The sequence below is a fragment of the Paraburkholderia kirstenboschensis genome (genome assembly GCF_032806925.1).
GTDB lineage: Bacteria > Pseudomonadota > Gammaproteobacteria > Burkholderiales > Burkholderiaceae > Paraburkholderia > Paraburkholderia kirstenboschensis.
Genome location: NZ_CP136513.1, coordinates 3,680,802 through 3,738,472 on the forward strand (window position 1 = coordinate 3,680,802; position 57,671 = coordinate 3,738,472).

Genomic DNA, 57,671 nt, shown 5'->3' on the forward strand with positions numbered 1-57,671 from the left:
GCGTACGCGCCGATCATGAGAAATTCGCCGTGCGCCATGTTGATGACGCCGATCAGGCCATACGTGATCGCGAGGCCGAGTGCCGCGAGCAGCAGCACGCTGCCGAGCGACAGACCCGCGAACAGCGTGCCGGCGATTTCGCCGCGGCGCTGGATTGCGTCGAGTTCGTCGATGCCGTTTTGCGCCGCGGCCCGCACGCGAGCGTCGGCTTCCGCGAAGGTGCCGTCGGGTTTCTTTGCGACGAGCGGCCGCAGCAGTTCGTTCATATCGAGATCGTGCCGCGCGGCGACGAGCTTCACCGCTTCGAGACGTTTTGCCGCGTCGGCGTCGTGCAGCGCGGTCATCGCCCACAGCGTGTCGAGGCGCTTCTTCAGCGTCGGGTCGGTTTCTTTCGCGCGGGCCGCGTCGACGAGCGGCTTGATCGACGGGTCAGGGTTTTTCAGCAGCGCGTCGATGGCTTGCTCGCGCGTCGCTTTATCCGGCGAGTCGAGTTGTATGCCCGAGAGCGCGCCCGCCACTTTCGAGCGCAGCAGATTATTCAACGTGACGGGCTGGGCGTCGGTTGCGGCGACGGTTTTGCCGGTAACGGCGTCGCGCGTCGCGTCGCCGTCCTGCAGCAGGACGGCGCCTGAGTCGGTGGCGAGCACGCCGTCTTCGGACAACGCCTTCAGCACCGCGACCGACTCCTTGTCGTGATTGGCGATGAGTTTGTCGATGGCTGCGGACTTCGCGTCGAAATCGTCGGCGGCGAGCGGCGCGACATCGGCCGCGGTCAGCGCGAACGCGCCATGCGGCGCGAGCGCGCCCAACGTAACCAACGCAAAAGCGGCGCTGCTGACGCTGCGTCGCGCGATCCGCTGTGCAAAAGTGAGGAATGAAAACGCCATGATGGCCTTTGAGGAATTACCGGCGACGCGCTTTGCAAAGCGCGCATCACGCCGGTTGAATGCGAGCCGATGTTGCACCGCACGTTGCACGGCTTCTTTTGGCCGCCGGATTGCATGGGGCAGTGTCGGGCCGACGCGTCGCAAGCATCACGACCGTGATCGCTCGCCTGGCACTCTCGCAGTTCGATCGCGATTGCTGCGCATGCCGGATCCGCGGCGAACTCACTGCGCGAGGCCGAACACCGTCACGGTCGCCGGGAGTTCGCCTCGACGCATGACGGCGGCCACCCGAGCCGCCGCATGCGTGGTGCGGTTAAGCGACCCGCGAGCGCTTCAGAAACGCGGGGATCGAGCTGACCACATCCGGCTTGCCTGCATTGCCTGCGATGAACGGGCTCCACGGCTGCGCGCGAACCGCGGTCTTGGTGCGCCACACCACGTTGAACTGACCGTCCGCGCGTACTTCGCCGATCATCACCGGCTTGTGCAGATGGTGGTTGCCGTCCATTGCGAGCGTGAAGCCCGACGGCGCCGCGAACTGCTGGCCGATCATCGCCACGCGCACCTTGTCGACTTCGGTGCTCTTCGCCTTCTCGACAGCCTGCTTCCACATGTGGATGCCGACGAAAGTGGCTTCCATCGGGTCGTTCGTCACGCGCTTGGTGCCGCCAGGCAGATTGTTCTCCTTGACCCACGCGGCCCATTGCTTCTTGAACTTTTCGTTGGCCGGGTTGCGTACCGACATGAAGTAGTTCCATGCCGCGAGGTTGCCCACCAGCGGCTTCGTGTCGATGCCGCGCAGTTCTTCCTCGCCGACCGAGAACGCGACGACCGGCACATCCGAAGCCTTCAGCCCCTGGTTGCCGAGTTCCTTATAGAACGGCACGTTGGAGTCGCCGTTCACCGTCGAGATCACGGCCGTCTTGCCGCCTTGCGAGAAGGTCTTGATGTTCGCGACGATGGTCTGGTAATCGCTATGGCCGAACGGCGTATAGACCTCCTGGATGTCGGCCTCCTGCACGCCTTTCGACTTCAGGAACGCGCGCAGGATCTTGTTGGTCGTGCGCGGATACACATAGTCGGTGCCGAGCAGGAAGAAGCGCTTAGCGCCGCCGCCTTCGGCGCTCATCAGATATTCGGTTGCAGGGATCGCCTGCTGGTTCGGCGCGGCGCCCGTGTAGAACACGTTGCGCGACATCTCTTCGCCTTCGTATTGAACCGGGTAGAAGAGCAGCCCGTTGAGCTCCTCGAACACCGGCAGCACCGACTTGCGCGACACCGAAGTCCAGCAGCCGAAGACCACGGCGCACTTTTCCTGCGTGATCAGCTGACGCGCTTTTTCGGCGAAGAGCGGCCAGTTCGAAGCGGGGTCGACCACTACCGGCTGGAGCTGACGGCCCAATACGCCACCGTTCTTGTTGATGTCCGCGATCGTCATGAGCGCGGTGTCTTTCAGCGATGTCTCGGAGATCGCCATCGTGCCGGACAGGGAATGCAGAATGCCCACCTTGATCGGACCGCTCGCGGACTGTGCGTGCGCGAACGGCGCGCGACCTGCAAGCGCGAGCGCGCCGGACATGGAGCCGAACTTCAACAGACTGCGACGTTTCATGTGTATCCCCTTGCCATTGATGATGAATGTTTATGGGCGTCGATTTCAGCCACGGGGCTTGCCCCGCATGATTGCCGCTCGTGTACTGCAAGGCACATGCCATGTGAGGGATGCGGGGCCCGCTGCGGCTTCGCGCGCTGCGGCGCGCCTCCACGCGGGCCGGCTTATGCGGCTTGGCGTACGAATCTGGTGCACATGCGCTCGATGCGCCTCGTTCAGGTGCGCGCCGCGCCGCGACGAAGCGTGACCATCGGCCAGCGGGCTTTGGCGGTGCACGTGCGCCGCCGCTTTGTGCATGCGCTGTGTTGTGCCTACACTGAAAGACCGTTTAGTTCGCGCTGCATAGGATCGGGGTAAGCGCTGAAGCGCCAACTCCGGTCGACAGCTTTGCATGGGACTGGAGTAAGCGCTGAAGCGCCAACTCCCGTCGACAGCTTTGCATGGAGATATGAGATGACTGAGTCCGCCGGCGCCAATCAACCAGACATGTCCGCGTTCTGGATGCCCTTCACCGCCAATCGCCAGTTCAAGAGCGCGCCACGTCTGCTCGCGAGCGCGAAAGGCATGTACTACACGTCGCATGATGGCCGGCGCATTCTCGACGGCACCGCGGGACTGTGGTGCGTGAACGCCGGGCATTGCCGCGATGAAATCGTGGCCGCCGTGCAGGCTCAGGCCGCTGAGATGGATTTCGCGCCCACTTTCCAGATGGGTCACCCCAAAGCATTCGAGGCCGCGACGAAGATCGCGCGGCACACGCCCGGCGATCTGAAGCACATTTTCTTCGTGAACTCAGGCTCGGAAGCAGTCGACACCGCGCTGAAGATCGCGCTGGCCTATCACCGCTCGCGCGGCGAGGGCCAACGCACGCGCTTCATTGGACGCGAACGCGGCTATCACGGCGTCGGCTTCGGCGGTATTTCCGTGGGCGGCATTGCGCCCAACCGCAAGGCGTTTTCGGGCGCGCTGCTGCCGTCGGTCGATCATTTGCCGCATACGCTGAACATCAAGGAGGCCGCTTATTCGAAAGGCCAGCCGGCGTGGGGCGCGCATCTCGCCGACGAACTCGAGCGGATCGTCACGCTGCACGATGCGTCGACGGTTGCCGCGGTGATCGTGGAGCCGGTGGCCGGATCGACAGGCGTGCTGATTCCGCCGCAAGGGTATCTTCAACGGCTGCGCGAGATCTGCGACAAGCACGGCATTCTGCTGGTCTTCGACGAAGTCATCACCGGTTGGGGCCGCCTCGGCGCGCCGTTCGCCGCGCAGTACTTCGGCGTCACGCCCGACCTGCTGACGATGGCGAAGGGCACCAACAACGCAGCCGCTCCGATGGGCGCGGTGGCTGCAAGCGGCCAGATTCACGACTCGATCGTGAACGGCGCGCCGGGCGGCATCGAACTTTTTCATGGCTACACATACTCGGGACATCCGATTGCGGCCGCCGCGGCATGTGCGACGATCGACCTCTACGAGCGCGAGCAGTTATTCGACCGGGCCGCGCGGATGGCGCCGCTTTTCGAGCGCGCGATTCACAAGCTGCGCGGTGAACGGCACGTGATCGACGTTCGCAATCTCGGGCTCGTGGGCGGCGTCGAGCTTGCGCCGCGCGACGGGGCGCCTGGCGCACGCGCTTACGACGTGTTCGTGCGATGTTTTCAAAAGGGTGTATTGACGCGCTATACCGGCGACATTCTCGCGTTCTCGCCGCCGCTCATTATCGAAGAGGAGCAGATCGACGAGATCTTCGCGACGGTGGCCCAGGTGTTGAGCGAGACGGATTGAATGTTTGGAGTGATTGGCTGGAGGCGTTGGCTTTGCGTGTTCGCTTAGGCGTTTGCTTTGTGCGCTGGCTTTATGAGTTTGCCTCAAGGCGTTTGCATGAGGCGTTTGCATCAAGCGGCTGCATCAGGCGTTTGCGTGAGGCGTTTGCATGAGGCGTTTGCATGAGGCGTTTGCATGAGGCCAGCGCGTGCCGCGCCGGCCTCATGCATTGCGCGGGTTTTGCGTCGGCGCGCTAGAACGCGACGAACGGTCCACTTTGCGATCCGGCTTGCGATCCATTCAGCGCGGTGTACAGACTGCGGCCAAAGAAGAACGGCAAGCCCCAGATGAAGTAACTGGAGACGGACGTGTACGACGCAATGTTATCGAGCGCCGCATAGGTGCCGGAGAGCAGGCTCGCCGTGTTGGCTACCTGGAACGGCACGGTTGCGGACGTGGCCGCGCTGCCCGTCGGCTTCAGCACAGCGGATAGGCTTAGCGTGATGGAGGGCGTGTAGCGACCCCACGCGTCGAACGGAATGGCCGTATCACGGAAGATGGTCGTGTTCGAGCCGCTGTCGATAACGCCGTTGCCGAAGGTGCTGCCCTTATACGCGGTCGCGAAAAAGCCGTTGCTGTCGAGCGGGATGATATTCGCGCTCGACGGCAACCCATTGTTCTGCTGCGTCCCGATGCCGAACACGAGCTCACCCGCCGCGCTCGCCTGACCGCCGGGCTGCAATGCAGGCAGGCGGATGATCGTGCCGTTGTTGTCGGTAGTGAAGTCGGCAACCGGATTCATGATCTGTGTGTCGAGCGGCACGCGCGTGCTCGTGCACGACCCGGTGGACGGGCAATAGTAGTACGTCGCCGGCAGCACATATTGTGCGGCGAGCGGAAAGTCGCGTACCGCCGAGCCGATGCCGACCACGCCGTTCGCTCCGAGCTGCGCAACACTGCCGATGTCCGAGACGCCGCGCGACGCGCAATCCGGCGGCGTGGCGTTCGCGCCATCGCCGATAACCTGGACTGGCAGATTGCCCGCCAGCTTTGCGCCAATGGTCACGTCCGCACGCTTCACCGAGCCCCACGTGTAGCCCGACGCGAAGATCGCGCATTGGGAGATCGGCGCGCCGCGGGTGGGGTCGTCGGCCGCGCCGGTCTGTGCGGGCAAGCCGCCTGTCAGCGCCGGACCCAGCGCACTTGCCAACACACGCACGCCTGCCGAGCCCGTGTCGAGCAGCATGTGATCGATCGTCGCGCACTGATTTGCGCCTTGCACGCCCGGGATGCAGAACGTGACGGTGACGTAGGGCGTGTTGGCATAGCCGCCTGTCCATCGTTCGACGATGATGGGAGCGGTGTTCGTGGCGGGGGTAGGCGTCGATGTCGGTGTTGGTGTCGGTGTTGGTGTGGGCGTTGGTGTGGGCGTTGGTGCTGGCGTTGGTGTGGGTGCCGGTGCCGGTGTTGGTGCCGGTGTGGGCGTCGGCGCGGGCTTCCGGCTTGGCGTTGGCGACGGTGCTGGTGTCGGCTTCGGGCTCGGTGACGGCGACGGCGTAGGCGTAGGACGCGGAGCCGGAGGCGGCGCCGGACTGGGAGTTGGAGTCGGTGCAGACGTAGACGTAGACGTAGACGTAGGCGCCGGCCCTTGCCCCCCAGCGACCCCTGAAGCGGGTTCCGACGAACCCGCCTTATCGTTACTCTGCGCCGGCTTCGAGCCCCCGTCGTCGCTACCGCCGCCACCGCCACAGGCGGACAGCCCGACGCTGGTCGTTAGCAACGCGAAGCAAAGGGTCTTGCTGAAAGTGTTCATCGTTTTCTTGTTCGGTGAGTCTGCGCACGGCGTTACTGGATGTCTTCGGCGCGTACATGCGCCGGCAGCAGGCGCGGCAACAGGGCCTTGCCGAAGAAGCTGCCGGGCCGGCCGACCGACTCGATCTGAAAGTCGCCGCTACGGTCGATCAATGGGCCTGTGCCGCGCGGATGGCCCGCACCCGCCGACGCGGCGCGTTGAAAGTAGTTGCCGAGCAGCGCGTTCATGTCGGGACGCACCGGGCCTTGCCATGCGACGGCGAACACGACGTTGCCAGGCGATACATATTCGCGAATCCGGACGCCGTCGGTATCGCTTGATTCGCGCACCGTGTACGGCGCCGTCGCGGCGGGCGTGGCAACGGCCGCTGCCGACCGGAGCAACGAGTGCGACGTTGTACCGAGGCTCGGCGCGCCGCCCAATGCCGCAAAAGATGCCAGCGGCAACATGGCCGCAACGGCCAGTGCGGCCTTAGTAAGAATCATCGGATCGCTCCACGAAACAGGTCGGAGCATGTTGCCAGCGCGGCTATATCGGAATGTGCAGATGAGGCTGAACGGGTGGTAGGAAACGGCTTAAGGAGGCGCTGCGATAACGCCGCGCCTCGAGTACGACCGCAGTTGATTGTCAGAAGGCGACGAACGGTCCGGTCTGGTTACCGACCTTCGCGTTTCCCATTACCGTGTAGACGTCCCGGCCATAGAAAAACGGCAACCCCCACAAGAACGTGCTGTTTTTCCCGCCATACGCGAAGTTCGCGCCCGCGTTGCTGAGAGCATAGTAGCCGGACGACCGCAGGTTGCTCGTATCGGCAATGGAGAACGGCATATCGAGCGGCTTGCCCGTGCCGTTCGTGGCCTCCATCGTTGCGCTCAGATTCAGCGGCGCAGCAGGCCTGTACCAGCTGTCCGCGCTCGTCGCGATGGTGTCGTCGGGGAAAGCATACGCATTGGTGCCGCTGTCTATCACGCTGCGGGTGAAGACCTTGCCGTGATACTGCGTCGTGAAAGCGCCGTATTTGTCGATGGCAAGCACGGTCGCGCTAGACGGCAACGCGTTGTTCTGCTGCGTACCGATGCCGAACACCAGTTGCCCCGTGACACTCGTCTGGCCGCTGGCCGGCACGGCGGGCAGGCGGATGATCGTGCCGTTGTTGTCCGTGGCGAATGCGGCCACGGGGTTCTTCACTTCCTTGCCCGCCAGCATGCGTGTGCTAATGCACGAGTTCTGCGACGGGCAATAGTAGTAATTGCCAGGAATGGCGGTAGTGACCGCGTCGCCGGAGTCGATCGCGAAATTGTCGACGCCGAGAATACCGTTTATGTCGGCGAAGGCGCCGCCGCCCATGTCGGCACCGTAGTTCGTGCAGTCGTCGGGTGTGGGAAATGCGCCGTCCGCGTACACCTGGATCGGAAGGTTGCTTGCTGTCTTGCTGCCGATCGTAATGTCGGCGCGTTTGACCGAGCCCCACGTATAGCCCGAGCCGAACGGCATGCATTCGACGATGGGCGCGGAGCCGCTCGTGTCGTCGACCGCGCCGACTTGCGTCAGCAGCAGCGGGGCCAGCGTGGGAATGGCGCGCGCCGCGAGGCGCACGCCGGTGGAACCGGTGTCGACCAGCATGTTGTCGACGGTCACGCATTGCGGCGCACTCCCGGTGCCCGGCACGCATACCCTGATCGAGGCCTTGAGCAGGTTGACGCCTCCCATCGTATTGTCGACGCGGATCGTGACCGTGTTGTCGCCGGTAGCGGGCAGCAATGAGTTTCCCGAACCGCTGGAGGTGCCGGACCCGTGCGGTGTCCATTGCGGCGTGGCGTTCCAGCCGGCCGAATTGTCGCCCTGAGTGCCGGTGCCGCCGCCCCCCCCGCCGCAAGCGGAAAGCGCCAGAACGCCAATGGCCGCCGCGAGCGAAAGCGTCTTCTTCAATGTATTCATGTGTTTCCTCAGGAAGCGGAACGCCTGTTATTCGAGATCGCCCGGCCGCACGCCCGTGGGCATCAGACGCGGCACCCAGGCCATGCCGAAGAAGCGCCCGAGGCGGCCTGCGGATTCGATGTGGAAGTCGTCGTTGCCTTCTATCAGAGGACCGGAGCCGCGTACGCCGCTTTGCCCGGCTGCAACGTAATTTGCGAAATAGCTGCCAAGCAGCGCGCGCATATTCGGGCGCACTGGTCCGTCCCAGGTGACGGCGAACACGACATTGGCGGGCAGCATGTATTCGCGGATCGTGACGCGGTTCGCGTCGACCGACTGGCGCACCGAATAGGGCGCCGACGTAACGGTCCCGCTGGCCGGCTGGCTGATTGCGGAGGCCGGGGCGGACTGTGGCGTGGCGGCGCGCAGCACGAGCGGCACGGACGCGCCCGCGACCGGCGAGCCGCCCAGCGCGGCATACGACGACAGCGGCAACACGGTTGCGGCCAGCATCGCTATCTTCATGAGTCTCATCACACGGCTCCCGAAATGGACCGAGCATGGTGCCCGTCTGGTATTCGGAAAACTCTGCGAAATTTCCTAATCGGATGGACGAAACGGCTCAATAAATTGCGACGCGAGCAGCGTGCCCGGGAGCGATTGATGGCATCGGCGCAACGATCAGTTTTTTACGGCGACCTTCCATAACGCGGCGCGTGTCAGTATTCTCCCTTCAGCGTGTCGCGCAGTTCGCTCTACAGTTTGTTGCCACCATGGTGGCTTTGGTAACACTCGCGCCGGATCATCTAGTCGGCTATCGCCCGAAACGTGAAACAGGAGAAACGACCATGCCGTACGTGACAACGAAGGACAATGTCGAGATTTTCTACAAAGACTGGGGTCCGAAGGACGCGCAGCCGATCGTGTTCCACCACGGCTGGCCGTTGTCTTCCGACGACTGGGATACGCAGATGCTGTTCTTCGTTCAGAAGGGCTTCCGCGTGATCGCTCACGACCGGCGCGGCCACGGCCGTTCGTCGCAAGTCTCCGACGGACACGACATGGACCACTATGCCGCCGACGCTTTCGCGGTGGTAGAAGCGCTCGATCTGCGCAATGCCGTGCATATCGGCCATTCGACCGGCGGCGGCGAGGTGGCTCGTTATGTGGCGAAGCACGGCGAACCGGCTGGCCGCGTCGCGAAGGCCGTGCTGGTGAGCGCCGTGCCGCCGCTGATGCTCAAGACCGAGGCGAATCCGGAAGGTCTGCCGCTCGATGTTTTCGACGGCTTTCGCAAGGCGCTTGCCGACAACCGCGCGCAGTTCTTCGTCGACGTTCCGGCGGGGCCGTTCTACGGCTTCAATCGTCCGGGCGCGACGGTCCATCAAGGCGTGATCCAGAACTGGTGGCGTCAGGGCATGATGGGCAGCGCCAAGGCGCACTACGAAGGCATCAAGGCCTTTTCGGAAACGGACCAGACGGAAGACCTTCGCGCGATCAGCGTGCCGACTCTCGTGCTGCACGGCGAAGACGACCAGATCGTGCCGTTTGCCGATGCGGCACTGAAGTCGATCAAGCTGTTGAAGAACGGAACATTGAAGACGTATCCGGGCTTCGCGCACGGCATGTTGACGGTGAACGCAGATGTGCTCAACGCTGATTTGCTGGCTTTCGTGCAGGGCTAGGAGTGATGACGCTGCGAGTCCGCGCCGAGCGGACTCGCAGTTGATGTGGCGAAGGGCGGGAGCTTTCCCGCCTTCGTTACGAATCGAGATGTACCTGAACGCCGCTCGATGCGTAGACAGGCGTGGCTTTGAAGCCGTCAACGGAAACAGCGGAGAACTTCACGTTCGAACCATTGCCGCTGATCACAGTGATCGTATCGCCCGCCTTCGGTTTGAAGCCGTCGACGAACTTCACATGCAGCGTTCCCCCGAGAACCGTGGTCTGAGCGCCGACCTTCATCGAGCCTTGTCCGTTGGCACCGATATTCAGTTCCAACGTCGTATTCGCGAGCTGCGTGAATTTGCCAACGACGGAAACCACACCGCGCGCATTGACGACCAGCGAGCCCGCACCTAGATACACGTCACCCGTTCCGAGCGCGGACGCGGAGTCGGCTTCGAGCGTGCCGCCTGCAATCTGCGAGCCACCCGAGAACGTGTTGGCTCCGGCCAGTCTCAGCGTGCCCGTCCCCTGCACGGTCAGCTTGCCCGCGCCCGAGATCGGGTTGCGCCAGGTGTCGAGCGCGTTGAAGCCACCTTGTGTCGCGTCCATCGAAACGACGACATTGCCGTTGAACGCGCCGTAGCCGTCCGCGGCTGCGAACATGTTCAAGCGCCCCCAGCCTTCGGCATCGTCCATCACGGGATAGCCAGACGGAAGTTCCGTCGTCTTCAGCACGACGCGGCGTTGATCCGCGCTGAGGTAAGGAAAGCGGGTTTCCAGCAGCAGTTCTGCTCCCTTCGGAACCACCGGCGCTGCGTCGGTCGCTTCGATTTGCGAGAAGCCGAATGTCATCCGACGCAAGTAGTTCGACCGGTTGGCCGTATAGTCGGCGAAACGGTCGGTCGCGGTTGTGCCCGAATGCGCGAACGTGTTGAACGTGCTGCTCGTCGTACTGGTTTGGGCCATCAAAGCGCTTTGGGCCTGCGCATATGCCGCGGCCTTCAGGGACGCGTTGGCCGGGTTATAGAGATTGGCGGCCACTACCGCGAGGCCCTGCATCCGTCCACCCGTCACGTCGAGCGGCGAATGCATACCTGCGACGATCCGGTTTTCGCCCAGTTCCATCGCACGACTCATCATTTCCTGGAAGCGCTGCGGAACCACGTAAGCCATGGCCATCGAGTCGCGCATTGCCTCCGCCGTATGGCCGCTGATGAAGCCGCCATCGGTGGCGGGCGTGGCGCTTTCGGCCGGCACGAGTGTCGGCGCGACCACCACCGAACTGCTCCAGCGGTACGGCCTGGCGTATTTGTAGAAGCGCTTCGCCGGTTCAGTCGAACCGTTCGTGCTCATTGCGTTGACAAAGTCGACCACGGTGCCGAACGCCGCATTGGCCGGGCGGCCGACGCCCGTGTTGTTGCCCGCGTCGTTGTACAGCGTGGTGGTCGCGTTCGCCGGAATCGAGGTGATCGTCGTGGTTTGCTGCGTCAGACCCAGCCATGCGCCGGTCAACGGTCCCATGCCGTCGGTCACGCTGTAACCCTTGTTGCGACGGTCGTCGAAATACGCTGCATCCGCTTGCGCCTGGGTGCGCGCGACCGTCTCGTTGACGACGAACTGCGTGTTCTGACTCAGCACGGCCGCGTTGAGGATCGTGCCGCAAGCCGTGCCTGAGTTGACGAGACCCGAGCATGTGGAGGCAACCACGGCGGGGAAGCCGTCGACTGCCGGCGCGGAGGCCCTCGCGTCGACAATCATGGTCGACGGCTGCCACAAGTCGAGGAAACGGGCGACAACGCGTACGCCGGCATTCGTATCGAGGGTCGCGAAGTGCGCGTCGTTTCTTTGATTGGACGCGGCATTGTCGACAAATGCCGGCACCGGAGGAATGGACGCACTATCCACAAATCCAGGATCCGCCGGCGGGGCGGGCGCGACGACCGCACTGCTCTGGAGTTCGTCACCGCTGCCGCACGCACCCAGCGCGAGCAGAGTACAGAGGGCAACGAAAGTCGATAACGGGCGGCGTGCGGGTGATTGAAACAACATAGGCTTCCTGATGTCGGTTGTTAAAGTTCGAATGGGAACGGATCTTGAGTAACTCAAGTTAAGCCCCGATGACATTCAGAAAGATGGGAGTCGATTCAAAGCGCCCGCAGGCGCGGATACGTGCGAAGGTGGGAACACGCGGTGGCGTCCCGTTCTGCAGGAAGCCGCGTGGAAAATCGCCGTTGAAGAGCGTGCGATTTATGTGTGGGTTAATAGTGCAGCGAGGTGCGGCCCGGCCTTCAACTTCAACAGCACCTACTGCCCCGTCGCCGTACCGGGCAACCCCCGCCGCCCCAGTTTCCCAGCCGCGCCCTTCGCCGCGGCTCCCGGATGCGGCACCGTGGGCGCTTGTGGCAGCGCGGTCAATGCGCCATCGTCGACGGGAGATAGCAGTGTGCTCAGTTGCAAGACGTCCTGATCGGTGAGATTCGCGGTGGCGGCCTTCAACTTGAGACTATTGATCAACGTGTCGTAACGCGCCTTTGCGAGGTCGCGCCGCGCGGAGAAGAGTTGGTCTTGCGCGTTGAGCACGTCGATGTTGATGCGCACGCCGACCTGATAGCCAAGCAGATTCGATTCGAGAGACGTGCGCGCGGACCGCTCGGCAGTCTGCAGCGCACGCACCTGCGCGAGCCCGCTGACCACACCGAGAAACGCCTGGCGCGCGGAGAGCGCCGCGTTGCGCCGGGCAGTGTCGAGATCGGCGGCGGCCTGGTCTTCGAGCGCGAGCGTCTGGCGCACGCGGCTTTGCGTGGCGCCGCCTGCAAAAAGCGGAATCGTGACCTGCACGCCAATGGTGCTGTTCGTGTACGAGGAGCCGAGGTTGCCCAGTTCCGCTGCAAGCGCAGGCGGGCCGGGCGATGGCGTATTCGCGCCGCTGCCGAAGCCGCCGCCGAAATTTCCGCCGAAGTTGCCGGCTCCCGCCGCGCCCAGGCTGCTACGCGAGCGGCTCGCGACCAGATCGACCGTCGGCAGATGGCCGGCTTTCGCCTTCGACGTTTCGCGTTGCGCGTTATCGAGCGCGATCTGTCTGAGTACGACCTGATAGTTGGCGTCGCTCGCCGCATCGACCCATTGGTTGATGTCCGCGGGCACGGGCGGCGGCAGCGGAGCGCCGGCCGCGAGACCGTCGATATGCTCCACCGGATGCCCGACGATCTGCTGCAACGCCGCCAGATTCACGGCGAGATCGTTCTGCGCGGCGATTTCCTGCGAGACCGCCTGATCGTATTTGGCCTGCGCTTCGTTCGTGTCGGTGATCGTCGTGTTGCCCACTTCGAATGAACGCTTTGCCGACTCGAGTTGCTGCGCGATCGACGCCTTCTGCGACCGCGCGATGGCAACGCTGTCTTGCGCAGCGAGCGCGTCGAAGTAAGCCTCGCCAAGGCGCACGATCAGATCCTGGCGCGCCTGCGCGAACGACGCCTGCGCAGACGCGACCGCGAGTTTGCCCTGCGCATAGCCGTACCAGCTGTCCACATGAATCAGCGGTTGCGTAAGCGAGACCACATAGCCGTAGGTGTTGCCATACGATGCCGGAAAGCCGCCGCCAAAGTCCGTGCTCTGACGGCTGCCATTGAGCGATGCCGAGACTTGCGGCAGCAGCTTCGCGCGTGCGAGCGGCAGTTCCTCGCTGTTGGCGGCAAGCGCGGCGCGCGCGCTTTGCAGTGGCGCGTCGTTGGAGAGCGCTTCGTCGTAGAGTTGGGAGAGGTCGACGGCTTGCGCGGGCGGCGCGTGCAACACGCACGCAAGCCCGCAAGCGAGCGCCAGAGCAGACGCCAGGAGCGGCGCGTGCTGACGCTTCATTGCGCGTGGGCGCTTAGTAGGTGGGAACCGACGGGTCGACCTGGCGCGACCATGCGTCGATCCCGCCTTGCAGATTGAAGACGTTCGCGTGGCCGCGCGATTCGAGGAACATCGCGACCTGCGCGCTGCGCGCGCCGTGATGACAGATGCAGACGATCTGCGCGTCGTCGTCGAGTTCTTCGCTGCGCGCGGGAATCTCACGCATGGGGATCGACACGATGCCGGCCATCGACGCCGTCTGGATTTCCCATGGTTCGCGCACGTCGAGCAGCACGGGTGCGGGGCGCGACGTGTCGGCGAGCCATTCGGCGAGCGCGGGAGCGGTCAGGTTTTGCATCAGCGAGACTTCCGTTCAGAGGACGGCGGCGCGCCGGACGTCCGTGAAAAACAGGCGAATCAGAACTTGAAGCGCGGCGGCTGCACGGCGTTGACGAGCGGTTCGACGTAGGTTTCGAACACGTCGGCAATGCGGTACTGCTTTTCGTCGATACGCGTGATGATCTGCGCCTTCATGACCGGCGCGGTGCCGACAAACGCCGCCAGACGGCCGCCGATCTTCAGGTGTTCGAGAATTTCCTGCGGCAGCACGGGCAGACCGCCCGACACGCAGATCACGTCGTACGGAGCGGCGGCGGCCCAGCCGCGCGCGGCGTCGCCGGTTGCGACTTCGGCATTCAGCACGCCGTTCGCGATCAGGTTGTTCTTTGCCAGTTGCGCGAGTTCCGGTTCGATCTCGACCGTCAGCACGTGTTGCGCGCGGTGCGCGAGCAGCGCCGCCATGTAGCCGGAGCCGGCGCCGATTTCGAGCACGCTTTCATGTTTCTTCACCGCCAGTTCCTGCAGCGTGCGCGCCTCGACGCGCGGCGCCAGCATGTGCTGACCGGCGGGCAGCGGCACTTCGAAGTCGGCGAAAGCCAGGTCGCGGTATGCGGCCGGGACGAAGTTTTCACGCTTGACGATCGACAGCAGATTCAGCACGTCCTGGTCGAGCACTTCCCAGGGGCGGATCTGCTGTTCGATCATGTTGAAACGCGCTTGCTCGATGTTCATGGTGGATTTGGCGGTTCTGGTTTGGCGAGTTTTGCGATTTTCCCACTGCGGGGCGGCTTCGGCGGATAGCCCGCTGAGGTTCGCGCTGACATTCGCGCCGACGTTCGCGCTCACACACAGGCTGACACTCAGGCTGTCACTCAATGCGCAAGCCGCAGCAGGGTAACTGCGGGATTGTACCAAATGGCGCCGGCGGTTCGGGCCAAGGCGGGCATCGCGCCAAGCGGGCTTTCGCCGGCGCCGCTCGGGTTCGCGCTTTCGTCCCGGCGCTCCCGCGCGCTTTTTCGCAGTCGCCCCCGTGTAAATCCCTAGCATTCCGGCCTTGCACTTCTGCGCGCGTTCGCTAAAAAATGTAATCGATTACATTTCCGGAAGCCGCTGCCTTGTCCAGATCGACATCAAAAGCGAAACCCGCAGCGGTGTCCGCGACCGGCGACGAGCCGCCAGCGCAACCGCTTTCGCGTGCGTCGCGCTCGGCGGAAGGGCTCTCCATCGCGGGCGTGGCAAGGCAGGCGGGCGTTTCCGTGGCGACTGTGTCGCGCGTGCTGAATGCCCACGAGAACGTCCGGCCCGCGACTCGCGACAAGGTGCTCGCCGCCGTCGACGCGAGCGGCTACCGCGTCAACGAACTCGCGCGCAATCTGCGCACCGCCGAAAGCCGCCTCTTACTCACGATGGTCCCCGACTTCGGCAATCCGTTTTACGCCGAGATCGTGCGCGGCATCGACAGCGTCGCGCGCCAGCACGGTTACTTCATGCTGCTCTGCGATACGGGCGCCGACGCCGGCCGCGAGCGCAGCTACTTCGATCTGCTGCGCCGCCGCCGTGCGGACGGCGCGATCTGTCTGGACCCGGCGACGATCCAGCAGGCACAGGCCGATGCATCCGGCGCGTTGCCGTGGGTCGCATGTTGCGAGTTCGATCCGGCGGTGGGCGTGCCGTATGTGGGCATCGACAACTACCGGGCCGCGGGCGACGCCGTACGGCATCTTCTTTCGCGCGGGCATCGGCGCATCGGCCTCATCAATTCCGACATCGACTATCTGTACGCGCGGCAGCGTCAGCAAGGCTATCTCGATGCGCTGAGCGACGCGGGCATCACGCCGCTCGACGGCTGGCGCATGAATCTGAACAGCCTCGACTACGAGGCGGGCGCTTCGGCGGCGGCCACGCTGATGCTGCCGCCCGACGCGCCGACCGCGATCTTCGCCGTGTCCGACACGCTCGCGACGGGCGTGCTTCACGGCTTGCGCAGCGTCGGCAAGCGCGTGCCCGACGACGTCGCCGTGGTCGGGTTCGACGATATCTCCATTGCCGCGCAAATCGATCCGCCGCTCACCACGATCGCGCAGCCCATGCGCGAACTGGGCGAGACCGCCGCACGCCTCCTGTTGCAGCGGCTCGCCAATCCGCTGGCAAACGTGCCGGGCGTGCTGCTGCCGCACCGGCTCGTGATTCGCGGGAGCACGTGAAGCATGAGCCTCGCTATCCGCTTCGATGACATCCGCAAAGACTTCGGCCCGGTGCGCGTGCTGCATGGCGTGAGCTTCGATCTCGCGCCGGGGCGCATCTACGGTTTGCTCGGGGAGAACGGCGCGGGCAAGTCCACGCTGATGAAAATCCTCGCCGGCTATGAAACCGCGACGTCGGGCACGTTGCATGTCGACGGCCATGCTTGCCACTTTGCCGGTTCGCGCGACGCCGAAGCGCAAGGCATCGTGCTGATTCACCAGGAGTTCAATCTCGCCGAGCATCTGACGATCGCGCAAAACATGTATCTCGGCCACGAGAAGCGGCGAGGCTGGTTCGTCGACGATGCGGCAATGCGCGCCGAGGCCGCGCGTTATCTTGCGCAAGTCGGACTGGACAAGGCTCCGGACACCAAGGTGCGCGAATTGATCGTCGCGGAAAAGCAGATGGTGGAAATCGCGAAAGCGCTGTCGCGCCGCGCCCGTCTGCTCATCATGGACGAGCCGACGGCAACCCTCACGCCGTCCGAAACCGAGCGCCTCTTCACGCTGATGGCAAAGTTGAAGGCCGATGGCGTGACCATCGTCTACATCTCGCACAAGCTCGATGAGGTCGAGCGCATTACCGACGAAGTCATCGTGATGCGCGACGGCCGCTTCGTCGCGCGCAATGAAACGGCGGCGCTCGCGCGGCAACAGATGGCGAACCTGATGGTCGGGCGCGACGTGTCCGACATGTTCCCCGAGAAGATCACCGTATCCGCAGCCGCGCCGGTCGCGCTGAAGGTGCAAGGGCTCGCCGTGCCCGAATGGGTCGACGACCTGAGCTTCGACGTGCGCGCCGGCGAAGTGCTCGGCTTCGCGGGACTCGTCGGCGCGGGACGCACCGAAGCGTTCGAAGCGATCATCGGCTTGCGCAAGCGCACGGCCGGACGCATCGAAATCGCGGGGCGTCCCGTGGATCTGAAAAGTCCGCGCGAAGCAATGCGCCACGGCCTGACGTATCTCAGCGAAGACCGCAAAGGTAAGGGCCTGCATGTGAACCTGAGCCTGCAGGACAACGTGACGCTCATGACACTTGAACGCTACGCGCATCCGCTGCTCGACATGAAAGCGGGCCGCGACGCGTTGAAAAGCGCCGTGAGCGAATTCGGCATTCGCACGGGCGACCTGTCGAGCCGCGCGCGCATGCTCTCCGGCGGCAACCAGCAGAAGCTTGCGCTCGCCAAGTTTCTGCAGCCGGAGCCGGACGTGATCGTGCTCGACGAGCCGACGCGCGGCGTCGACGTCGGCGCGAAACGCGACATCTATTTTTTGATTCATCGTCTCGCCGCGCAGGGCCGCGCGGTGATCGTCATTTCATCCGAACTGATCGAGTTGATCGGCTTGTGCCATCGCGTCGCCGTGATGCGCGCGGGACGCCTGCAAGCCACGCTCACGCTCGAACATCTGACCGAAGAGGAGTTGATCGCCCATGCGACCGGCACCCACTGAAGCCGTGCAATCCGGCCGCGCGTTGCGTTTCGCGCATCGGCTGTATGCGCTTGGACCGCTCGTCGGTCTGATTGCGCTGTGTATCGTCGGCACGCTGCTGAATCGCGATTTCGCGACGCTCGACAACATGATGAACGTGCTTACGCGCACGTCGTTCATCGGCATCATCGCGGTGGGCATGACCTTCGTGATCATTTCGGGCGGCATCGATCTGTCGGTCGGCTCGATGGCGGCGCTGATCGCGGGCAGCATGATCTGGCTGATGAACGGGCTTGCGGCGGGCGTCGGCGGCCATACGTTCGCGCCGCTCGTCATCGTGACGCTCGGCATCGCATTCGCGTTCGTGCTGGGTGGACTCTTCGGCTGCGCGCACGGGCTGCTGATCACCAAGGGACGCATCGAGCCGTTCATCGTCACGCTCGGCACGCTGGGCATTTTTCGCGCGGTGCTGACATGGCTCGCCGACGGCGGCGCGCTGACGCTGGATAATTCGTTATCCGATCTATATGGTCCCGTCTATTACGCGAGTCTCTTCGGCGTGCCCGTGCCGATCTGGGTATTTCTCGTGACGGCGGCGGGCGGTGCGCTGATTCTGAATCGCACGGCGTTCGGGCGTCATGTGCAGGCGATCGGATCGAATGAACAGGTCGCGCGCTATGCGGCCATACGTGTCGATACCGTGAAGATCGTCACGTATGTGCTGCTCGGCATTTGCGTTGGCGTGGCCACCGTGCTGTATGTGCCGCGTCTCGGCTCGGCGACGCCGACCACCGGTTTGCTATGGGAGCTCGAAGCGATTGCCTCGGTCGTGGTGGGCGGCACCGCGCTCAAGGGCGGAGAAGGACGCGTGATCGGTACGGTGATCGGCGCAATTCTGCTGTCGGTCATTGCCAATATTCTGAATCTGACCAGCATCATCAGCGTGTATCTGAACGCGGCGGTGCAGGGCGTGGTGATTATCTTCGTCGCGTTCGTTCAACGTGGACGGCGGTAGGTGTAGCGCTGCAAAGCGACACAATGGCAGGGGCGCACGAACGCCTCACAACAGCACAAATTGGAGACACAACCATGAAGCAGGTCATTCGAGCGATCGGCGCCGGCATGCTGGCGTTGGGGATACTGGGCACCGCAGGCGCTGCACGAGCCGACGACAAGGTCACGCTGGGCGTCGCGATTCCGACAGCCGACCACGGCTTCACGGGCGGCATCGTCTGGTGGGCGAACAAGGCGAAGGCCGATCTTGAGAAAGAACATCCGAATCTGAAAGTCATCGTGAAGACAGCGGCCGGATCGCCCGAACAGGCGAATCAGTTGCAGGATCTGGTCACGGTGAACAAGATCAATGCGCTCGTGATTTTCCCGTTCGAATCGGCATCGCTCACGCAGCCGGTCGCGCAGGTGAAGAAGAAGGGCGTGTATGTAACGGTGGTGGATCGCGGCTTGACGGACACCAGCGCGCAAGATGCCTACGTGGCCGGCGACAACACCGCGTTCGGCAGGATTCCCGCCGAATATCTGGCGAAAGCGCTCGACGGCAAGGGCGACATCGTCGCGCTGCGCGGCATTCCGACGACGCTCGACAACGAACGATGGACCGCGTTTACCGGCGTGCTGAAGGGTTATCCGAACATCAAGATTCTCGACGCGAAATACGCGAACTGGAATCGCGACGACGCATTCAAGGTCATGCAGGACTATCTGACGCGCTTCAAGCACATCGACGCCGTGTGGGCCGCCGACGACGACATGGCGGTCGGCGTGCTCAAGGCCATCGACCAGGCGAAGCGCAGCGACGTCAAGATCGTGTTCGGCGGCGCGGGTTCGAAAGGCATGGTGAAGAACGTGATGGACGGCGCACCGCGCATCCAGGCGGACGTGTCGTACTCGCCGAAATTCATTTACGACGCAATCAAGCTCACGGCCGAAGCACGCCTGAAAGGCGAGAAGCTGCCGGCCACCACGATCATTCCGTCGGTGCTGATCACGAAGGAGAACGCGCAGCAGTTCTATTTCCCGGACTCGCCATTCTGATCTTGTGTACCGTCCATTGGCAGCGGGGCGCGTAGGCAGAAGGCGCACCCCGCTAAAGGAACCATACGATGAGAACCATCAAAGGTCCGGCAATCTTTCTCGCTCAATTCATGGGCGACGAAGTGCCGTTCGACAATCTTGCGCATCTGGCTGGCTGGGCCACGGGGCTCGGCTTCAAGGGCATTCAGGTGCCGTGCGACGCGCGGTTGATCGACCTCGAACAGGCGGCGTCGAGTCAGGCGTACTGCGACGAACTGCGCGAGACGGTCGACAACGCGGGCGTCACGATTACCGAGTTGTCGACGCACCTGCAAGGGCAGCTCGTGGCCGTGCACCCCGCTTACGATACGTTGTTCGACGGCTTCGCGGCGCCGCATGTGCGCGGCGACCCGGCAGCGCGCACGCAGTGGGCCATCGAGCAATTGAAGCTGGCCGCGAAGGCGTCGCAGCGCTTGGGACTGACCACGCATGTGTCGTTTTCCGGCGCGCTCGCGTGGCCATATCTGTACCCCTGGCCGCAGCGTCCAGCCGGTTTGATCGACGCCGCGTTCGACGAACTCGCGCGCCGCTGGACGCCGATTCTGGATGCGTTCGAAGCAGCGGGTGTGGACGTGTGCTACGAACTGCATCCCGGCGAGGATCTGCACGACGGGGTGACCTTCGAGCGCTTCCTGAATGCGGTGAACCAGCATCCGCGCGCGAATATCCTCTTCGATCCAAGCCATTTCGTTCTGCAGCAACTCGACTACCTCGCGTTTATCGACATCTATCACGAGCGCATCAAGGCGTTTCATGTGAAGGACGCGGAGTTCCGGCCGAACGGCAGGCAGGGCGTGTATGGCGGTTATAGCGGCTGGGTGGAGCGCGCGGGGCGCTTCCGCTCGCTCGGCGACGGCCAGATCGATTTTCGCGCGATCTTTTCCAAAATGGCGCAATACGATTTCCCCGGCTGGGCGGTGCTCGAATGGGAGTGCGCGCTCAAGCATCCACACGACGGCGCGCGCGAAGGTGCGGAGTTTATCCGCGAGCACATCATTCGCGTGGCCGAGCATGCATTCGACGATTTCGCGGGCAGCGGCGTCGATGCAGCGCAGTTGAAGCGCGTGCTCGGCATCTGAGGGCGCCGATTGCAACAGTAAGCGGTAAGCCAAAGGAGCGGACAAGATGCCATCCAGAAGACTCAGATTGGGCATGGTCGGCGGTGGACAGGGCGCGTTCATCGGCGCGGTGCATCGGATCGCGGCGCGCCTCGACGATCGTTTCGAGCTGGTCGCGGGCGCGTTGTCGTCCGATCCCGAACGCGCGCGTGCGAGCGCCGCGGACGCGGGCATTGCGCGTAGCTACGCCGACTGGCAAGAAATGGCGCGAGCGGAAGCAGCGCTCGACGACGGTATCGACGCCGTCGCGATAGTGACGCCGAACCATCTGCATGCGCCGGTTGCCACCGCGTTTCTCGAAGCCGGCATTCATGTGGTGTGCGACAAGCCGCTTGCCATCTCACTTGCCGAAGGCGAAGCGCTCGCCAAACTCGCGCATCAGAAGAACAAGCTCTTCGCGCTGACGCATACGTATTCCGGCTATCCGCTGGTGCGTCATGCGCGCGAGTTGATCGAAGCAGGCGAACTGGGGCAGATACGCGTCGTGCAGGTCGAATACGCGCAAGACTGGCTGGCCGAACCGGTCGAAACCGGCGGCTTGAACAAGCAGGCCGGCTGGCGCACGGACCCGGCGTTAGCGGGCCCGGCGGGCTGTCTCGGCGATATCGGCACGCATGCGTATCACCTCGCCGCTTTCGTCACGGGCATGACGCCCGCCGCGCTTTCCGCCGAGTTGCACACGTTCGTGCCGGGGCGCCGCATCGACGATCATGTGCAGGCGATGCTGCGCTATGCGAACGGCGCGCGCGGCATGCTATGGGCGAGCCAGGTCGCGAGCGGCGCGGAAAACGCTTTGCGTCTGCGCGTCTATGGGACCAAAGCAGGCATTTCGTTCGACCAGGAGAATCCCAACGAATTGTGGATTACGCCGCTCGGCGGGGCAGCCGAGCGCCTGACGCGTGGACGCGTAAGCGGCGCGAGCGCGATTCATGCGACGCGCGTGCCGCCGGGTCATCCCGAAGGTTATCTCGAAGCATTCGCGCAGTTGTATAAGGACGCCGCGTTGCAGATCGAAGCATTGGACGAAGGCCGCGCGTTGCCGGCCGAAAGCCTGCTGCTCACGACAGTGGAGGACGGCGTGGCGGGTCTGCGCTTTATCGATGCAGTGCTCGCGAGTAGCGCTGCAGATGGGCAATGGCGTGAGATCGAGAAGTTATAGAGCCACGCAGTCGCGCCACGTGGCATCACGCTTCATCCGCCTTTGCTTTTCTTGATCTGGGCTTCGAACGCAATGTCGAGCTTGCTCGCCTTGCGCGGTTTTGGCGGACCGTATGCATCGACAAACTTGACAAAGTCGTCGAGCGTGAGGGGATCGGAGACTTTCTTGTCCGTGCCGCCCGATTTGTCGACGAGATAGAAGAGGCCGCCGGAAAGGCTGATCGCGGCGAATTGCGGATTGCCGCTGCGCGTTTTCAGCCGCTCGACAGCGTGGATGGCTCGCGTGGTGCGCATGGTGTGGGACTGCTGATCGGGGAAAGACTATTACTTTAACAATTTCGCCGACGCCGCGCGGTTCACCCCGCGCGGCGCCGTAACTTCCGTCGCAGCCAGTCCGCCCAATCTTCCAGTACGGTGTACACGACAGGCACGACGACGAGCGTCAATAGCGACGACGTAATCACGCCGCCAATCACTGTCTGCCCGAGCGGCCCGCGCTGCTCGCCGCCTTCGCCGAGCGCGGCGGCGAGCGGCAGCATGCCGAAGATCATCGCGAGCGTGGTCATCAAAATAGGTCGCAAGCGCACACGTGCCGCTTCGAGCAAAGCCTCGCGCCGCTCCATCACGCGGCCTTTGCCCGATGCGTCGAGCAGCGTGCCGCGCCGTGCCTGGTTAGCGAAGTCCACGAGCAGGATCGCGTTCTTGGTGACGAGCCCCATCAGCATCACGAAGCCGATGATCGAAAACATGTTGAGCGTGCTGCCGAACAACAGCAGTGCGACCAGCACGCCGATCAGCGTAAGCGGCAGCGACGCCATGATCGCGAGCGGCTGTGCGAAGCTCGCGAACTGTGACGCGAGAATCATGTAGATGAAAATCACCGCGAGTGCGAGCGCCTCGACTGCAAACACCAGCGACTCGTTCATGTTTTTTGTCGAACCCTCGAAGCGGTAGCGGTAACCGGCGGGCAGATGCATCGCGTCGAGCGTCTTCGCAATGTCCGAGGCGACTTCGCCGGATGAGCGGCCATTGACGTTCGTCGTCAGCATGACCTCGCGCTGCAGGTCGCGGCGATTCAGCACGTCGGGGCCGGTCGTCCTCACGATGTCCGCGATTTGCCGCAGGGGTACGAGCACCGGTGCGCCGTTCGAGTCGGTGCGATTGGTGGCGATCATCAGCCTGGAAAGATCGTCGATGTTCTCGCGTTGCGCGCGCGGCAAGCGCACGCTGACGTCGTAGTCCTGGTCGTCGGGCGCCCGCCATGTACTGATCGCATCGCCCGAAAGCAGCGGCCGCAGTGCAGTGCCGATGTCCGCCACGCCCACGCCCAGGTCCGATGCCAGTTCGCGCTTCACATTGATCGCGACGATCGGCTTGTCGGCCTTCAGGCTTGAATCGAGATCCACGAGGCCGGGAATCTTGCGCATGCGAACCTGCGCCGCTTCGGAGAGCCGGCGCAGTTCGTCCATGTTGTCGCCCTGCAAGCTCAGTTGAATAGCCTTGGTGCTGCCCGCGCCGTCCGGCATGCCGATTTCGGTCACCGTCACACCCGCCACCGATGCGAGCCGCGCGCGAAACACCTGGTTCAGTTCGGCCACACCGCGTGTGCGGTCGCGCCGGCCCTTCAGCCGAACGGTAATGAGCGCATTGTTCTTGCCCTGCGTATTGCCAGAGTTGACCGTTGCATACGTGTAGCGCACTTCCGGGTAAGTCGCGAGAATCGCCTCGACCTGCCGGACCTTCTCCGACGTGGCTTCGAGCGACGTGCCCACCGGCGTGTTCAAGCCGATCTTCGTGATCGAAAAATCCGCGTTCGGCACGAACTCGGTGCCGACAAAAGGCACCAGAAACAGGCTGCCGAAGAAGGTCGCCGCCGCCACTACGAGCGTGATCGCGCGATGTCCGAGCGACCAGCCGAGCAGGCGTTGATAGAGCGCGCTGAGTTGCCCTATTTGCCTGTCGAACAGGTGAAGCGAGCGCTCGACGAAACGGCCGTAACGATAGCCTTTGCGCCCGGTGTCCGCGTCGTGCAGATCGGGGTCCGGCCAGATCGACGAGAGCATCGGATCGAGCGTGAACGAGACGAACATCGAGATCAGCACAGCGGCGGCGACCGTGATGCCGAACTGATGGAAGAAGCGGCCGATGATGCCGCCCATGAAGCCGACAGGCAAAAACACCGCGACAATCGAGAAGGTGGTCGCCAGCACGGCGAGCGCGATTTCCTTCGTGCCGTCGAGCGCCGCCGTGCGATGGTCCGCGCCGAGCTGCACGTGTCGCACGATGTTCTCGCGCACCACGATTGCGTCGTCGATCAGAAGGCCCACGCATAGCGACAGCGCCATCAGCGTAATCACATTGATCGTGAAGCCGCACGCGTACATCACCGCGAACGTGCCGATTAGCGCAATCGGCAGCGTAAGGCCTGTGATGACCGTGCTGCGCCACGAGCCCAGAAACAGGAACACGATGAACACCGTCAGCAGAGCGCCTTCGAACAACGTGCGCTTTACTTCGTTGACGCTCTCTTCGATGTTGATCGACGAGTCGTCGGTGATGTCGAGCTTCACGCCTGGCGGCAACTGCGGCTGCAAGCGCGCGACTTCCGCGCGCACGCCATGTGCGACGTCGACCGTGTTCTCGCGTTGTGCCTTGATGATCGACAGGAACAGCGCGCGCCGGCCGTTGAGCAGCGCCATGCTGTCCGCTTCCTGCTGACCGTCGATCACGTCGGCAACCTGATCTAGCGTCACCGGCTGCGAGGTGGAGGAAGCCGTAGGGATCGCCGACTGCGCGCCGCGCCTGGCGACGATGATCCGCTTGAAGTCGGCCGGCGTCTCGAAGCGGCCCTTGACCTGCACCGTCTGCTCGACGCTGTTCGACGTGAGCGGCCCGGCGGGAATCTCCTGGTTCTCGTTCTGCACCGCGCGGATCACCTGATCCACGCCGACCGAAAGCGCTTGCAGTTTCTGCGGATTCACGTCGATTTGCACTTGCCGCTTCACGCCGCCGACGAGCGACACGGAGCCGACACCGCGCACGGTCTCCAGCCGCTTGCGCACGATCTGATCGGCGACGGTGGTGAGATCGCGCGTGGACAGCGACGCGCCCGGCGCATTCGATACCGCAACCGTCACGATGGGCATATCAGCCGGGTCATAGCGCAATACGCGCGGCTCCTTGACGCCGTCGCGCAGGTCGGGGCGGATCAGCGCGATCTTGTCGCGCACGTCCTGCGCGGCCTGCACCGCGTCCACCGCGAGATCGAACTGCACGATCACGACCGATTGCGCGTCGTACGAACGCGACGTGATCTGATCGATGCCGCTGATCGTGTTGACGGCCTCCTCGATCTTGCGCGTGACGTCCGACTCGACCGATTCCGGCGATGCGCCCGGATACGCCGTCTGCACGACCACGATCGGAAACGTGATATCGGGGAACTGATCGACCTTGAGCCGCTGATACGAGAAGAGGCCTATCACGAGGAAGGCCATCATCATCATCGTGGCGAGCACCGGGTTGCCGATGCTGATGCGGGTGAACCACATGGGCGAGGGCTCCGCTCAGCGCTGGCCGGAGCCTGGCGCGCCGGTCGCCGGCATTGGCGTTGGGGCTGGCGTTGGGACTGGCTTGGACGCAGGCGTCGTGGCTCCCGCCGCGGGCACCATATGCACGGTACTGCCGATGCGCAACGAGCCGAGATTGTTCTTCACGATTTGCTGGCCGGGTGTCAGCGGGCCGCCGACGATCTCCGTCCACGTGCCGCCGTCGGCGTCGCCGGTGATTCCGGTCTCTACCGGCTGCTCGACGAGCTTGCCGCCGACGAGCGCATAGACGCTATGGCGCGCGGCGTCGGTACGCACGGCGGTGGCGGGCACCGCCAGCACGTTTTCCCTGCTGCCGACCGAGATGGTGCCGGTGCCGAACATGCCCACGCGCAACACGCCCGATGGATTCGCAACCCGGACATACACCATGATGGAGCGCGAGCCGGGCTGCGCGGCGGGATTGATGCGGGTGATGGCGCCTTGCACCGGCGCGTCGATGCCGTCGAACGCGATCTGTACCGGCTGGCCGATCCGTACGCGGCCGATCTCGCCGACCGGCACCGGCGCTTCGAGTTCGAGCGTGCGCAGATCCACCACGTCGAACAGCTTGGTATCCACGGCGACCTTTTCGCCGGGCTCGACCGAACGCGACGCGATCTGCCCGTTGAGCGGCGAGTGCACCACGGTGTCGGCGAGCGACAGATTCGACGACGCGAGCGCCGCGCGCGCCGCATCGAGATTCGCGCGCGCGATCTCATACTGGCTTTGCGCGGTGTCGAACGCGTTCTTCGAAATGAAGCCTTTCTCCACTAGCACGCGATTGTTTTCGAGCGTTTGCCTTGCGATGTCTAACTGGCCCGTCATCGCGGCCATCTGACCGCGGCTCTGCTCGGCGCGGGCCGCGTAGTCGCGCGCATCGATCTTCGCGAGAATCTGGCCGCTCTGCACAGCGTCGCCTTCGCGCACGGCGACTTCGAGTACCGAACCCGCTACTTTCGATTTGACGGCGGCTTGCGTGACGGCGCGCAACGAGCCGGTGAGCGGCAGCGTCTGGACGAGCGTGCGGCGGCTGACCGTGGTGAGATCGTCGGGAGAGAATTCGATGACGGAAGATGCCGTGTCCGTCGTGGCGGCGGGCGGCTCGCGCTTTCTGATCGCCTGGGCTATCGCGATGGCGAGAATCACGACGGCAACCACAGCGGCGATGATGATGCGTTTTCTGGTCTTTAGCATGCGCGATCTGACGGACTTCACGGATTGGCGATACACGCGGATTGGGCGCTGGCCTGAGGAGCGGGCGCGCCGCACGCTCGTCGCGCAATCGGCAAATTAGCCTGAGCCCGCGCTCACCGCAAGCTGGCCGTCAGCATGGTACACGGAGGTTGCGGCGCGCGAGGCCGAGCCTGCAGCGCCGCCTGAGCGCGCGGACGCCCACAAAAAAGGCTTACTGACTCAAATAAACGAACTTGCCGTTTTTGATAGTGCCCATCACGCTCGCGCGCTGGTCCAGCCCCACGTGGTCCTTCGCGCTCGTATTGACGACGCCGTTCGGCACGACGAGCTCATGCGCGTGCTCCAGTTCGTTGCGCAACGCGACGCGGAAAGCCTCCGTGCCCGGCTGCGCGGTCTTGAGCGCGCGCGCCACCGCGTCCTGCAAACGCGGATAGACGCCGGCTGCATCGCCCGCGAATTGCGTGACGCTGCCCGGCCCGTACTTCGCCTCGTACTCGTTCGCGAACGCGAGCGCCGCCTTTTTCGCCGGATGTTCGGCCGGCAGCGTGCGCGCGACCACGACCGGCTGCGTCGGGAACAGCGTGCCTTCCACGTCCTTGCCGCCGAGCTTGATGAACTCCGGCGTTGCGATGCCATGCGTCTGATAGATAGGGCCTTTGAAACCGCGCTCGATCAGCGTGCGCTGCGGCAACACGGTCGGCGTGCCCGCGCCTGCGATCAGGATCGCATCGGGCTTCGCGGCCATCAGCTTGAGAATCTGGCCGGTGACGCTCGCGTCCGTGCGGTTATAGCGCTCGGTCGCGACCAGTTGAATATGGCGCAGCGCCGCGAACTTGCTGAACTCGTTGAGCCAGCTTTCGCCGTAGCCGTCCGCGAAACCAATGAAGCCCACTGTCTTCACGTTGTGGTTCGACATGTAGCGCGTCATCACGTCGGCCATCGCGCTGTCGGTCTGCGCCATCTTGTAGGCCCACACTTTCTTGCCTTCCTGAGGCTCGACGACGCTCGCCGAGCCGATTAGCGTGATCATCGGCGTCTGGCTTTCGGCGACCGGATCGAGCGCGGCCATCGCCGCCGGCGTGATGTTCGGGCCGACGATCACGTCGACGTGATCTTCGTTGATGAGCTTGCGGATGTTGCGCACGGCGGCGCCGGGGTCGGAGGCGTCGTCGAGAAAAATGTAGTCGGCTTTCTGGCCGGCGATGGTGGTCGGCCACATCAGCATTGCGTTCTTGCTCGTAATGCCGATCACTGCTGCGGGGCCGGTGCTCGACAGATCGATGCCGACCTTGATGTCGGCGTGTGCTGCGGTGGCGAACAAAAGAGCGCCGAGAGCGGCGAGGCCGCGAAGTCTGTTGTTATGCGACGTCATCGATGGGTCTCCGTAGCGGGATTGCAGGAAGCGGTTGTGAGTTCAAAGTTCGTAGGTTTCGTGTTCGCCCTTGAGCGCCTGTTCGATCAGCTTGCGGTTCATGCTCGGCGACAGCAGTTCGACCAGCGTGTACACATAGCTGCGCAGGTACGCGCCCTGTTTGAGCGCGACTCGCGTCACATTGCTGCCGAACAGGTGGCCGACCGGCATTGCCCGCAAATGGCGGTCGCGCTCGGCGTTGAACGCAATGTCCGCCATGATGCCGACGCCGAGACCCAGTTCCACGTAGGTTTTGATCACGTCGGCGTCGATGGCCTCCAGCACGATGTCCGGATGCAGCCCACGCAGCCGGAACGCCTCGTTGATCTTGGTGCGGCCGGCGAACGCGTTGTCGTAAGTGATCAGCGGATACTGGGTCAGATCATCCAGCGACAAAAGTTTGCGGTCGAGCAGCGGATGGTCCGGCTGCATCACCGCCACGTGATGCCACTGGAAACACGGCAGCGAGACGAGTTCCTTATAGTTGGCGATCGCCTCGGTGGCGATGGCGAGGTCCGCCTGGTCGTGCAGCACCATCTCGGCGACCTGCGTCGGGCTTCCTTGCAGTATCGAAAGGTGGACTTTGGGAAAGCGTTTTTTGAATTCGGCGATGGCGGCGGGCAGCGAGTAGCGCGCCTGGGTATGCGTGGCGGCGATCACGAGGTTGCCTTGGTCCTGCGCCGCGTAGTCCTTACCGACGCGCTTCAGGCTCTCGACTTCCTGCAAAATCCGCTCAACCGACTGAAGAATGATCCGGCCCGGTTCGGTTAGCGAGCGAACGCGCTTGCCGTGGCGTGTGAAGATTTCGACGCCCAGTTCGCCCTCGAGCTCGATGATCGCCTTCGAAACGCCTGGCTGGCTTGTATACAGCGCCTTGGCCGCTTCGGTCAGGTTGAAGTTCTGCCGCACAGCCTCGCGGACGAAGCGGAACTGATGCAGGTTCATATATAACCTCTCCGCATATCAAAAGAATTTTTTAGTCGTTTGAAATATAAGGCGAGTTTATTACGATCTGTCCATCTTTTTCAATATGGATATCTGTATTTGTTATAAGCAAATGAGAGATAGGTCTAAACCCTGACTCGATCTAGCTGACAAACACGGATGTTCAGAGCGCGGCGAAACCGGAGTGCTGGCCTGCGGATCGCCTCGTGTCACGCGGTAACGCAAAAAATTGGGGTCCCCGAATGTACCAATACGATCAGTACGACCAGACCATCGTCGATGAACGGGTCGCGCAGTACGCCGATCAGGTTCGCCGCCGTTTGTCAGGCGAATTGAGCGAAGAGGAGTTCCGTCCGCTGCGTCTGCAGAACGGTCTGTACTACCAGCGCCACGCGTACATGCACCGCATCGCGATTCCGTACGGCAATCTGCGCAGCGACCAGCTTCGCATGCTCGGGAAGATCGCGCGCGAGCACGACCGGGGCTACGGCCATTTCTCCACGCGTTCGAACATCCAGTACAACTGGATCAAGCTCGAGGAAACGCCGGAAATTCTGCGCAAGCTCGCCTCGGTGCAAATGCATGGCATTCAGACCTCGGGCAATTGCATCCGCAACATCACCGCCGATCAGTTCGCGGGCGTGGCTCCGGACGAATTCGTCGATCCGCGTCCCTGGGCGGAAATTCTGCGTCAATGGTCGACGTTCCACCCCGAGTTCGCGTGGCTGCCGCGCAAGTTCAAGATCGCCGTGTCCGGTTCGCAGGAAGACCGTGCCGCCGTGCAGATTCATGACATGGGCGTGTATGTGAAGCGCAATGCTCAGGGCGAACTCGTGGTCGACATTCTGGCGGGCGGCGGTATGGGCCGCACGCCGATCATCGGCGCGGTGATCCGGAAAGACTTGCCGTGGCAGCACCTGCTGACCTACAGCGAAGCCGTGCTGCGTGTGTACAACCGCTACGGTCGCCGCGACAACATGTACAAGGCGCGCATCAAGATTCTCGTGAAGGCGCTCTCCCCGGAGAAGTTCGCCGCGCAGGTCGAGGAAGAATGGCAGCACTTGAAGGACGGCCCTTCGACGCTCACGCAGGCCGAGTTGGATCGCGTGTCGCAATACTTCCAGCCGCCGGAGTACGAGAAGCTGGCCGACACAGACGCCTCGTTCGAAAAGAATCTGCTGGAAAACCGCGCGTTCGCGCGCTGGGTCGAGCGCAATGTGCGTCCGCATAAGGTCTCGGGCTATGCAGCGGTCACGCTGTCGTTGAAGAACGGCGTAGTCGCGCCCGGCGACGCCACCGACGCGCAAATGGAAGCGGTCGCCGATTGGGCCGACGAGTACTCGCTGGGCGAGATTCGCGTGTCGCATGAACAGAACCTGATTCTCGCGAACGTGAAAAAGCGCGACCTGTTCGCGCTGTGGGAAAAGGCCAAGGCACAAGGTTTCGCGACGCCGAACATCGGCTTGCTCACCGACATCATCGCGTGCCCGGGCGGCGATTTCTGCTCGCTTGCGAATGCGAAGTCGATTCCGATTGCACTCGCCATTCAGGAACGTTTCAACGATCTCGACTACGTGTACGACCTGGGCGACGTATCGCTGAACATCTCGGGTTGCATCAACGCTTGCGGTCATCACCACGTCGGCAATATCGGCATTCTGGGCGTCGATAAAGACGGCTCTGAGTGGTATCAGGTGACGCTCGGCGGCGAGCAGGGCACGGGCGCGACCGGCGCTCACCTTGGCCGCGTGATCGGCCCGTCGTTCTCGGCGGAAGAAATGCCGGACGTGATGACGAAGGTGATCGACACGTTCGTTGAAAACCGCCATGAAGGCGAGCGTTTCATCGACACGTACACCCGCATCGGCATCGCCCCGTTCAAGGAACGCGTGTACGCGTCGCGTCAACCGGCTCACGCGTAACCGCGCAAAGGATACAGAACAGATGGCTTCTATCATCAAGAACCGCGCGATCGTCAACGATGACTGGGCGCTCGTGCGCCCGGCGGAAGACGGCTCGCTGCCCGCGGTGAACGAACTGCCGGCTGGCCGCGTGCTGGTGCCGCTTGCGTTGTGGCAGGCGGAGCGCGATGCATTGAGCGCTTCGCGCAGTGCCGCTGAACTCGGCGTGTGGCTCGCGCCGGACAGCGAGCCGGCGGACATTGCCGGCGACTTCGACAAGGTCGCGGTGATCGCCGTGGACTTCCCGGTATTCCGTGACGGCCGCGGCTATAGCATCGGCCGCCTGCTGCGTGAGCGCTATGGCTACAAGGGCGAGCTGCGCGCGATCGGTGACGTGCTGCGCGACCAGGTGCGTTTGATGTTCCGTTGCGGCTTCGACGCTTTTGCAGTGCGCGCGGACAGGGACATCAGCGACGCGCTGAAAGCATTCGACGACTTCACGGTGCAGTACCAGGGCGCGTTCGACGAGCCAGCGCCGTTGTTCCGCCGCCGCGCTGCTTCGGCCTCTGCTGCGGAAAAGGTCCCGGCATGAGCGCCGCCTCGTTGCAGTCGCTCGCACCGGAACTCGCCGCGAAGGTCGAACGCCTTGACGCGCTGCTCGATTCGATCGCCGCTCGTCACGCGAACGTGAAGCTCGCAAGCAGTCTCGCCGCCGAAGACATGTTGCTCACGCACGCGATTCTGTCGCGCGGCGTGAAGATCGGCATCTTCTCGTTGAACACGGGCCGCTTGCATGCGGAGACGCTCGGCATGATCGACCGTGTGAAAGAGCGCTACGGCTACGACATCGAGCAGTTTCATCCGCAGGCTGCCGCGATTGACGAATACGTCGGGTCGCATGGTCTGAACGCTTTCTATGAGAGCGTCGATCTGCGCAAGCGCTGCTGCGAAATTCGCAAGGTCGAGCCGCTGAACCGCGCGCTGTCGGACGTCAGCGCATGGGTGACGGGCCAGCGTCGCGAGCAGTCGGTGACGCGTGCCGAACTGCACGAAGAAGAACACGACGCCGCGCGCAACATCGCGAAGTTCAATCCGCTGACCGACTGGACCGATGCCGAGGTCTGGGACTATCTGAAAACCTTCGATGTGCCGGTGAATCCGCTGCATGCGCGCGGTTATCCGAGCATTGGCTGCGAGCCTTGCACGCGTGCGGTGCGTCCGGGCGAAGATAGCCGGGCGGGACGCTGGTGGTGGGAATCGCGCGATACGAAGGAATGCGGACTCCATATCACGACGATTACGCCGATTGCGGTCGACCGCGGCGAGAACGCTCCGGCCTGACGCATTGCCTTATTTGTGTGGCGTCGAGGACTTGGCTTTGCCTCTTCACGCCGCACATACCGAATTGAATATCAGCGCTTTCGCGGGCAACCGCTCGACAAGCGACTCAACGAAGGACCCAAACATGAGCACCACGCTCGATTCCACTGTCAACGCTCCGCTTGCCAACACGGCGAACCGGATGGATCACCTCGATTGGCTCGAAGCCGAGTCGATTCACATCCTGCGCGAACTGGTTGCCGAATGCAGCAAGCCGGCGCTGCTGTTTTCGGGCGGCAAGGATTCGGTCGTCGTGCTCGCGCTCGCGCTGAAGGCGTTCGGCATCGGCGCAAATCGCAAGACCGTGCTGCCGTTCCCGCTCGTGCATATCGACACCGGTCACAACTACGACGAAGTGATCGACTTCCGCGACCGTCGCGCGAAAGAGATCGGCGCGGAACTGGTAGTCGGCCACGTTGAAGATTCGATCAAGCGCGGCACGGTGCGTTTGCGCCGCGAAACGGATTCGCGCAACGCGGCGCAAGCTGTGACGTTGCTCGAAACCATCGAACAGCACGGCTACACCGCGTTGATCGGCGGCGCGCGCCGTGACGAAGAAAAAGCTCGTGCGAAAGAGCGCATTTTCTCGTTCCGCGATGAGTTCGGCCAGTGGGATCCGAAAGCGCAACGCCCGGAACTGTGGAGCCTGTTCAACGCGCGTCTGCACAACGGCGAGCATCTGCGCGTGTTCCCGATCTCGAACTGGACCGAACTCGACGTGTGGCAATACATCGCCCGCGAAAAGCTCGAACTGCCGTCGATCTACTACGCGCATCAACGCGAGATCGTGCGACGCAATGGCCTGCTCGTGCCGGTCACGCCGCTCACGCCGATGCGCGAAGGCGAAGTCAGCGAAACGGCACAGGTGCGCTTCCGCACCGTGGGCGACATTAGCTGCACATGCCCGGTTGAGAGCGACGCCGACGATCTGGAGAAGATCATCGCCGAAACGGCCGTGACCGAAATCACGGAACGCGGCGCGACGCGGATGGACGATCAGGTCTCCGAAGCCGCGATGGAACAGCGTAAGAAGCAGGGTTATTTCTAAGCACACGAGGCAATGCAATTATGAATATTCATCAACCGGAAGACCTCGGCGTGCTTCGCTTCATCACCGCTGGCAGCGTGGACGACGGCAAGAGCACGTTGATCGGCCGCCTGCTGTACGACAGCAAGGCCGTTTTGAGCGATCAGCTTTCCGCACTGTCGCGCGCCAAGAATAAGCGCACCGTGGGCGACGAAATCGATCTGTCGCTGCTGACAGACGGTCTCGAAGCCGAACGCGAGCAGGGCATCACGATTGACGTCGCATATCGCTACTTCGCGACCGCGAAGCGCAAGTTCATCATCGCCGATACGCCGGGCCACGAGCAGTACACGCGCAACATGGTGACGGGCGCGTCGACCGCGCACGCGGCGATCATTCTCGTCGACGCAACGCGCGTGACGTTTGTCGACGGCGTCGCGCAACTGCTGCCGCAAACCAAGCGTCATAGCGCGATCGTGAAGCTGCTCGGTTTGCAGCATGTGATCGTTGCGATCAACAAGATGGATCTGGTCGAATACAGCGAAGCGCGTTTCAACGAGATTCGCGACGCGTATGTCGACCTCGCACGTCAGCTTGGCTTGAGCAATGTGCGTTTCGTGCCGGTGTCGGCGCTGAAGGGCGACAACATCGTGACGGCCAGCGAAAGCATGCCGTGGTATGCGGGCGAGCCGCTGCTCGATCTGCTCGAAGCGTTGCCGGTCGAAGTGCCGACGGGCCAGGCGCTGCGTTTCCCGGTGCAATGGGTGGCGCGCCAGGACGGCAGCCAGGCCGACGATTTCCGCGGCTACATGGGCCGTGTGGAAGCGGGCGAGGTCAAGGTGGGCGACACGATCGTCGTGTTGCCGGCCAACCGCGAAGCGACGGTTGCCGAGATCATCGCGCCGGTGGTCGGCGGCACGGCGCAGGTGGATCGCGCGTTCGCCGGTCAAACGGTGACGATCCGCCTTGCAGAAGACGTGGACGTGTCGCGCGGCGACACGTTCGTGTTGCGCGAAGCGGCCCCGGAGCCGGCGAAGAAACTCGAAGCCGACCTGTGCTGGTTCGACGACACGCCGCTTTCCACGCAGCGCAAGTATCTGCTGAAGCAGACCACCAATACGGTGTTCGCGCGCATCGGTTCGATCAAGGAAGTGCTCGACGTGCATACGCTGTCGCAGTCGACCGATCGTCGCGAATTGGCGATGAACGACATCGGCCGCGTGGCGTTGACGTTGCAAAAGCCGTTGGTGTGCGACGTGTATGACTCGCATCAGGGCACGGGCGCCTTCGTGCTGATCGACGAAGCGACGCATCACACCGTCGCGGCCGGAATGATCCGGGCGTTTTCCGCGTAACTGATTGGCGCAGCCGCGCACCGCGAACGCCCCTGACGAACAGGCTGAGGCAAATGGGTAAGGTTTATCTGATCGGTGCTGGACCGGGTGCTGCGGACCTGATTACGGTGCGCGGCGCGCGGCTGCTCGCGACCGCCGATGTGGTTCTGCACGACGCGCTCGTCGAGCCCGCGATGCTCGATTACGCGCCGTCCACCGCGCGCCGGATTGCGGTGGGCAAGCGTTGCGGACAGCTATCGACGGCGCAGCAGTTCATCAACAAGCAGATCGTGGACGCCGCTTTGGAGCACGAGGTGGTGGTGCGCCTGAAGGGCGGCGATCCGATGCTATTCGGCCGCGCCGATGAAGAGATGCGCGCTCTTGAAGCGGCCGGCATTGAATATGAGGTGGTGCCTGGCATTACGGCGGCGTTGGCTAGCGCGGCTTCGCTGAAGCGCTCGTTGACGTTGCGCGGCGTATCGCGCAGTGTCGCGCTGGCGACGTTTAGCCGCGCGCCCGGCTCTGATGAAATTCGCGAGCAGGTGAACGCCGATTCGCTCGTGTTTTACATGGGCCGTGATAGCGGCGTTGAAATTGCGCAGCAATTGATCGATGCAGGCAAGCCCGTTTCCACGCCTGTCGCGATTGTCGAGGCTTGCAGTACCGAGCGTGAGCGGATGTTGACGCTGACGCTCGAAAAGCTTGCCGCTGGCGAAGCGCAAAGATGGGTCGATGCCTCGCAGCCGAGTTTGGTGATGATTGGGGAGGCGTTTGCTGACCGGCATCGGGATGATGTGCGGTTTGTGGATGGGATTCTCGTGGCCGCGTAAGGGGCGGCCAACAGGTCGGATGAGATCGATCATGGGTTTGTTTTCGGACCCAGTTATCTGATTGGTTTTGCCATACATCACTCCTTCGAGCTCATCGACAAAGCTTAGCTCGTACGGGCGGCCAGAGCGGGTGACATTACACGAGGCTCGATATCAGGCTGCATCCGCAAGTGGCGTGGTGCCCTTGGCCCGACTGGCACGCCGTGGTCGGTGGTGTCACCGAGTCGGACGCGATCTATCACGTTTTCCTCTGCTCAACGATTAAACTAATCCCCCGCTGATTGAGAACGGTTTGACCTTCTGAGTCGGTGCAGGCGGTTTTCCTGAAGCTCCCCAGATGCTCTGACCTTTATGAAGCAGCCTTAACAGCATGCCGGGCGCGCAGTCGGCCATGCACATCGCACGCCCCTCGGTGACCCGGCCATTGTCGTTAATCGGAAAATCCGAGTAGATCAGCGGCTTGACGGGGGAGGAGCCGGCGATCTCGACACTATTCGGCATTTGCTCATCCAGGGCGATCGTATTACGTTCCATGATGTTGATCCATGGATGGCTGACCGTATCAACGGCTTTTGGGAAAGCATAATTAGGATTTCCAGCATGCACGCATGCAGTTTCAAACTTATATAGACGCGGCTTCTTTTCTGTAGCGAGGAAGCACATGTCCTGAAATTGATAGAACCGGTAGCCTGTTCGCTTTCCTGTCGCCAGGCTGACTTCATAACCTGCTTCGTCTATCAGCATATAGTCACTGATCTTGTTCGTTCGGGTATAGGGCAGATAGGACGGGTTAATATCTGGGTCGGGATCGTCAACTGCAAATCCAATATAAAATTTCGCTCGAAATGGGGGCTTCCATTTCCATGTCGGCATTTCATCAAGAGAAATAAAATCTCTCTTGAGAGCAATTATTTTTTCTTGCTCTCCGATAAAAGTATAAATAATGTCATCATCCCCTGCCATCTGATATTTTTGGCATATATCGTCGGATGAGGCACTGTAGCCCCTCTTCACATCCATCAAGGGATTTTTGAGAAACAATTCACATCGCGGTTGTAATCGGTAGTCATAGTGTATTTTCGTTCCGTTATAAGTCACCACTCTTTCAGCCGTAACGCCGACGCGGGAAATTCCCATCAGGACACCTGCTGCAAGAATAAAAATACCGGCCTTTTTAATAATCATAACCAATCCATTCATGTGCCGTCAGGAAACGGAATTTACTCTTTGACCGTGACATGCATATGCGTGTCATGCGGTATTACCCAGTTAAGCCATGGTGTATAGACGGCTGCCGGCATCGTTTGCTGGTCCGCTCTCAACTCACGGTATAGGGCCGCGAGTTTCTGGCCCCCAGGATCAACCGGAAACGGACTATTTCTATCGTGATGGTCATGATTATGAATCGTAAAATGGATGTTCTCATCGGCATCATCGAAGTGCGTGACGTCCAGCGCCACGCCCATTCGATGCAGTCGGGAACCCAGCATCGGGCGCCATGAACTGGAGAAATCCACCGAACTGATATGAAGGCGCCATGCGGCTTTCAGGACGGCGGCAAATGCGCGCGGCGAAGTTCGGCGCAGCGCCTGCTGGACGGTCGTGCGACTACTGGTGTTCACCGCATTGGCAACGGCCCGCGCGGTGAACGTCACGGTGATGCCCAGTGCATCCACCCGGACGCTGAACGGGGCCATCGAGCGGGAACCCGCCCCCGCGCCGTAAATGGGCTGAAGCACCGCGACCCAGTCAACCGGCAGTGACTGGGTGTTGCCCGCTGTTTGCGGCGGCGTCGGTGGGTGCGGCTGCGGTACCGGCAGCGGGGGATGCGGTACGCCGGTGATGGGTCCGGCGTAGGTCTGCTGGATCAGTTGCACCGCCTGCATTCCTGGCGCGGCTGCCGGGGGCACGGGCGCAATGGCGTTCCCCGCAGTGCCCTGCGGGGCCACCGGATGTTGTCCGGGCAGAAGGGCGCGTGACAGCGTTTCCGGTGGGCAAAGCCGGGTAATTTCATCATCGGTGAATTCATGACTGATGCTCAGCCACACGTCACCATTCAGATAGCCATGATATTCGTCCGCTGTTCCGGGTTTGACCGCCAGTGTGTTTTCGGCGGGCGGTGTATCCAACTGATTCCGCTCTGCAAACCGGCGCTGCAAATCAGACCTGACTTCATACACATGCACCTTGCTATGGGCGGCATCCGGCACCGTCCAGGCAAAAAGCTGGAAGTTCCGGTGCGACAGGTAGGCATCGTTGGCAATGTGCAGCGCGATGCGGGTGACATGATCGGGAATGTTGACAGGGGGCAGTGAATGCATGAAACGCAGTCCATCTTGCAGGGCATTCGGGTTCATCTGTTCTTTGTTAGGAAATGTAGCCGTCCGACCATTTGTACTGTTGTATGGATAGATCACTGCATGCGTATCGGCATCGACAAGCACATAAGGCATCCCGGTCAAATACGGCGCGGAGTCGGTGACCCCTGTGCGCGTGTCGTCATTGGAATACATAGCGTGGTACATGGGATTGAGGTGTTGGTCATCTCGCGGCGCACAATAAAAAATAAAGCTCACCTTCCGCGTCATGCATTGCGCAATCTGCGTCGGCATGTTCGGTCCGCACGTCATGGTGCCGATCGGGGTTTGATTCGGGCCAGTCATTTATTGACCTTTTTGTGTGGATAAGGAAATGCTCAGCAATCGTGGGAATCGTCCTCAGGCGCAGCCTCATCCGGCTGCGGCGCCTCGTGCGGATGCGCCCTGAGACTCTGCTCACTGGCCGTCCAGACGCGCTGCGTCAGACCGTTTTCGTCAGTGATGCCGTACCAGGTCGGCCCGTTTTCCGCATCCAGCCGGTACGGGTAGTTGCGGAGAACGGCGCCGCTGCGGTCCTGAAGTACAAACTGCGCACTGAAACTTTTCTCGCCAGGCAGATCCGGCAACGGCATGCGCATCGACGCCGGTCCCGGCACATCCCAGCTCGCCCCTTTCTCCAGAATCATCCCCGGCGAGCCGTTGATAATTCCGCTGCCGTTGATCTGGATATACGACCCGCCCGCGCCGATCCAGACCTCCTTTGAAGCGGTGATGATGACCTTGCCGTCCGTGCTGCTGATCGTGACGTCCTTCAGCGCTGCCAGCGCCATCTGGTCGCTCTGCGCCTGGATATCGACCTTGCCTTTCGCGGCGATCAGTTTCATCCCGAGCTGGTACGCGAACATCGAGATAGCGCCGCGTACCGACGCGAACAGTGAGCGCCCGGACGACACGCTCACGTCGCGGCCTGCTGTCACCGCATGATCCTGGCCGCTCACGATGTGCATGCCCTGTGTGGCGCTCATGGCGATGCCCGCCGCGCTCGCCAGGACAAGATCGGGCCGCGTCATTTCGGGGAACGGATTCTCGCGTGGACGAACCTCGCCGCCCCGGATCGCGTCGTTCTGCGCCTTGATGGCTTGCGCGGCGTCATGCTGGCCCGCCCCGGGTGATTGCGCGTTGTGCTGCTGCGCGAGCTGCGCCATGTCCTCGTGTTGCGAGCGTGCCTGCGTCAGGCGCTGCACCGTTTCGCCCATGTCCTTCGCGGGCGACTGCGCACCTCTGCGCGTCTCGGTGGTCACCAGCATGCCGTGGTTCGCGCGCAGCACGCCCCATGAATCGGTGGCCAGTTCCCAGCCGATGCCGCGCGCCTGCTTGCGTCCCTCACCCGGCACGATGCGCGTGTTGTAGCCCACCACCAGCCGGGAATTCGCCTGGTCGCTCGTGACCTGCGCCTGCAATTCGCCCGGCGTGTCATCCGCGACAAACTGGTTCGACGCGCTGCCCTCCAGCTCGCGGCTGCGCATGCCCGAGAGCATATGGTTACCCTGTAGCGGCCACGGCGGCAGGTTTAGCGCGTTATAGGCCTGCCCAATGACGAACGGCCGGTCCGGGTCACCGTTGATGAAATCCACGATCACTTCCGTGCCCACACGCGGCACGCTGATGCTCCCGTGCCCGTTACCCGCCCATGGCGACATGACCCGCACCCAGCACGACGAGTTTTCGTCCCGGCTCGGTGACCTGTCCCAGCGGAACTTGAGCGTCACCCGCCCATACGGCTCGGTGGACACGACGTTCCTGTCGAAGCCCGTCACCACGGCGGTCTGCGGTCCTGTGGTGCGCGGCTTCGGGACCGTGCGCGCCGGACGGAATACATTGGTCGCCGGTTGCACGGTAAAGTCAGTGTCGAACCGGTAGACGCCCGGGCCGGAGGCGTCCATCGTCTCCTCCGCATCGAGCTTCGCGCGGATCACCATGTATTCCTGGTTCGCCTTGCGATACGGATGGTTCTCCAGATGGAAGGTCGTCCCGCATACCACATTGCGCAGCGCGCCACGGCCTTCGGCCCGCTCGCCGCGCGCGAACAGTTCCTCGATGCGGATCTGCGCGAACTTCTCGCCCTCGACCGTGCTGGTGTAGTCGCCCGGCCACTCGTAGCGCGCCAGATCGTTGTGAATCGTCTTCTGCGGCTGGACCTTGCGAACCCCGAGATTGGCTTCGGGCTGCTTGAAGTCATAATCGCCGGTCGTCCACACGCCTGACTGCAACGTCTGCGCGATATCGAACGCGTCGATATACTCCGCGTCGATCTTGTGCCCGGGCGGGTAGTACGCCAGCGTGTGATACGCCTCGCTCTCCACCGGCCTGTGCGCGCCCACGTGGTCCACGAACACCATCCGGTGATAGGTTCCTGAATGTTCAAAAAACCAGTAGATGCCGTGTTCGGCCATCAGCCGCTGCACGAAGTCGAAATCCGTCTCGCCGTACTGGACCTGGTAGTCCAGTGGCGGATAAATCCGGCTGGTGCGCCAGGCGCAGGAAAACGGATAGATCCGCACCACTTCGCGAATGATGTCGATGACATTCCTGCGCTGGAATATCCGGTAGTCCGAACGCTGCCCGGCCAGCCACAGACCGGGTTGCAGCGTGAGCCGGTAGTGGCTTTGCCGGTCCTGCTGTTCGACAAAGCGCGCGCTGGTCACGATGCCGCTGATCTCACGCATGCCGCTGCCGATGTTCGACATCCACGAAGGACCGGAAAACCGGCCCTTTCCTTCAAGCTGGATAGCCACGGTCAGCGGCCTGCCGATCATGGCGCGCAGATCGAGGTTCGCCGCGTCGTCGCTGAACATGTCGAGGTCTTGCGGCGTCACCATGTCCAGCGTGTAGGTGTAGATTTCCGACAGGGCTTCCTCGCCACGGATTGATCTGAGCACCAGTGCGGGCTCGCCCGAGGGCGACTCCGGCAACGCCGCGCCGCTAACGGTGATCGTGCGTCTGGTCGAAAACTTCAGCATGGGTCTCCTTCATCCAGAATGAATTGATGCGGTTGCCGGCCATCAGGCCGCGCTGGACATCGACACGCGCCGCGCGAGATCGTGTTCCGCTTCCCGTCCTGTGTCGTCGTTTTTGAGTGCCTCTGAACTCGATCGGGCAGGATAACGAAGCATTGCATCTAGCAAGACGCTGTTCACGCACACCAGCAAGCTCGTCGTTCAGACTAGGGGATGAGAAGTGCGAGCGGAATCGGATTTCCGCTCGCAGCAAAGAGGAAAGCGCTCAACAAAGTATTGGAAAAATCTGAATCAACGCGAGCCATGCGCGACGCATGCGAATTCCCAAAGACGCATGCCGCCCACAGTTGAACATTCAGAGCAAAATTGCGCTCACGCGCAACGCCAGAAGATCAGCGTCAACAGAATAAGAGAGACCTACGACGCGCTGAGCGCACACAACGAAGGTGCGGGCCAGGCAGAGAAAAAAGAGGAAACGGCGGACGCGCGGAAACGGCTCATTCCGCAATTAAAGGCAAAAAATCAAACCTGCCGCAGACAATACATTGCGACAGCATCAAGCACAGCTTCATCCTCACCAACAGCAACAGCACATTTGATCTCAACAGAAGGCTGCGCCTCGCGGCAGCGCTCAATCAGACCAGGCAAATCCTTCCTGATATGTCCGCCTTGCCCAAAAAACACCGGCACGACGGTAATCACATCGCAACCATCGGCAACTAGCTCGCCCACCGCAGTGGACAAATCCGGCTCCATCAACTCGAGAAAAGCCAGCCTGACAAGCCCATCGTCGCCATCGGAAGCACGCGCCGCGCGCAGCTTCTGAGCAAGCCGCTCGAACGGCTCACGCCAGCGTACATCCCTCGCGCCATGCCCAAACAGAACCAGCCCATGCGTCGCCATGACATGCGCTCCTAATGGCGGTCGACCCACTTCAGCCCGACCAATCCCAGAACCAGATAAACCAGCCCCGGCGTCGCAGCCGTCAACGGCGCGGGCCAGGTGTTGAGCGTGCCGATATGCGAGAACAGCGTGTTGAACAACTGGAAGCTCATGCCGAGCATGATCCCGCCGAACACCTTCATGCCGACCACGCCGGCCCGCGTATGCAGATACGCGAAGGGCAGCGACAGCACCAGCATAACGAACACGGCAAACGGATACAGCACCTTGCGCCACAGCGCGATCTCGTAACGCTGCGTGTCCTGATGATTCTCGGTCAGATGCTGGATGTAGCGGAACAGATTGAACATCGACATGCGATCCGGCGACACGAGCAGCACCGACAGAATCTGCGGCGTGAGCTCCGAGCGCAACGAATATTCAGGCAGCGCAACCTGCTTTGCACGATACACAGGATTGAGCGCGTCGGCCGGCGTGCCCGGAGGCGGCGGCACGTCGATCAATTGCGTATCGGTCACGCCGGTCAATTGCCAATGCCCCGGCGGCTGATAAACACCGGTCTTCGCAATGCGCACATTCGAGAGCCGGAACTTCGAATCGAACTCGTAAATCCGCACGTTACTGATTGTCGCGTCCGGCTTCAGTTCGCCGACGTTCACGAAGCGCGTGACCTGCTCGCCGTCCGCGCGCGCCATGAGCGTATCTTTCACCCATACGCCCGACTGGAAGTTGCTCGATACCGACGACCCCAGCGCCTCCAGCCGCACACGTTCCGACAACTGATCGGTGTACGGACCGACCACTTCGCCGATCAGATACGTGAGAAACACGAGCGGAATGCCGATCTTCAGCAGGGAGCGCAATGCCTGATTGGTGGCGAGCCCGGACACGCGGAAAATCGTGTACTCGGAGTTCGCCGCCATTTGCGCGAACACGTAGATCGCGCTGATCAACGCGGCAACGGGAATGATTTCGTAGAAGCGCGACGGCGTTTGCAGCGCGACGCGCAGTACCGCGTACTGGAATTTATAGTTGCCGTGGCCGACCGAGTTCAGTTCGTTAATCAGGTCGAAGAAGAAGAACAAGCCCGAAAACGCGAACAGAATAAAGATGAACGTGAGATAGATCTGACGCGCGAAGTACCTTTCATAGATGCGCATCGGTCACGCTCCCTGCGAACGGGTGAACATGGCTCGCGTGAACAGCGGCCGGTTGCGCACGCGCAGCCAGAAGATGAACGCGACAATCGCGGCCACGATCACATGCAGACTCACGAGCCCAACCCCGAACGAAATCTTGCCTTGCTCGATCCACGACTGCACCACGTTCAACAGATTCGAATACGTCAGATAGATCAGCACGGCCATGACGAGATTGATCGTGCGGCTGCGCCGCGGGTTCTGATGCGCGAGCGGAATGGCGAGCAGCATCAGGTTGATCGCGATGAGCGGCAGGCCGGCGCGCCAGGCGAACTCCGCGAGATTGTCCCTGGTCGGATTGCGCAGCAGCGTGAGCGTGGGCGTGCCGGTGGTGCTCGTCGTATTGACGACCGGCTGGCTCTCGATTTTGACGCCGTAACGCTCGAACTCCATGATGCGGAAATCCGGGTGTCCCGGTTCGCCCTCATAGCGGCGGCCGTTTTCCAGAACGACGAAGCGGTCGCCGTTCTTATGCGTTTCGGTGTGGCCGTTCTTGGACACGACCACGTTGACCTTGCCGTTTTCCGTGCTCGTCACGAACACGTTCTCCACATGGCCCTGGTCGGGCGACATCTTCTCGATGAAGAACACGCGGTGAGTGCTCGCCGATTCGCGGAACTGGCCGGGCGCGAGCAGCGAAACTTCGTCGCGCTGCTGAAAACGCGCGCGGATCAGTTTGCTTTGCTGATTGGACCACGGCCAGCCGACGAACACGAAGAACATGATGAGAATGATGATCGGCGTGGCGAAGATGCCAATCGGCTTGATGAATTGCGTGAGACTGACGCCCGAAGACAGCCACACGACCATCTCGGAGTCTTTGTACCAGCGTGTCAGCACGAACAGGATCGACACGAACAGCGTGGCGACGAGCATGATGGCCAGATAGCCGATCACGGTCAGTCCGATCAGGACCAGCACGTCGCGCGGGTCGATTTCGCCCTGCGCCGCGAAGCCGACGATGCGGATCATCATCGTGGTCAGCACGAGCGTGAGGAGAACCATGAACACGGCACCAGCCGTATACGCGAGTTCGCGCTGGAGGGAGCGTTCGAAGATCATTATTGATGACGAGAGGGGGCGCTCTCAGCGACGCGCGGGTTGCTTCCCGTCACGCCTCCGGTGCAGCCGCCGCGGGAAAAATAGCGGATAATTGCGGCTTTCATCCTAAGCCCAGATTTTATCCGAGGACAAGCGCGATGGACTTTAGCATAAAAGCCTGTGATTGGACCAAAGGCTCGTCAAACGGTTTCCTCACCGGGAAATCCGATTGCATCGTAATCGGCGTGTTCGAGTCGCAAACGCTCTCGGGCGCGGCACTTGAAATCGACGCGCTCACCAAGGGCCTCCTGACCCGCATCATCAAGGCGGGCGACATGGACGGCAAAGCGGGCACCACGCTGTTCCTGCATGAAGTCTCGGGTATCGGCGCATCGCGCGTGCTGCTCGTGGGCCTCGGCAAACAGGACGCTTTCAGTCAGAAAGCCTATGGCGAAGCCGTGCGAGCGGCCTGGCGCGCGCTGCTCGCCACGAAGATCGTGCAGGTCACCTTCACGCTGGCCCAACTGCCTATCCTCGAGCGTTCGGCCGACTGGGGCGTGCGCGCCGCGATCCTCGCGCTGCGCGAACTGACCTATAAGTTCACGCAAATGAAGAGCAAGCCGGACAACTCGGCGCGCGCACTCAAGCGCATCGTCTTCAGCGTGAATACCGGCGACGAGAAAGCCGCCAAGCTCGCGGCGAAGCAGGGCGCGGCTCTTGCCAACGGCATGGACCTCACACGCGACCTCGGCAACTTGCCGAGCAACGTCTGCACGCCGACCTATCTCGCGAACACCGCGAAGAAGCTCGCCAAAGACTGGAAGCTGAAGGTCGAAGTGCTCGGCGAAAAACAGTGCGAAGCGTTGAAGATGGGCTCGTTCCTGTCGGTCACGGCCGGCTCGGTCGAACCCGCGCAGTTCATCGTGCTGCAGTACCAGGGGGGGGCCGCGAAGGCCGCGCCGGTGGTGCTGGTCGGCAAGGGCGTGACGTTCGACACGGGCGGCATTTCGCTGAAGCCAGGCGAAGGCATGGACGAGATGAAGTACGACATGTGCGGCGCCGGTTCGGTGCTGGGCACGTTACGCGCCGTCGCCGAGCTGGGCCTGAACATCAACGTTGTCGGCATCATTCCGGCGGTCGAGAACATGCCCTCGGGCACGGCCACCAAGCCGGGCGACATCGTCACCAGCATGAAGGGCTTGACGATCGAAGTGCTGAACACCGACGCCGAAGGGCGCCTGATTTTGTGCGACGCGCTCACTTATGCAGAGCGCTTCAAGCCGGCCGCGGTGATCGACATCGCCACGCTCACGGGCGCCTGCATCATCGCGCTCGGCCATCACAACAGCGGCCTGTTCTCCAAAGACGACGCGCTCGCGGGCGAGTTGCTCGACGCATCGCGTGAGGCATCCGACCCGGCCTGGCGCCTGCCGCTCGACGACGAGTATCAGGAACAGCTGAAGTCGAATTTCGCCGACCTTGCCAACATCGGCGGCCGTCCGGCGGGCAGCGTCACGGCGGCGTGCTTTCTGTCGCGCTTCACCGACGCGTATCCTTGGGCGCACCTCGACATCGCCGGTACCGCATGGAAGAGCGGTGCGGCGAAGGGGGCGACGGGTCGTCCAGTGCCGCTCCTCGCGCAGTTCCTGATCGACCGGGCCGCGGACGGTCGCGCCGCGCAATGACGCATCGCAGTAACGTTGCACGTGTGCGAGCGATTGCACGCGACGCCAGGCGGAGTCGCCGATGACGAGAATCGACTTTCACTCGAACGTCGGCGACTCGCTGCTGTATGCGTGCCGCCTGGTGCGCAAGGCGTATCAGGCGGGACAGCCCACCATCGTGGTGGCCGAGCCCGAGCGCCTACGCGCTTTCGACGAACAGTTGTGGACCTTTTCCGCGCTCGACTTCGTGCCGCACTGCATGGCCGGCACGCCGCTCGCCGCGCAAACGCCGATCGTGCTGGCCACGAATCTCGACGACGTCCCTCATCATCAGGTGCTGCTCAATCTGGGTGCGAGCGTGCCCGCGCAATTCGCGCGCTTCGAAAGATTGCTGGAAGTGGTCGGTAACGCACACGACGAGCTCGCTGCGGGCCGCGAACGCTATCGCTTCTATCGCGATCGCGGCTATGCTTTGAACAACTACAAGCAGGGCGGTTAGGTTTTCGTCCCGCGTCGCGTTGTGCCCTGTCGAGGCGATTCGGCGCATACGCGGCCTGCTTTCGCTACGACTCAAACATGGAGGGCGCAGGTGTCCGATCCCAACGATAACTCGATCCCGGTTCTGAACGAGGTGCTGGTGCCGGGCCATGTGGCCCAACGGCGCGAGCCGCAGGCCGGCGCCGCCGCGCCGGCTGCCGCTCCGGCCGAAACGCCGCTGCCTGAAGCAGAGGCGCTTCTCCAGCCGGACGTCACAACGGAGCCCGAACTTGCGCCGCAGCCGGTTCTCAGCCCGGAAGAAACGCGAGCGCCGGAGCCGGTGCTTGAGCCGCAGCCTTTGGGGACTGGGGCTACCGCTGCGGCTGCAGGTGAAGCGCGTTCGACGGCCGGGCATGCGCATTCAGCGGATCATGGGCGTCCGGCTGATCAAGCGCATCCCGCCCATCATGCTCATGCCATGAAGAAACCGCGGCCGCATCTTGCAGCCAAAGCCGGCCACGCGCATGACGACGCGCTGGCGGCGTCCGCAGCCATGTTTGATCGGACCGAACCGCCGCCGCCGTTTGAAGCAGCCGCCACGGTGCCGCCGGACATCGCTCAGGAAGTGGACACGCACGGACAATCCGGTGTCGACGCGGAACGCATCGCCGAGCGTCTGCGTGAGCGATTCGCGGGATTTCTCGCGGGCGACGGGCGCGGCGTCATTGAAGCACGCTGCCGTAGCGCCGTAGAGGAGCATGCGACACGGCTCGTCGATCAGATCACGCGCGAAGTCGTCTCGACTCTTGAAAACCAAATGACCGGCTGGGTACGCGAAGCGGTTGAAGCGGAGATTGACCGGCGATCGGGCGGCGCGTGAGAGTCGACGTAGCGGCGCTCCGAGCGTGGCGCGACCCATCGAGCCGCGCTTACACCCGGGCTAATCAATCACCCGGATTCCCATCAGCCGGAATCATTTGAGCGTGAGCACCCAGCCCGCCAGCGCAGCCGCCTGCTCGGGCGTGAGCTGCGTATTCGCGGGCATTGGCACCGGGCCCCATACGCCAGTGCTGCCATCCAGAATCTTGTGCTTCAGGTAGGCAGCGGCGTCTTCGCGGCCGGCATATTTCGCGGCGACATCGTGCAGCGCCGGCCCCATGAACGGACGCGCGACCGAGTGGCAGCTCATGCAGTTCTGCTGTTGCGCAAGCGCGAGTCCCACGGCCACTTCGGCATGCGCGGCCGGGCTGATGCCGATCGACATGGCCGCCAACACAGCAGCCGCTGCAAGCACCGTACACGACATTGATTTCATTCTGGTCTCCGCCGGTGCAGTTGTCCGGCTTGTGGTCCGAACATTATAAAAGGAAAGGGGCGCACGGTTTTTCGTGCGCCCCTTTCGCATTTACGTAGGGCTTTAGCGGGGCTCCAGGCCGCCGGTCACAGCGCGTGCGGCTTTGTCCGCTGGTTTAGCCGGCTGCTTTAGCCCGTTGTTTTAGCCAGTAATGGCGCCCTTATTGGCCGGCAGCGCAAGAGCCGAGTATTTCGCCAGCACGCCACGCGTATAACGCGGTTGCGGCTGCTGCCATGCGGCGCGGCGGCGCTGAAGTTCGGCGTCGTCGACATTCAACTGCAAGAGCAGCTTGTGCGCGTCGATCGTGATCGAGTCGCCTTCCTGCACGAGGCCGATCGTGCCGCCCACGAACGCTTCGGGTGCGACGTGACCGACCACCATGCCCCACGTGCCGCCTGAAAAGCGTCCGTCGGTGATGAGACCGACGGTCTCGCCGAGACCCTTGCCGATGATCGCCGAGGTCGGCGCGAGCATTTCCGGCATGCCCGGGCCGCCCTTCGGGCCGAGGTAGCGCAACACGACGACGTCGCCGGCCACTATCCTGTCGGCGAGAATCGCTTCGAGCGCGCTTTGCTCGTCGTCGAATACGCGAGCCGGACCCGTGATCACCGGGTTCTTCAGGCCCGTGATCTTCGCGACCGCGCCGTCTTCGGCCAGGTTGCCCTTCAGGATCGCGAGGTGGCCTTCCTTGTACAACGCCTGATCGATCGGAAAGATCACCTTCTGATCGGCGCGCGGCTTGGCCGGCACGACCTTCAGTTCTTCAGCGAGCGTCTTGCCGGTGATGGTGATGCAGTCGCCATGCAAGAGACCCGCGTCGAGCAGGATCTTCATGACTTGCGGAATGCCGCCGGCTTTGTGCAGGTCGGTCGCGACGTACTGGCCCGACGGCTTCAGGTTGCAGATCACCGGCACTTTCTTGCGCATGCGCTCGAAGTCCTCGATGGTCCACTCCACTTCCGCCGCGTGCGCGATTGCCAGAAAGTGCAGCACGGCATTGGTCGAGCCGCCGGTCGCCATGATCACCGCCACGGCGTTTTCAATCGACCTCTTCGTGATGATGTCGCGCGGCTTCAGATCCTTCTTGACCGCTTCAACGAGCACACGCGCCGATTCAGCGGCCGAGTCGACCTTTTCCTGGTCGGGGTTGGCCATCGTCGATGAATACAGCAGCGACATGCCGAGCGCCTCGAACGAGGAGCTCATTGTGTTGGCGGTGTACATGCCGCCGCACGAACCCGTTGACGGGCACGCATTGCGCTCGACGCCCTCGAAATCTTCCTGCGACATCCGGCCCGCCGTGAATTCGCCGACAGCTTCGAACGACGACACGATCGTCAGATCCGTGCCCTTCCAGTTGCCCGGACGGATCGTGCCGCCATACACGTAGATGCCCGGCACGTTCATGCGCGCGAGGCCGATCATGCCGCCCGGCATGTTCTTGTCGCAGCCGCCGATCACGACCACGCCGTCCATCCATTGGCCCTGCACGCATGTCTCGATACAGTCCGCGATGACTTCGCGTGACACGAGCGAGTACTTCATGCCCTCGGTGCCCATGGACATGCCGTCAGAAATAGTCGGCGTGCCGAAGATCTGCGGATTGGCGTCCGCGCCCTTGACGGCGGCGACGGCGGCATCGGCAAGACGCTGGAGACCGGCGTTGCACGGCGTGATGGTCGAATGGCCGTTGGCGATGCCGATCATCGGCTTGTCGAAATCTTCTTTCTGATAGCCGAGTGCGTAGTACATCGAGCGGTTCGGCGAACGGGCCACGCCTTGCGTGATGTTCTTCGAACGACGGTTGTAGGGCATGGGGATCTCCGGTCTGTTTGTTTTGCTGGTCGGTCCAGTGTAGTTCGGACCCGTCAGGCAAGAATGCAATTTTGCGATGTGCGTGTCCAATATATTATTGAGCGCTGAATAGGTCGTAAAATGTATTAATCATGCTGCCTGCCGTTCCCGACCTGCGTCAATTGCGTTATTTCGTGACCGTCGCCGAAGAGAAGCACTTCGGCCGCGCGGCCGCGCGCCTCTCCATGACCCAGCCGCCTCTGTCGCAGGCAATCCGTGCTCTGGAGGAGACGCTCGGGGTCGAACTGTTCGCGCGTACCAAGCGGTCCGTCGAATTGACGCCTGTGGGCGCGGATCTGCTCCCGGAAGTGCAGCGCCTGCTGGCGGGCGCGGAAGGTTTGCGGCCGCTTGCACAAAGCCTTGCGCGGGGCGAGGCGGGCGTGCTGTCGCTCGCGTTCGTTTCGACGGCGGACTACGGCTTGTTGCCGCTTTTGCTGCGCGACTTCGGCGCGCGTCATCCGCGCGTGCGGCTTGAACTCACCGAGGCAACCAGCGACGTGCAGGTGGACGAACTCGTCGCCGGGCGCATCGACGCGGGCCTTGTCATTGCCCCTGTGCCGACGCGCCATGCCGCGCAGTTGTCGTGGCTGCCGATCGCACGCGAGCCGCTCGTGATCGCCATGTCGACCGAGACGGCGGCGCGCGTGGCGGGCAGTTCCGGCGGTGGTGGCGGCGCTGCCGGCGATCCGCATGCCGAATGGCTCGACACTCCGGTCAGCTTGCGTGAGCTTGCCGATGCGCCGCTCGTCGTCTTCCCAAGACGTCTGGCGCCAGGCTTTTATGACATCATTATGGATTGCTACGGCGTGGCGGGGCTTCAACCGCGGGTCGGGCAGGAGGCGATCCAGATGCAGACCATCGTGAGCCTCGTGTCGGCCGGCATGGGTGTCGCACTCGTGCCGCAATCGTTGCGTAACCTGCGCCGAACCGGCGTCGTGTACCGGCCGTTGTCCGAGTCGGTGCCCGCTATCGAAACAGGGCTCGTGTGGCGAACCGCGGAGGTGAGCCCGGTGCTGGCGGGCTTCATCGAAATCGTGCGGACGCATGCGGCGCGTGCCGATGCGCAGGCTGCCGCGCCTCACATTTAATGCGACGGCGGCGAACGCATTGCATGCGCAGCCGTCCAACGCAGGCGGCGCAAGCCGCGCATTATCAATACAAACTAGCTTCTGAACCCGAACTGCCCATAACAACACGATGCTCATTCACCCGAATTTCGACCCCGTTGCCATTCATCTGGGGCCGCTCGCCGTGCGCTGGTATGGACTGATGTACCTCGTCGCGTTCATCGCGGCGATCGTCGTCGGCCGGCTGCGGCTGCGTTTGCCGTTCGTCGCGGCGCAAGGCTGGACGCCCAAAGATATCGACGACATGCTGTTTTACGGCGTGCTCGGCACGATTCTCGGAGGCCGGCTCGGCTATGTGCTGTTCTATAAAGCGAGCTTCTATTTCGCGCATCCGCTCGACATCTTCAAGGTGTGGGAAGGCGGCATGTCGTTTCACGGCGGCTTCCTCGGCGTGACGCTCGCAATGGTGCTGTTCGCCTATCAGCGCAAACGCTCGTGGCTGCAAGTCACCGACTTCGTCGCGCCGATGGTGCCGACGGGACTCGCGGCAGGGCGTCTCGGCAACTTCATCAACGGCGAGTTGTGGGGGCGCGTGACCGATCCCTCGGCGCCGTGGGCGATGCTCTTTCCAGGCGCCGCGCCCGACGACGCCGCGTGGCTCGCCGCCCATCCGCAACTGGCCGCGCAATGGAAGCTGAACGAAGTGTTCGCGCAATATCACATGCTGCCGCGTCACCCGTCAGAGCTGTACGAGATCGCGCTGGAGGGCGTCGCGCTCTTCTTCGTGCTGTTCTTCTTCTCGCGCAAGCCGAAGCCGCTCGGCGCTATTTCGGCGGTGTTCCTGATCGGTTATGGCCTCGCGCGCTTCATAGTGGAATTCGCACGTGAGCCCGACGACTTCCTCGGTCTGCTCGCCATGGGTCTCTCCATGGGCCAATGGCTCTCATTGCCGATGATTCTCGTGGGCATCGCCATGCTCGTGTGGTCGTATCGTCGCAGCCGCGGCGAACCGGCGCACGCGCTGCCATGACACGGTACGTTGTGTTCGCCGGATAAAAAAACGCCACGGCATGCCGTGGCGTTTTTGCGTGTGCCGCCGCACGGGCAGCGCGTTGACCGCGCGTTACTTCATCTGCACTGAGCCCGATACATTCACCGTTACCGTGGACGTGCCGCCTTCAATTGGCACGGGTGCCGACATCTTGGCGTCGGCGCCCATGGCGCGCGCGCTCATCATCATGACGGGCCGCGGCATTGCGCCGTTATGTCCGACGTTGACCTCGCGAATCGAATAGCCGCTGTAGCCGAACGCCTGCGCGGACGAAGCCGCCTGCTCACGGAACGACTTGATCGCATCGCCGGTGAGCTTTTGTTCAGCGGCTCGCTGCGCCGCAGGCGACAGCGAGAACTGCACATTGCCGACCTGCATGATGGGCGCCATTTGCCCCGCGAGCTTCGACGCCGCGGCGAAGTCGTGCGACTCGAGCACGACCTCCGTGCGGCCGCGCCATGCGGAGATGCGGCCATCGCGATCAGTGGACGGATAAATCGAGAACGAACCGGTGCGTGCGGTCACGCCGCTCACGCCTTTGGCTTTTTGCAATGCCGAATCGGCGCGCTGGTTCAGCGTTGACGTAAGCGCCGACGGATCGCTCGCTTCCTGCTCGTAAAAGAGCGTGATCTCGACGACGTCTTGAGGCACTTCCGCGCTGGCCTGCGCGTTCAGCGATAGCACGCCCGCCGGTTGATAGGGCGCGACGCTCTGCGCGCGTGCGATAGCGGGCGTGAGCACGAGGGCTGCAGGCGCGGCGCAGACAAGCGCGAAAGCGAGTGCACGTGCGGTGTTTTTCATCTGTGTGGAACTCCTTGCTTGAACAGGGTTGCGCACGATCGGACAGGCGCGATGCAACGGCACGGCGCTTCGTGCGCCGTTGGTAGTCCGTTTGCAAGTGCGTTAGGCGCTTGTAACCTGAGCTTGGTTCCCCAATTTAACCGTGCTATGAGCATCGGTTGGCCACATCGCTCGCGGGGCTCTTGCAGCGAGCACTGGCGAACTCAAGCGAGTTGCTTCGTAATGAAACGCCACTCGGCTTCTGTAACCGGCGTGATGGACAGACGGTTGCCTCTCGCAAGCACGCGCATGTCTTTCAGCTCTTCGTGCTCGCGCAACGCGGCGAGCGGAATCAACGGAATCTTCTTCTTGAAGACGACATCGACGAGAAGCCAGCGCGGCGTTTCCTGCGACGACTTGGGATCGTAGTAAGGACTCTTCTTGTCGAACTGAGTCGGGTCCGGGTAAGCGGTGGACGCCACCTCAGCGATCCCGGCGATGCCAGGCTCGGGACAACTCGAGTGATAGAACAGCACGCCGTCGCCGACCTGCATCGCGTCGCGCATGAAGTTGCGCGCCTGATAGTTGCGCACACCGGTCCACGGCAACGTACGGTGCGGTGCGTTGGCAAGATGGTCGATGCTTGCTTCGTCCGGTTCGGACTTCATTAGCCAGTAGCGCATGAATCGAAGGGAACGTTAAGGTTGGAAAACCCGGGAGCACAAACAAAAACGGCACCGGACCGTAGTCCGATGCCGTTCCAAATAAGGTCCCCGCCTTGGCCGCTAGGCCGGCATCCTGAACCGGGGGTTCAGAATTGGTCGCAGTTAGCAGCACTTCGGGTACATCAGACAGAGTGACGCGCACGCCCGTGCTACAAATTTCCGCAACCGTGCACATGGCATTGGTTCAAGGAATATATGACCTTGGCGAACCAGGCAGGGAAGCTAAACCGATCAAGCTAAAACTATTCAGGTGAAACGTTTGCCGAGTGTTACATCGTGGATGCTCTCACGCGCTTTGCTCAGCTACTTCCTGAGCCACCTGGTTGAATCAGCAGCCGACCCGAGGACCAGCCACCTTCACTTGCAAACCGCCTTGCAAACTTGCTGCTTACTGCATGGTGTACTGCTCGATCACAGTACCCAGTTGTTCGTTCATTCGATGCATTGTACGCCGGATTTCTTCGGCGGGAAATGCTTCTCCGTGACGCACGCTCGATTGCAGCTTAAGCAGTTCCGATGCCAGCGACAGCGCGGCCATGACAGCAATACGATCCGTGCCGCGCACGTTGCTGTTATTGCGGATCTTCGACATTTCAGCGTCGACTCGCGCGACTGCTTCAAGCAGCGCGCCTTCCGTTTCCGGCGAGCAGGCAAGACGATAGGGCACGCCGAGAATCGATACTTCGATCTGCTTGGTGGTCATGCATTTTCTCCGTGGCGAGTGGCGTCGCTCTCCGCTTCGACTTCATGCTGAGCGGGCTCGAGCAGATCGAGCTGGTTGTCCGGCTCGTTGTGCCCGCGAGCACGCGGCAATTTTTCGAGGATCGCATTGAGCCGCACTTGAGCGTCGTCGATCTTGGCCGACAGCGCGTCGCGCTCCGCTTGCAGTGCATCGCGTTCCTCGCGCACCATGGCAAGTTCCGTGCGCGTGGCTTCTGCCTCGGCGCGCGACTGGGCGAGCTGCTCTTCGAGCGCGACTCGCGCTTCGTTGTGGCGCTGGCTGATCGCAATCAGCTTGCCGATATTCTGTGAAAGTGTTTCGAGTTCGGTGAGCATGTGCTGCGTCCTCTAAAGACCTCGCATTTTAGCGCGGAATGCCGCACGTTCCGACATTTGTCTCGTTTCGAGACGTAACAACACCGCTTTATGCAGGCTTTTTTCGACTGAAGAAGAAAAAGTACTCGTGTGTCACAGATCGCGTCGGACAATACTCCGCCCCTGTCCGAATCAATCGCTGTCGTGACCCGCATTCTTGACTGGCCCCGAGGCCGCTCATAAACTGGCCGCACTCTGGTGCCCGCGCGCGCATTTCATTGCGCGCGCAGTTAAACGGGAAGCAGGGCGCGCCGTTCACCAGAACGCGCGAACCTGCGCTGCCCCCGCAACGGTAAGCGACCGCATTCGCTTTGCACTTCGTGCTTTGCAGTTCGCGTTTGCAGTTCGATCCCCATCGCGTGTTCCGGTTCAACATGCGAGTGTGCCACTGCGCGTCACGCGTGGGAAGGCGGGATCGGGCGTCGTCAGCCCGGATACCGGCCAGAGGGAGAGGCGCGCGCCTGCGAAATGTCATGTCAAAAGCGCTCGCGCCTCGTTACGCGACGGCCTGCGGGGAAGCGGGCCGCGCACGCCATCCACGGGAAATCTCACTTCATGCTGTCCCCTATCGCCCGCGCGGCGTTGCTCGCATTTGCAGGGCTGCCGCAGCTCGCGCATGCGCAAGCCGCCGACAGTTCGTCTGCGCCGTCGCATGCAGTCGCACCGATCGCATCAGCCGCTACAAGCGCTATAAACGCTACAAGCCCTGCATCCACCGCAATCGCCGATTCTTCGCCTGATGTTTTGTCGCCCGTCGTCGTCACCGCCGAGCGCGGACCTCAAGCGCTCGCCGATACGATCCCGCAAACGTCGCTATTCGATCAGCAGGACATTGCCGACACCACCGCAACCGATCTGCCAGGTCTGCTGCAACTCGCGCCCGGCGCGCAAATCTCGCGCACAGGTGGCCCCGGTTCGACAGCGAGCCTGTACTTGCGCGGCGCGTCGTCGACGCAATCGCTGGTTCTCATCGACGGTGTGCGCGTCGATTCCGTGAGTCTCGGTGCCGCGCAAATCGCGCAGATTCCGCTCGATCAGGTAGACCATGTCGAAGTCGTGAACGGCAATGTGTCGGCGTTGTATGGCTCCGGCGCGATCGGAGGCGTGGTCCAGGTGTTCACGAAAGACGGCGGCGATCACCCGCCGCGTTTCAATTTCTCCGTGGGCTACGGCAGCTACCATACGCAGACGCAACAGGTCGGCGCGAACGGCGCATTGGACAAGGACGGCCGCACGACCTTCAACATCTCGCTCGCGCGTTCGAAAGACGACGGCTTTTCCGCGCTCGATCCTCAACAGGCGCCGAATGCGAACCCCAATGCGAACGGCTATCTGAACGAAAGCATCTCGGCTTCGCTGCGCCATAAGTTCACCGACAAGTGGGACGCGGGCGTCCGCTATCTCCAGTCGAACGGCAACAACAGCTACGACAATGCGTACGGCGAGCCGACCGATCTGAACAATCTGTACACGATAGTGCGTCAGTTGTCCGCATTCGCGAACGGCAAGCTAACCGATTGGTGGACCACGCACTTCATCGTTGCGCAAGGCGACGACCGCAGCGTCTCGAACACCAACGGTCTGTATAACGGCCGCTTCGACACGGACAATCGCCAGTACACCTGGCAGAACGATTTCGCGCTGGCCGCGCAGCAGAAACTGCAAGTCGGCTACGAGCATCTGGACCAGAGCCTCGAGTCGGATACGTTTGCCGCACCCACTCGCCATGTCGACTCGGGCTTCGCCGGTTATACGGCGCGCTTCGGGCGCAACCAGATCCAGGCCAACCTGCGGCGCGACCAGTACTCCGATTTCGGCGGAGCGAACAGTTACTATCTCGGCTATGGCTTCGACATCACGTCGCGTTGGAAGCTAAGCGCAAGCTATTCTGATTCGTTTCGCGCGCCGAGCTTCGACGATCTGTACTATCCGCTGAGCGGCAATCCGTCGATCCAGCCGGAGCGCAGTCATTCGATCGAAGCAGCGTTGCAGTACGCGTCCAATGCGCTCGGCGTGATGCGTTTGAGTGCTTTCCAGACGCGTTATTCGAATCTGATCGACTATGAGCAGGTGACGCCCGGGATCTATCTGGCCGAAAACGTGGGTCATGCAAAAGTGCAGGGACTCGAAGGATCGTGGAGCGGACATGTCGGCAAGACCGACGTGCGCGCGTCGGTGACGCTGCAAAATCCGGTCGACCTGGACAACGATACTGACCTCGTGCGGCGCGCGCGGCGTTTCGCGTCGCTGACGGTGAATCGCAGTATTGCAGGATGGCGCGTGGGCGGCGAGTGGATCGTGAGCGGCCCGCGCGAAGACAGCAGCGGCAAGCTCGGCGGCTACGGTGTCGTGAACCTGGCCGCGCGCTACAACGTCACGAAGGCATGGCACGTGGCCGCGCAAATCCAGAATCTGTTCAACAAGGACTATGAAACGGCCTACTCGTATAACTCGCCGCGGCGCGGTGCATATGTCACGGTCGGCTGGCAGCAGCAGTGATGCCGGCGCCATGCTGAGAGCGCGCCGATGAGCCGTCACGCGGGTTCAATGCCCGCCACGCTTCAGGCGATGACTGCGAAGCGCGCCGCCGCGATCTGGCTCGTGCTTGCTGTCGCCGCGCTTGCCGTGCTGATGGCGTCGCTCGCATTGGGCAGCGTGGCGCTGGCGCCCGCGCGCGTGATCGAGGCGCTTTCGCCGCTGCATGCGGGCGCGTCCGACGCAAACTCTGCCGATCTCGCCGGCGAGATCGTGCGCACGCTGCGTTTGCCTCGCGCGTTGGCCGGTTTTGCTTGCGGCGCATTGCTCGCATTGGCTGGCGCGCTGCTGCAGGTGTTGTTGCGCAATCCACTCGCTGAGCCCTACGTATTAGGCGTATCGGGCGGCGCCGCAACTTTCGCGCTCATCGCGATGAGCGCCGGTTGCGCGTGGTGGCTCGTCGATGCGTCGGCATTCGCGGGCGCATTCGTATCCATTCTTCTATTGCTCGGCCTTGCGCGTCGCGAGTTGTGGCGCGGCGAACCGCAGGACACGTCGCCGCGCCTGCTGTTGACTGGCGCCGTGATCGCGGCAGGCTGGGGCGCGTTGATTACCTTGCTGCTCAATCTCGCGCCCGACAATCGTTTGCGCGGCATGTTGTTCTGGCTTACCGGCGACCTCAATGGCAATGCGCTGCCGTGGACCGCGCTCGTCGCGCTGGTCGTCGTGCTGATTGCAATCGTGCCCGTTGCGCCGCGCCTGAATGTGCTGTTGCGAGGCGACGCTGCCGCGCAGGCATTGGGCGTTGCGGTAATGCCGTTGCGGCTTCGCGTGTATCTCGCGGCCTCGCTCGCCGCGGCCGCAGCCGTGACGACGGCGGGCACCATCGGCTTTGTCGGGCTCGTGGTGCCGCACATGTTGCGGCTCGCGTTCGGCAACGACCAACGTATGCTGCTGCCCGCCGCGGCGCTCGGCGGCGGCGTCGCGGTAATGGGCGCCGACCTGATCGCGCGGCTTGTGATCGCGCCGGCACAACTGCCGGTCGGCGTCATCACGTCGATCATCGGCGTGCCGGTGTTTCTCTGGATGCTGCTGCGCGCCCGCCGATGATGCCCATTAACAACCTCGCGCAGCCCACGCTCAGCGCACAGCGCGTGAGCTTGC

General features: G+C 62.6%; 49 protein-coding genes, 1 other RNA gene, 1 pseudogene and 1 riboswitch (2 of these 52 cut by a window edge). Of the genes and pseudogenes, 23 read left to right on the forward strand and 28 right to left on the reverse strand.

Going from position 1 to position 57,671, the window contains the following annotated elements; all coding sequences use genetic code 11:
- Both urtB and urtA read right to left on the reverse strand, forming a co-directional pair.
- Positions 1-887: the 5' portion of an urea ABC transporter permease subunit UrtB gene (urtB, locus tag RW095_RS39190; protein ID WP_317020972.1), read on the reverse strand. It extends 760 nt beyond the left edge of the window; only the first 887 of its 1,647 coding nucleotides appear in the window; it begins with the start codon at positions 885-887; its stop codon lies off the left edge, out of view.
- A 313-nt stretch (positions 888-1,200) separates the two neighbouring features.
- Positions 1,201-2,499 (reverse strand): urea ABC transporter substrate-binding protein, encoded by a 1,299-nt coding sequence (gene urtA, locus RW095_RS39195; protein ID WP_317020973.1) that lies wholly within the window; start codon positions 2,497-2,499, stop codon positions 1,201-1,203.
- Between the two features lie 453 nt (positions 2,500-2,952).
- Between urtA and RW095_RS39200 the strand changes: the two genes are divergently transcribed.
- Positions 2,953-4,284: an aspartate aminotransferase family protein gene (locus tag RW095_RS39200; protein ID WP_317020974.1), complete on the forward strand. Its 1,332-nt coding sequence runs from the start codon at positions 2,953-2,955 to the stop codon at positions 4,282-4,284.
- A gap of 232 nt (positions 4,285-4,516) precedes the next feature.
- Here RW095_RS39200 and RW095_RS39205 read toward each other — a convergent pair.
- Positions 4,517-5,623: pseudogene (locus tag RW095_RS39205) on the reverse strand (DUF3443 domain-containing protein); the annotation flags it as partial.
- 47 nt (positions 5,624-5,670) lie between these two features.
- On the opposite strand from RW095_RS39205, the gene RW095_RS39210 reads away from it, so the two are divergent.
- On the forward strand, positions 5,671-5,823 hold the full coding sequence (locus RW095_RS39210; RefSeq protein WP_317022861.1) for a hypothetical protein: 153 nt from the start codon (positions 5,671-5,673) through the stop codon (positions 5,821-5,823).
- 285 nt (positions 5,824-6,108) lie between these two features.
- Here RW095_RS39210 and RW095_RS39215 read toward each other — a convergent pair whose 3' ends face one another.
- The 3 genes from RW095_RS39215 to RW095_RS39225 form a co-directional block, all read right to left on the reverse strand.
- Positions 6,109-6,561, reverse strand: a complete 453-nt coding sequence (locus RW095_RS39215; RefSeq protein ID WP_317020975.1) for a DUF2844 domain-containing protein — start codon at positions 6,559-6,561, stop codon at positions 6,109-6,111.
- 142 nt (positions 6,562-6,703) lie between these two features.
- Positions 6,704-8,014: a DUF3443 domain-containing protein gene (locus tag RW095_RS39220; protein ID WP_317020976.1), complete on the reverse strand. Its 1,311-nt coding sequence runs from the start codon at positions 8,012-8,014 to the stop codon at positions 6,704-6,706.
- A gap of 27 nt (positions 8,015-8,041) precedes the next feature.
- Complete coding sequence (locus RW095_RS39225) at positions 8,042-8,527, reverse strand: DUF2844 domain-containing protein (RefSeq protein WP_317020977.1); 486 nt, start codon at positions 8,525-8,527, stop codon at positions 8,042-8,044.
- Positions 8,528-8,841: 314 nt separating this feature from the next.
- On the opposite strand from RW095_RS39225, the gene RW095_RS39230 reads away from it, so the two are divergent.
- The gene (locus RW095_RS39230) at positions 8,842-9,678 is read left to right on the forward strand and encodes an alpha/beta fold hydrolase (protein WP_317020978.1); all 837 of its coding nucleotides are present in this window, start codon (positions 8,842-8,844) and stop codon (positions 9,676-9,678) included.
- A 76-nt stretch (positions 9,679-9,754) separates the two neighbouring features.
- On the opposite strand, the gene RW095_RS39235 is transcribed toward RW095_RS39230, so the two are convergent.
- The 4 genes from RW095_RS39235 to RW095_RS39250 form a co-directional block, all read right to left on the reverse strand.
- Complete coding sequence (locus RW095_RS39235) at positions 9,755-11,710, reverse strand: acid phosphatase (protein ID WP_317020979.1); 1,956 nt, start codon at positions 11,708-11,710, stop codon at positions 9,755-9,757.
- Positions 11,711-11,965: 255 nt separating this feature from the next.
- Complete coding sequence (locus RW095_RS39240; RefSeq protein WP_317020980.1) at positions 11,966-13,516, reverse strand: TolC family outer membrane protein; 1,551 nt, start codon at positions 13,514-13,516, stop codon at positions 11,966-11,968.
- A 13-nt stretch (positions 13,517-13,529) separates the two neighbouring features.
- Positions 13,530-13,853, reverse strand: a complete 324-nt coding sequence (locus tag RW095_RS39245) for a rhodanese-like domain-containing protein (protein ID WP_020065131.1) — start codon at positions 13,851-13,853, stop codon at positions 13,530-13,532.
- Between the two features lie 59 nt (positions 13,854-13,912).
- Positions 13,913-14,566, reverse strand: coding sequence for a protein-L-isoaspartate O-methyltransferase family protein (locus tag RW095_RS39250; RefSeq protein ID WP_128589520.1), 654 nt, complete (start codon positions 14,564-14,566; stop codon positions 13,913-13,915).
- Positions 14,567-14,949: 383 nt separating this feature from the next.
- Here RW095_RS39250 and RW095_RS39255 point away from each other — a divergent pair, with 383 nt between their 5' ends.
- The 6 genes from RW095_RS39255 (at position 14,950) to RW095_RS39280 (ending at position 21,876) form a co-directional block, all read left to right on the forward strand.
- Entirely contained in the window at positions 14,950-16,038 is a 1,089-nt protein-coding gene (locus RW095_RS39255) for a LacI family DNA-binding transcriptional regulator (protein ID WP_317020981.1), read from the forward strand.
- Between the two features lie 3 nt (positions 16,039-16,041).
- Entirely contained in the window at positions 16,042-17,529 is a 1,488-nt protein-coding gene (locus RW095_RS39260; protein WP_317020982.1) for a sugar ABC transporter ATP-binding protein, read from the forward strand.
- Positions 17,510-18,523: an ABC transporter permease gene (locus tag RW095_RS39265; RefSeq protein ID WP_128589514.1), complete on the forward strand. Its 1,014-nt coding sequence runs from the start codon at positions 17,510-17,512 to the stop codon at positions 18,521-18,523. The genes RW095_RS39260 and RW095_RS39265 overlap by 20 nt, the downstream gene beginning before the upstream one ends.
- 74 nt (positions 18,524-18,597) lie before the next feature.
- Positions 18,598-19,560 (forward strand): substrate-binding domain-containing protein, encoded by a 963-nt coding sequence (locus tag RW095_RS39270; RefSeq protein WP_317020983.1) that lies wholly within the window; start codon positions 18,598-18,600, stop codon positions 19,558-19,560.
- Between the two features lie 68 nt (positions 19,561-19,628).
- Positions 19,629-20,678 (forward strand): sugar phosphate isomerase/epimerase family protein, encoded by a 1,050-nt coding sequence (locus RW095_RS39275; protein ID WP_317020984.1) that lies wholly within the window; start codon positions 19,629-19,631, stop codon positions 20,676-20,678.
- Positions 20,679-20,724: 46 nt separating this feature from the next.
- Positions 20,725-21,876 carry a Gfo/Idh/MocA family protein gene (locus RW095_RS39280; RefSeq protein WP_317020985.1) on the forward strand — a complete coding sequence of 384 codons (1,152 nt, stop codon included), beginning with the start codon at positions 20,725-20,727 and terminating at the stop codon, positions 21,874-21,876.
- A gap of 32 nt (positions 21,877-21,908) precedes the next feature.
- Here the strand turns inward: RW095_RS39280 and RW095_RS39285 are convergent, their stop codons facing one another.
- The 5 genes from RW095_RS39285 to RW095_RS39305 all read right to left on the reverse strand — a co-directional run bounded on the left by RW095_RS39285 (position 21,909) and on the right by RW095_RS39305 (position 29,015).
- Positions 21,909-22,169 carry a hypothetical protein gene (locus RW095_RS39285; RefSeq protein ID WP_128586262.1) on the reverse strand — a complete coding sequence of 87 codons (261 nt, stop codon included), beginning with the start codon at positions 22,167-22,169 and terminating at the stop codon, positions 21,909-21,911.
- A 62-nt stretch (positions 22,170-22,231) separates the two neighbouring features.
- The gene (locus RW095_RS39290; RefSeq protein ID WP_317020986.1) at positions 22,232-25,426 is read right to left on the reverse strand and encodes an efflux RND transporter permease subunit; all 3,195 of its coding nucleotides are present in this window, start codon (positions 25,424-25,426) and stop codon (positions 22,232-22,234) included.
- Between the two features lie 15 nt (positions 25,427-25,441).
- Positions 25,442-26,659, reverse strand: a complete 1,218-nt coding sequence (locus RW095_RS39295) for an efflux RND transporter periplasmic adaptor subunit (protein WP_317020987.1) — start codon at positions 26,657-26,659, stop codon at positions 25,442-25,444.
- Between the two features lie 211 nt (positions 26,660-26,870).
- A complete protein-coding gene (locus RW095_RS39300) occupies positions 26,871-28,031 on the reverse strand; it encodes an ABC transporter substrate-binding protein (RefSeq protein WP_317020988.1) in 1,161 nt (386 codons plus the stop codon).
- 42 nt (positions 28,032-28,073) lie between these two features.
- Positions 28,074-29,015 (reverse strand): CysB family HTH-type transcriptional regulator, encoded by a 942-nt coding sequence (locus RW095_RS39305; protein WP_317020989.1) that lies wholly within the window; start codon positions 29,013-29,015, stop codon positions 28,074-28,076.
- 242 nt (positions 29,016-29,257) lie between these two features.
- Here RW095_RS39305 and RW095_RS39310 point away from each other — a divergent pair, with 242 nt between their 5' ends.
- The 6 genes from RW095_RS39310 to cobA all read left to right on the forward strand — a co-directional run bounded on the left by RW095_RS39310 (position 29,258) and on the right by cobA (position 35,487).
- Positions 29,258-30,937 carry a nitrite/sulfite reductase gene (locus RW095_RS39310; protein ID WP_317020990.1) on the forward strand — a complete coding sequence of 560 codons (1,680 nt, stop codon included), beginning with the start codon at positions 29,258-29,260 and terminating at the stop codon, positions 30,935-30,937.
- Positions 30,938-30,959: 22 nt separating this feature from the next.
- A complete protein-coding gene (locus RW095_RS39315; protein ID WP_317020991.1) occupies positions 30,960-31,508 on the forward strand; it encodes a DUF934 domain-containing protein in 549 nt (182 codons plus the stop codon).
- A complete protein-coding gene (locus tag RW095_RS39320) occupies positions 31,505-32,257 on the forward strand; it encodes a phosphoadenylyl-sulfate reductase (RefSeq protein ID WP_317020992.1) in 753 nt (250 codons plus the stop codon). Before RW095_RS39315 ends, RW095_RS39320 begins: the two co-directional genes overlap by 4 nt.
- Before the next feature lie 124 nt (positions 32,258-32,381).
- The gene (gene cysD, locus RW095_RS39325) at positions 32,382-33,344 is read left to right on the forward strand and encodes a sulfate adenylyltransferase subunit CysD (protein ID WP_128586259.1); all 963 of its coding nucleotides are present in this window, start codon (positions 32,382-32,384) and stop codon (positions 33,342-33,344) included.
- Positions 33,345-33,361: 17 nt separating this feature from the next.
- The gene (locus RW095_RS39330) at positions 33,362-34,678 is read left to right on the forward strand and encodes a sulfate adenylyltransferase subunit 1 (RefSeq protein ID WP_128586258.1); all 1,317 of its coding nucleotides are present in this window, start codon (positions 33,362-33,364) and stop codon (positions 34,676-34,678) included.
- Between the two features lie 53 nt (positions 34,679-34,731).
- Positions 34,732-35,487 carry a uroporphyrinogen-III C-methyltransferase gene (cobA, locus tag RW095_RS39335; RefSeq protein WP_317020993.1) on the forward strand — a complete coding sequence of 252 codons (756 nt, stop codon included), beginning with the start codon at positions 34,732-34,734 and terminating at the stop codon, positions 35,485-35,487.
- A gap of 261 nt (positions 35,488-35,748) precedes the next feature.
- Here cobA and RW095_RS39340 read toward each other — a convergent pair whose 3' ends face one another.
- From RW095_RS39340 to lptF, 6 genes are all read right to left on the reverse strand, one after another.
- Positions 35,749-36,672, reverse strand: coding sequence for a hypothetical protein (locus tag RW095_RS39340; protein ID WP_317020994.1), 924 nt, complete (start codon positions 36,670-36,672; stop codon positions 35,749-35,751).
- A gap of 35 nt (positions 36,673-36,707) precedes the next feature.
- Entirely contained in the window at positions 36,708-38,099 is a 1,392-nt protein-coding gene (locus RW095_RS39345; protein ID WP_317020995.1) for a hypothetical protein, read from the reverse strand.
- Between the two features lie 83 nt (positions 38,100-38,182).
- Positions 38,183-40,825: a type VI secretion system Vgr family protein gene (locus RW095_RS39350; protein ID WP_317020996.1), complete on the reverse strand. Its 2,643-nt coding sequence runs from the start codon at positions 40,823-40,825 to the stop codon at positions 38,183-38,185.
- Between the two features lie 519 nt (positions 40,826-41,344).
- Positions 41,345-41,725 carry a sirohydrochlorin chelatase gene (locus RW095_RS39355; protein WP_317020997.1) on the reverse strand — a complete coding sequence of 127 codons (381 nt, stop codon included), beginning with the start codon at positions 41,723-41,725 and terminating at the stop codon, positions 41,345-41,347.
- Positions 41,726-41,736: 11 nt separating this feature from the next.
- Positions 41,737-42,885 carry an LPS export ABC transporter permease LptG gene (lptG, locus tag RW095_RS39360; RefSeq protein ID WP_317020998.1) on the reverse strand — a complete coding sequence of 383 codons (1,149 nt, stop codon included), beginning with the start codon at positions 42,883-42,885 and terminating at the stop codon, positions 41,737-41,739.
- Between the two features lie 3 nt (positions 42,886-42,888).
- Positions 42,889-43,986 carry an LPS export ABC transporter permease LptF gene (gene lptF, locus RW095_RS39365; protein WP_128586255.1) on the reverse strand — a complete coding sequence of 366 codons (1,098 nt, stop codon included), beginning with the start codon at positions 43,984-43,986 and terminating at the stop codon, positions 42,889-42,891.
- 137 nt (positions 43,987-44,123) lie between these two features.
- On the opposite strand from lptF, the gene RW095_RS39370 reads away from it, so the two are divergent.
- The 3 genes from RW095_RS39370 (at position 44,124) to RW095_RS39380 (ending at position 46,986) form a co-directional block, all read left to right on the forward strand.
- Positions 44,124-45,650 carry a leucyl aminopeptidase gene (locus tag RW095_RS39370; RefSeq protein ID WP_317020999.1) on the forward strand — a complete coding sequence of 509 codons (1,527 nt, stop codon included), beginning with the start codon at positions 44,124-44,126 and terminating at the stop codon, positions 45,648-45,650.
- 61 nt (positions 45,651-45,711) lie between these two features.
- Positions 45,712-46,128, forward strand: a complete 417-nt coding sequence (locus RW095_RS39375; RefSeq protein WP_020065155.1) for a DNA polymerase III subunit chi — start codon at positions 45,712-45,714, stop codon at positions 46,126-46,128.
- A 90-nt stretch (positions 46,129-46,218) separates the two neighbouring features.
- Complete coding sequence (locus RW095_RS39380) at positions 46,219-46,986, forward strand: DUF2486 family protein (protein ID WP_317021000.1); 768 nt, start codon at positions 46,219-46,221, stop codon at positions 46,984-46,986.
- Positions 46,987-47,079: 93 nt separating this feature from the next.
- Here the strand turns inward: RW095_RS39380 and RW095_RS39385 are convergent, their stop codons facing one another.
- Positions 47,080-47,421: a c-type cytochrome gene (locus tag RW095_RS39385; protein ID WP_317021001.1), complete on the reverse strand. Its 342-nt coding sequence runs from the start codon at positions 47,419-47,421 to the stop codon at positions 47,080-47,082.
- A gap of 180 nt (positions 47,422-47,601) precedes the next feature.
- Positions 47,602-49,275, reverse strand: coding sequence for a dihydroxy-acid dehydratase (ilvD, locus tag RW095_RS39390; RefSeq protein WP_317021002.1), 1,674 nt, complete (start codon positions 49,273-49,275; stop codon positions 47,602-47,604).
- 131 nt (positions 49,276-49,406) lie between these two features.
- Here ilvD and RW095_RS39395 point away from each other — a divergent pair, with 131 nt between their 5' ends.
- Entirely contained in the window at positions 49,407-50,402 is a 996-nt protein-coding gene (locus tag RW095_RS39395) for a LysR family transcriptional regulator (RefSeq protein WP_317021003.1), read from the forward strand.
- Positions 50,403-50,511: 109 nt separating this feature from the next.
- Positions 50,512-51,411 carry a prolipoprotein diacylglyceryl transferase gene (lgt, locus tag RW095_RS39400; protein ID WP_317021004.1) on the forward strand — a complete coding sequence of 300 codons (900 nt, stop codon included), beginning with the start codon at positions 50,512-50,514 and terminating at the stop codon, positions 51,409-51,411.
- A 93-nt stretch (positions 51,412-51,504) separates the two neighbouring features.
- Here the strand turns inward: lgt and RW095_RS39405 are convergent, their stop codons facing one another.
- The 5 genes from RW095_RS39405 to RW095_RS39425 all read right to left on the reverse strand — a co-directional run bounded on the left by RW095_RS39405 (position 51,505) and on the right by RW095_RS39425 (position 53,993).
- Complete coding sequence (locus RW095_RS39405) at positions 51,505-52,233, reverse strand: SIMPL domain-containing protein (RefSeq protein ID WP_128594476.1); 729 nt, start codon at positions 52,231-52,233, stop codon at positions 51,505-51,507.
- Between the two features lie 203 nt (positions 52,234-52,436).
- On the reverse strand, positions 52,437-52,895 hold the full coding sequence (locus RW095_RS39410; RefSeq protein ID WP_317021005.1) for an EVE domain-containing protein: 459 nt from the start codon (positions 52,893-52,895) through the stop codon (positions 52,437-52,439).
- 83 nt (positions 52,896-52,978) lie between these two features.
- A non-coding RNA gene (ssrS, locus tag RW095_RS39415) (6S RNA) lies at positions 52,979-53,160 on the reverse strand.
- Positions 53,161-53,325: 165 nt separating this feature from the next.
- Positions 53,326-53,640, reverse strand: a complete 315-nt coding sequence (locus RW095_RS39420) for a cell division protein ZapA (RefSeq protein ID WP_317021006.1) — start codon at positions 53,638-53,640, stop codon at positions 53,326-53,328.
- The gene (locus RW095_RS39425) at positions 53,637-53,993 is read right to left on the reverse strand and encodes an ATPase (protein ID WP_027775693.1); all 357 of its coding nucleotides are present in this window, start codon (positions 53,991-53,993) and stop codon (positions 53,637-53,639) included. The genes RW095_RS39420 and RW095_RS39425 overlap by 4 nt, the downstream gene beginning before the upstream one ends.
- 218 nt (positions 53,994-54,211) lie before the next feature.
- Positions 54,212-54,492, forward strand: a riboswitch (cobalamin riboswitch).
- 95 nt (positions 54,493-54,587) lie between these two features.
- Here RW095_RS39425 and RW095_RS39430 point away from each other — a divergent pair.
- The 3 genes in view from RW095_RS39430 to RW095_RS39440 are tightly spaced (at most 27 nt apart) and all read left to right on the forward strand, a layout consistent with a single transcriptional unit that may run on beyond the window.
- Complete coding sequence (locus tag RW095_RS39430) at positions 54,588-56,531, forward strand: TonB-dependent receptor domain-containing protein (protein WP_317021007.1); 1,944 nt, start codon at positions 54,588-54,590, stop codon at positions 56,529-56,531.
- Between the two features lie 27 nt (positions 56,532-56,558).
- Entirely contained in the window at positions 56,559-57,617 is a 1,059-nt protein-coding gene (locus tag RW095_RS39435; protein ID WP_317021008.1) for a FecCD family ABC transporter permease, read from the forward strand.
- Positions 57,614-57,671, forward strand: partial view of an ABC transporter ATP-binding protein gene (locus tag RW095_RS39440; protein WP_317021009.1) — the beginning only. Its footprint extends 782 nt past the window's final position; only the first 58 of its 840 coding nucleotides appear in the window; the start codon lies at positions 57,614-57,616; the stop codon falls past the right edge of the window. The genes RW095_RS39435 and RW095_RS39440 overlap by 4 nt, the downstream gene beginning before the upstream one ends.

Excerpts from the sequence above, each read along its gene's own strand:
- urtA (WP_317020973.1), bottom strand. The coding sequence starts at position 2,499 with ATGAAACGTCGCAGTCTGTTGAAGTTCGGCTCCATGTCCGGCGCGCTC.
- RW095_RS39200 (WP_317020974.1), top strand. The coding sequence starts at position 2,953 with ATGACTGAGTCCGCCGGCGCCAATCAACCAGACATGTCCGCGTTCTGG.
- RW095_RS39215 (WP_317020975.1), bottom strand. The coding sequence starts at position 6,561 with ATGATTCTTACTAAGGCCGCACTGGCCGTTGCGGCCATGTTGCCGCTG.
- RW095_RS39220 (WP_317020976.1), bottom strand. The coding sequence starts at position 8,014 with ATGAATACATTGAAGAAGACGCTTTCGCTCGCGGCGGCCATTGGCGTT.
- RW095_RS39225 (WP_317020977.1), bottom strand. The coding sequence starts at position 8,527 with ATGAGACTCATGAAGATAGCGATGCTGGCCGCAACCGTGTTGCCGCTG.
- RW095_RS39230 (WP_317020978.1), top strand. The coding sequence starts at position 8,842 with ATGCCGTACGTGACAACGAAGGACAATGTCGAGATTTTCTACAAAGAC.
- RW095_RS39235 (WP_317020979.1), bottom strand. The coding sequence starts at position 11,710 with ATGTTGTTTCAATCACCCGCACGCCGCCCGTTATCGACTTTCGTTGCC.
- RW095_RS39240 (WP_317020980.1), bottom strand. The coding sequence starts at position 13,516 with ATGAAGCGTCAGCACGCGCCGCTCCTGGCGTCTGCTCTGGCGCTCGCT.
- RW095_RS39245 (WP_020065131.1), bottom strand. The coding sequence starts at position 13,853 with ATGCAAAACCTGACCGCTCCCGCGCTCGCCGAATGGCTCGCCGACACG.
- RW095_RS39250 (WP_128589520.1), bottom strand. The coding sequence starts at position 14,566 with ATGAACATCGAGCAAGCGCGTTTCAACATGATCGAACAGCAGATCCGC.
- RW095_RS39260 (WP_317020982.1), top strand. The coding sequence starts at position 16,042 with ATGAGCCTCGCTATCCGCTTCGATGACATCCGCAAAGACTTCGGCCCG.
- RW095_RS39265 (WP_128589514.1), top strand. The coding sequence starts at position 17,510 with ATGCGACCGGCACCCACTGAAGCCGTGCAATCCGGCCGCGCGTTGCGT.
- RW095_RS39270 (WP_317020983.1), top strand. The coding sequence starts at position 18,598 with ATGAAGCAGGTCATTCGAGCGATCGGCGCCGGCATGCTGGCGTTGGGG.
- RW095_RS39275 (WP_317020984.1), top strand. The coding sequence starts at position 19,629 with ATGAGAACCATCAAAGGTCCGGCAATCTTTCTCGCTCAATTCATGGGC.
- RW095_RS39280 (WP_317020985.1), top strand. The coding sequence starts at position 20,725 with ATGCCATCCAGAAGACTCAGATTGGGCATGGTCGGCGGTGGACAGGGC.
- RW095_RS39285 (WP_128586262.1), bottom strand. The coding sequence starts at position 22,169 with ATGCGCACCACGCGAGCCATCCACGCTGTCGAGCGGCTGAAAACGCGC.
- RW095_RS39290 (WP_317020986.1), bottom strand. The coding sequence starts at position 25,426 with ATGTGGTTCACCCGCATCAGCATCGGCAACCCGGTGCTCGCCACGATG.
- RW095_RS39295 (WP_317020987.1), bottom strand. The coding sequence starts at position 26,659 with ATGCTAAAGACCAGAAAACGCATCATCATCGCCGCTGTGGTTGCCGTC.
- RW095_RS39300 (WP_317020988.1), bottom strand. The coding sequence starts at position 28,031 with ATGACGTCGCATAACAACAGACTTCGCGGCCTCGCCGCTCTCGGCGCT.
- RW095_RS39305 (WP_317020989.1), bottom strand. The coding sequence starts at position 29,015 with ATGAACCTGCATCAGTTCCGCTTCGTCCGCGAGGCTGTGCGGCAGAAC.
- RW095_RS39310 (WP_317020990.1), top strand. The coding sequence starts at position 29,258 with ATGTACCAATACGATCAGTACGACCAGACCATCGTCGATGAACGGGTC.
- RW095_RS39315 (WP_317020991.1), top strand. The coding sequence starts at position 30,960 with ATGGCTTCTATCATCAAGAACCGCGCGATCGTCAACGATGACTGGGCG.
- RW095_RS39320 (WP_317020992.1), top strand. The coding sequence starts at position 31,505 with ATGAGCGCCGCCTCGTTGCAGTCGCTCGCACCGGAACTCGCCGCGAAG.
- cysD (WP_128586259.1), top strand. The coding sequence starts at position 32,382 with ATGAGCACCACGCTCGATTCCACTGTCAACGCTCCGCTTGCCAACACG.
- cobA (WP_317020993.1), top strand. The coding sequence starts at position 34,732 with ATGGGTAAGGTTTATCTGATCGGTGCTGGACCGGGTGCTGCGGACCTG.
- RW095_RS39340 (WP_317020994.1), bottom strand. The coding sequence starts at position 36,672 with ATGATTATTAAAAAGGCCGGTATTTTTATTCTTGCAGCAGGTGTCCTG.
- RW095_RS39345 (WP_317020995.1), bottom strand. The coding sequence starts at position 38,099 with ATGCCGACGCAGATTGCGCAATGCATGACGCGGAAGGTGAGCTTTATT.
- RW095_RS39350 (WP_317020996.1), bottom strand. The coding sequence starts at position 40,825 with ATGCTGAAGTTTTCGACCAGACGCACGATCACCGTTAGCGGCGCGGCG.
- RW095_RS39355 (WP_317020997.1), bottom strand. The coding sequence starts at position 41,725 with ATGGCGACGCATGGGCTGGTTCTGTTTGGGCATGGCGCGAGGGATGTA.
- lptG (WP_317020998.1), bottom strand. The coding sequence starts at position 42,885 with ATGCGCATCTATGAAAGGTACTTCGCGCGTCAGATCTATCTCACGTTC.
- lptF (WP_128586255.1), bottom strand. The coding sequence starts at position 43,986 with ATGATCTTCGAACGCTCCCTCCAGCGCGAACTCGCGTATACGGCTGGT.
- RW095_RS39370 (WP_317020999.1), top strand. The coding sequence starts at position 44,124 with ATGGACTTTAGCATAAAAGCCTGTGATTGGACCAAAGGCTCGTCAAAC.
- RW095_RS39375 (WP_020065155.1), top strand. The coding sequence starts at position 45,712 with ATGACGAGAATCGACTTTCACTCGAACGTCGGCGACTCGCTGCTGTAT.
- RW095_RS39385 (WP_317021001.1), bottom strand. The coding sequence starts at position 47,421 with ATGAAATCAATGTCGTGTACGGTGCTTGCAGCGGCTGCTGTGTTGGCG.
- ilvD (WP_317021002.1), bottom strand. The coding sequence starts at position 49,275 with ATGCCCTACAACCGTCGTTCGAAGAACATCACGCAAGGCGTGGCCCGT.
- RW095_RS39395 (WP_317021003.1), top strand. The coding sequence starts at position 49,407 with ATGCTGCCTGCCGTTCCCGACCTGCGTCAATTGCGTTATTTCGTGACC.
- lgt (WP_317021004.1), top strand. The coding sequence starts at position 50,512 with ATGCTCATTCACCCGAATTTCGACCCCGTTGCCATTCATCTGGGGCCG.
- RW095_RS39405 (WP_128594476.1), bottom strand. The coding sequence starts at position 52,233 with ATGAAAAACACCGCACGTGCACTCGCTTTCGCGCTTGTCTGCGCCGCG.
- RW095_RS39410 (WP_317021005.1), bottom strand. The coding sequence starts at position 52,895 with ATGCGCTACTGGCTAATGAAGTCCGAACCGGACGAAGCAAGCATCGAC.
- RW095_RS39420 (WP_317021006.1), bottom strand. The coding sequence starts at position 53,640 with ATGACCACCAAGCAGATCGAAGTATCGATTCTCGGCGTGCCCTATCGT.
- RW095_RS39425 (WP_027775693.1), bottom strand. The coding sequence starts at position 53,993 with ATGCTCACCGAACTCGAAACACTTTCACAGAATATCGGCAAGCTGATT.
- RW095_RS39430 (WP_317021007.1), top strand. The coding sequence starts at position 54,588 with ATGCTGTCCCCTATCGCCCGCGCGGCGTTGCTCGCATTTGCAGGGCTG.
- RW095_RS39435 (WP_317021008.1), top strand. The coding sequence starts at position 56,559 with ATGAGCCGTCACGCGGGTTCAATGCCCGCCACGCTTCAGGCGATGACT.